General features: G+C 43.2%; 61 protein-coding genes, 10 tRNA genes and 3 pseudogenes (1 of these 74 cut by a window edge). 61 read left to right on the forward strand and 13 right to left on the reverse strand.

The annotated features are described in order from the left end of the window. The 17 genes from rpmC to infA form a co-directional block, all read left to right on the forward strand. Positions 1-142: the 3' portion of a 50S ribosomal protein L29 gene (rpmC, locus tag WKT17_RS02645; RefSeq protein WP_003022797.1), read on the forward strand. The gene continues 62 nt to the left of window position 1, outside the view; only the last 142 of its 204 coding nucleotides appear in the window; the start codon falls outside the window, past its left edge; it ends in the stop codon at positions 140-142. Between the two features lie 38 nt (positions 143-180). Beyond that, on the forward strand, positions 181-435 hold the full coding sequence (rpsQ, locus tag WKT17_RS02650) for a 30S ribosomal protein S17 (RefSeq protein ID WP_291683089.1): 255 nt from the start codon (positions 181-183) through the stop codon (positions 433-435). A gap of 21 nt (positions 436-456) precedes the next feature. Further along, on the forward strand, positions 457-825 hold the full coding sequence (gene rplN / locus WKT17_RS02655; RefSeq protein ID WP_022303899.1) for a 50S ribosomal protein L14: 369 nt from the start codon (positions 457-459) through the stop codon (positions 823-825). A gap of 12 nt (positions 826-837) precedes the next feature. Then, positions 838-1,143 (forward strand): 50S ribosomal protein L24, encoded by a 306-nt coding sequence (rplX, locus tag WKT17_RS02660; protein ID WP_111918173.1) that lies wholly within the window; start codon positions 838-840, stop codon positions 1,141-1,143. Positions 1,144-1,163: 20 nt separating this feature from the next. Next, complete coding sequence (rplE, locus tag WKT17_RS02665) at positions 1,164-1,703, forward strand: 50S ribosomal protein L5 (protein ID WP_111918175.1); 540 nt, start codon at positions 1,164-1,166, stop codon at positions 1,701-1,703. A 22-nt stretch (positions 1,704-1,725) separates the two neighbouring features. Beyond that, the gene (locus WKT17_RS02670) at positions 1,726-1,911 is read left to right on the forward strand and encodes a type Z 30S ribosomal protein S14 (protein ID WP_003022786.1); all 186 of its coding nucleotides are present in this window, start codon (positions 1,726-1,728) and stop codon (positions 1,909-1,911) included. A gap of 294 nt (positions 1,912-2,205) precedes the next feature. Further along, positions 2,206-2,607 carry a 30S ribosomal protein S8 gene (rpsH, locus tag WKT17_RS02675; protein WP_111918177.1) on the forward strand — a complete coding sequence of 134 codons (402 nt, stop codon included), beginning with the start codon at positions 2,206-2,208 and terminating at the stop codon, positions 2,605-2,607. A gap of 252 nt (positions 2,608-2,859) precedes the next feature. After that, positions 2,860-3,399, forward strand: coding sequence for a 50S ribosomal protein L6 (gene rplF / locus WKT17_RS02680; protein WP_173748287.1), 540 nt, complete (start codon positions 2,860-2,862; stop codon positions 3,397-3,399). A gap of 17 nt (positions 3,400-3,416) precedes the next feature. After that, entirely contained in the window at positions 3,417-3,785 is a 369-nt protein-coding gene (gene rplR / locus WKT17_RS02685; RefSeq protein ID WP_173748289.1) for a 50S ribosomal protein L18, read from the forward strand. 19 nt (positions 3,786-3,804) lie between these two features. Next, complete coding sequence (rpsE, locus tag WKT17_RS02690; protein ID WP_173748291.1) at positions 3,805-4,314, forward strand: 30S ribosomal protein S5; 510 nt, start codon at positions 3,805-3,807, stop codon at positions 4,312-4,314. 13 nt (positions 4,315-4,327) lie between these two features. Then, positions 4,328-4,510 (forward strand): 50S ribosomal protein L30, encoded by a 183-nt coding sequence (gene rpmD / locus WKT17_RS02695; RefSeq protein ID WP_087271709.1) that lies wholly within the window; start codon positions 4,328-4,330, stop codon positions 4,508-4,510. Positions 4,511-4,535: 25 nt separating this feature from the next. Continuing rightward, positions 4,536-4,976, forward strand: a complete 441-nt coding sequence (rplO, locus tag WKT17_RS02700) for a 50S ribosomal protein L15 (RefSeq protein WP_173748293.1) — start codon at positions 4,536-4,538, stop codon at positions 4,974-4,976. After that, positions 4,976-6,292 carry a preprotein translocase subunit SecY gene (gene secY / locus WKT17_RS02705; protein ID WP_173748295.1) on the forward strand — a complete coding sequence of 439 codons (1,317 nt, stop codon included), beginning with the start codon at positions 4,976-4,978 and terminating at the stop codon, positions 6,290-6,292. Before rplO ends, secY begins: the two co-directional genes overlap by 1 nt. Positions 6,293-6,440: 148 nt before the next feature. After that, the gene (locus WKT17_RS02710) at positions 6,441-7,085 is read left to right on the forward strand and encodes an adenylate kinase (RefSeq protein WP_173748297.1); all 645 of its coding nucleotides are present in this window, start codon (positions 6,441-6,443) and stop codon (positions 7,083-7,085) included. A gap of 3 nt (positions 7,086-7,088) precedes the next feature. Beyond that, positions 7,089-7,844, forward strand: coding sequence for a type I methionyl aminopeptidase (gene map, locus WKT17_RS02715; RefSeq protein ID WP_173748299.1), 756 nt, complete (start codon positions 7,089-7,091; stop codon positions 7,842-7,844). 10 nt (positions 7,845-7,854) lie between these two features. Continuing rightward, a complete protein-coding gene (locus tag WKT17_RS02720) occupies positions 7,855-8,133 on the forward strand; it encodes a KOW domain-containing RNA-binding protein (protein ID WP_291683025.1) in 279 nt (92 codons plus the stop codon). A gap of 3 nt (positions 8,134-8,136) precedes the next feature. Continuing rightward, the gene (gene infA / locus WKT17_RS02725; protein WP_003022750.1) at positions 8,137-8,355 is read left to right on the forward strand and encodes a translation initiation factor IF-1; all 219 of its coding nucleotides are present in this window, start codon (positions 8,137-8,139) and stop codon (positions 8,353-8,355) included. 88 nt (positions 8,356-8,443) lie between these two features. Here the strand turns inward: infA and WKT17_RS02730 are convergent, their stop codons facing one another. Beyond that, the gene (locus tag WKT17_RS02730; protein ID WP_173748303.1) at positions 8,444-8,848 is read right to left on the reverse strand and encodes a phosphate-starvation-inducible PsiE family protein; all 405 of its coding nucleotides are present in this window, start codon (positions 8,846-8,848) and stop codon (positions 8,444-8,446) included. 380 nt (positions 8,849-9,228) lie between these two features. Between WKT17_RS02730 and WKT17_RS02735 the strand changes: the two genes are divergently transcribed. The 7 genes from WKT17_RS02735 (at position 9,229) to WKT17_RS02765 (ending at position 16,409) form a co-directional block, all read left to right on the forward strand. Further along, positions 9,229-10,608, forward strand: a complete 1,380-nt coding sequence (locus WKT17_RS02735) for a C40 family peptidase (RefSeq protein ID WP_173748305.1) — start codon at positions 9,229-9,231, stop codon at positions 10,606-10,608. Between the two features lie 98 nt (positions 10,609-10,706). Continuing rightward, positions 10,707-11,957 (forward strand): redoxin family protein, encoded by a 1,251-nt coding sequence (locus WKT17_RS02740; RefSeq protein ID WP_173748307.1) that lies wholly within the window; start codon positions 10,707-10,709, stop codon positions 11,955-11,957. A 107-nt stretch (positions 11,958-12,064) separates the two neighbouring features. Then, positions 12,065-12,778 (forward strand): lantibiotic protection ABC transporter ATP-binding protein, encoded by a 714-nt coding sequence (locus tag WKT17_RS02745; protein WP_291683006.1) that lies wholly within the window; start codon positions 12,065-12,067, stop codon positions 12,776-12,778. Continuing rightward, positions 12,765-13,544, forward strand: a complete 780-nt coding sequence (locus tag WKT17_RS02750) for a lantibiotic immunity ABC transporter MutE/EpiE family permease subunit (protein WP_340271832.1) — start codon at positions 12,765-12,767, stop codon at positions 13,542-13,544. Before WKT17_RS02745 ends, WKT17_RS02750 begins: the two co-directional genes overlap by 14 nt. Then, entirely contained in the window at positions 13,541-14,302 is a 762-nt protein-coding gene (locus WKT17_RS02755; protein WP_173748313.1) for a lantibiotic immunity ABC transporter MutG family permease subunit, read from the forward strand. Before WKT17_RS02750 ends, WKT17_RS02755 begins: the two co-directional genes overlap by 4 nt. After that, positions 14,299-14,985 (forward strand): response regulator transcription factor, encoded by a 687-nt coding sequence (locus WKT17_RS02760; RefSeq protein WP_173748315.1) that lies wholly within the window; start codon positions 14,299-14,301, stop codon positions 14,983-14,985. The genes WKT17_RS02755 and WKT17_RS02760 overlap by 4 nt, the downstream gene beginning before the upstream one ends. Then, positions 14,976-16,409, forward strand: coding sequence for a HAMP domain-containing sensor histidine kinase (locus WKT17_RS02765; RefSeq protein WP_294462858.1), 1,434 nt, complete (start codon positions 14,976-14,978; stop codon positions 16,407-16,409). The genes WKT17_RS02760 and WKT17_RS02765 overlap by 10 nt, the downstream gene beginning before the upstream one ends. Positions 16,410-16,481: 72 nt before the next feature. Here the strand turns inward: WKT17_RS02765 and WKT17_RS02770 are convergent. From WKT17_RS02770 to WKT17_RS02785, 4 genes are all read right to left on the reverse strand, one after another. Beyond that, positions 16,482-16,554 (reverse strand) — tRNA-Gly (locus WKT17_RS02770). Positions 16,555-16,557: 3 nt separating this feature from the next. Then, positions 16,558-16,628: transfer RNA gene (locus WKT17_RS02775), tRNA-Gly, on the reverse strand. 207 nt (positions 16,629-16,835) lie between these two features. After that, the gene (locus WKT17_RS02780) at positions 16,836-17,558 is read right to left on the reverse strand and encodes a type 1 glutamine amidotransferase (RefSeq protein ID WP_173748319.1); all 723 of its coding nucleotides are present in this window, start codon (positions 17,556-17,558) and stop codon (positions 16,836-16,838) included. Beyond that, entirely contained in the window at positions 17,555-18,895 is a 1,341-nt protein-coding gene (locus WKT17_RS02785; protein WP_173748321.1) for a MurT ligase domain-containing protein, read from the reverse strand. The genes WKT17_RS02780 and WKT17_RS02785 overlap by 4 nt, the downstream gene beginning before the upstream one ends. A gap of 245 nt (positions 18,896-19,140) precedes the next feature. Here WKT17_RS02785 and WKT17_RS02790 point away from each other — a divergent pair. Together WKT17_RS02790 and glyA are read left to right on the forward strand one after the other, a co-directional pair. Beyond that, a tRNA-Phe gene (locus tag WKT17_RS02790) sits at positions 19,141-19,213 on the forward strand. Positions 19,214-19,298: 85 nt separating this feature from the next. Further along, a complete protein-coding gene (glyA, locus tag WKT17_RS02795) occupies positions 19,299-20,537 on the forward strand; it encodes a serine hydroxymethyltransferase (RefSeq protein ID WP_173748323.1) in 1,239 nt (412 codons plus the stop codon). A 46-nt stretch (positions 20,538-20,583) separates the two neighbouring features. Here the strand turns inward: glyA and trxB are convergent, their stop codons facing one another. Together trxB and trxA are read right to left on the reverse strand one after the other, a co-directional pair. Further along, on the reverse strand, positions 20,584-21,516 hold the full coding sequence (trxB, locus tag WKT17_RS02800) for a thioredoxin-disulfide reductase (protein ID WP_226853496.1): 933 nt from the start codon (positions 21,514-21,516) through the stop codon (positions 20,584-20,586). A 15-nt stretch (positions 21,517-21,531) separates the two neighbouring features. Continuing rightward, positions 21,532-21,846, reverse strand: coding sequence for a thioredoxin (gene trxA, locus WKT17_RS02805; protein WP_173748325.1), 315 nt, complete (start codon positions 21,844-21,846; stop codon positions 21,532-21,534). A gap of 240 nt (positions 21,847-22,086) precedes the next feature. Between trxA and WKT17_RS02810 the strand changes: the two genes are divergently transcribed. The 5 genes and pseudogenes from WKT17_RS02810 (at position 22,087) to WKT17_RS02830 (ending at position 24,935) form a co-directional block, all read left to right on the forward strand. Next, positions 22,087-23,061 (forward strand): GTP pyrophosphokinase, encoded by a 975-nt coding sequence (locus WKT17_RS02810; protein ID WP_173748327.1) that lies wholly within the window; start codon positions 22,087-22,089, stop codon positions 23,059-23,061. Positions 23,062-23,194: 133 nt separating this feature from the next. Next, the gene (rplM, locus tag WKT17_RS02815) at positions 23,195-23,623 is read left to right on the forward strand and encodes a 50S ribosomal protein L13 (RefSeq protein ID WP_173748329.1); all 429 of its coding nucleotides are present in this window, start codon (positions 23,195-23,197) and stop codon (positions 23,621-23,623) included. 16 nt (positions 23,624-23,639) lie between these two features. Further along, entirely contained in the window at positions 23,640-24,032 is a 393-nt protein-coding gene (rpsI, locus tag WKT17_RS02820) for a 30S ribosomal protein S9 (protein WP_173748331.1), read from the forward strand. A gap of 417 nt (positions 24,033-24,449) precedes the next feature. Next, positions 24,450-24,653: pseudogene (locus WKT17_RS02825) on the forward strand (hypothetical protein); the annotation flags it as partial. A gap of 24 nt (positions 24,654-24,677) precedes the next feature. Beyond that, the gene (locus WKT17_RS02830) at positions 24,678-24,935 is read left to right on the forward strand and encodes a hypothetical protein (RefSeq protein WP_330625138.1); all 258 of its coding nucleotides are present in this window, start codon (positions 24,678-24,680) and stop codon (positions 24,933-24,935) included. Positions 24,936-24,938: 3 nt separating this feature from the next. Here WKT17_RS02830 and WKT17_RS02835 read toward each other — a convergent pair whose 3' ends face one another. Beyond that, complete coding sequence (locus tag WKT17_RS02835; RefSeq protein WP_291683532.1) at positions 24,939-25,523, reverse strand: helix-turn-helix domain-containing protein; 585 nt, start codon at positions 25,521-25,523, stop codon at positions 24,939-24,941. A gap of 313 nt (positions 25,524-25,836) precedes the next feature. On the opposite strand from WKT17_RS02835, the gene WKT17_RS02840 reads away from it, so the two are divergent. The 5 genes and pseudogenes from WKT17_RS02840 to WKT17_RS02860 all read left to right on the forward strand — a co-directional run. Beyond that, a complete protein-coding gene (locus WKT17_RS02840; RefSeq protein ID WP_291683531.1) occupies positions 25,837-26,910 on the forward strand; it encodes a mandelate racemase/muconate lactonizing enzyme family protein in 1,074 nt (357 codons plus the stop codon). A gap of 90 nt (positions 26,911-27,000) precedes the next feature. Continuing rightward, entirely contained in the window at positions 27,001-28,176 is a 1,176-nt protein-coding gene (locus tag WKT17_RS02845; protein WP_291683530.1) for a DUF819 family protein, read from the forward strand. Positions 28,177-28,238: 62 nt separating this feature from the next. Next, positions 28,239-30,332 carry a CocE/NonD family hydrolase gene (locus tag WKT17_RS02850; RefSeq protein ID WP_291683529.1) on the forward strand — a complete coding sequence of 698 codons (2,094 nt, stop codon included), beginning with the start codon at positions 28,239-28,241 and terminating at the stop codon, positions 30,330-30,332. A 460-nt stretch (positions 30,333-30,792) separates the two neighbouring features. Next, a complete protein-coding gene (locus tag WKT17_RS02855) occupies positions 30,793-31,227 on the forward strand; it encodes a hypothetical protein (protein WP_215636472.1) in 435 nt (144 codons plus the stop codon). A 181-nt stretch (positions 31,228-31,408) separates the two neighbouring features. Next, positions 31,409-31,588: pseudogene (locus WKT17_RS02860) on the forward strand (CD1845 family protein); the annotation flags it as partial. A gap of 252 nt (positions 31,589-31,840) precedes the next feature. Here WKT17_RS02860 and WKT17_RS02865 read toward each other — a convergent pair. Then, positions 31,841-32,190, reverse strand: a pseudogene (locus WKT17_RS02865) (AAA family ATPase); the annotation flags it as partial. Positions 32,191-32,280: 90 nt separating this feature from the next. Here WKT17_RS02865 and WKT17_RS02870 point away from each other — a divergent pair. The 19 genes from WKT17_RS02870 (at position 32,281) to WKT17_RS02960 (ending at position 44,677) form a co-directional block, all read left to right on the forward strand. Continuing rightward, on the forward strand, positions 32,281-32,700 hold the full coding sequence (locus WKT17_RS02870) for a hypothetical protein (RefSeq protein ID WP_291683528.1): 420 nt from the start codon (positions 32,281-32,283) through the stop codon (positions 32,698-32,700). A 30-nt stretch (positions 32,701-32,730) separates the two neighbouring features. Beyond that, positions 32,731-33,993 (forward strand): cation:proton antiporter, encoded by a 1,263-nt coding sequence (locus WKT17_RS02875; RefSeq protein WP_291683527.1) that lies wholly within the window; start codon positions 32,731-32,733, stop codon positions 33,991-33,993. 119 nt (positions 33,994-34,112) lie between these two features. Continuing rightward, the gene (locus WKT17_RS02880; RefSeq protein WP_291683526.1) at positions 34,113-35,846 is read left to right on the forward strand and encodes an ABC transporter ATP-binding protein; all 1,734 of its coding nucleotides are present in this window, start codon (positions 34,113-34,115) and stop codon (positions 35,844-35,846) included. 99 nt (positions 35,847-35,945) lie between these two features. Then, positions 35,946-37,127, forward strand: a complete 1,182-nt coding sequence (locus WKT17_RS02885; protein WP_173748395.1) for a pyridoxal phosphate-dependent aminotransferase — start codon at positions 35,946-35,948, stop codon at positions 37,125-37,127. A gap of 100 nt (positions 37,128-37,227) precedes the next feature. After that, complete coding sequence (locus WKT17_RS02890) at positions 37,228-37,668, forward strand: DUF1700 domain-containing protein (protein WP_291683525.1); 441 nt, start codon at positions 37,228-37,230, stop codon at positions 37,666-37,668. 294 nt (positions 37,669-37,962) lie between these two features. After that, positions 37,963-38,115, forward strand: a complete 153-nt coding sequence (locus WKT17_RS02895) for a hypothetical protein (RefSeq protein WP_173748399.1) — start codon at positions 37,963-37,965, stop codon at positions 38,113-38,115. A 168-nt stretch (positions 38,116-38,283) separates the two neighbouring features. Further along, positions 38,284-38,616: a rhodanese-like domain-containing protein gene (locus tag WKT17_RS02900; RefSeq protein ID WP_173748401.1), complete on the forward strand. Its 333-nt coding sequence runs from the start codon at positions 38,284-38,286 to the stop codon at positions 38,614-38,616. A 45-nt stretch (positions 38,617-38,661) separates the two neighbouring features. After that, complete coding sequence (yfcE, locus tag WKT17_RS02905; RefSeq protein ID WP_173748403.1) at positions 38,662-39,204, forward strand: phosphodiesterase; 543 nt, start codon at positions 38,662-38,664, stop codon at positions 39,202-39,204. After that, on the forward strand, positions 39,204-40,382 hold the full coding sequence (locus WKT17_RS02910; protein ID WP_173748405.1) for a THUMP domain-containing class I SAM-dependent RNA methyltransferase: 1,179 nt from the start codon (positions 39,204-39,206) through the stop codon (positions 40,380-40,382). Before yfcE ends, WKT17_RS02910 begins: the two co-directional genes overlap by 1 nt. Next, a complete protein-coding gene (locus tag WKT17_RS02915) occupies positions 40,379-40,978 on the forward strand; it encodes an XTP/dITP diphosphatase (protein WP_291683524.1) in 600 nt (199 codons plus the stop codon). The genes WKT17_RS02910 and WKT17_RS02915 overlap by 4 nt, the downstream gene beginning before the upstream one ends. A 40-nt stretch (positions 40,979-41,018) precedes the next feature. Further along, positions 41,019-41,498: a metallophosphoesterase family protein gene (locus WKT17_RS02920; RefSeq protein ID WP_173748409.1), complete on the forward strand. Its 480-nt coding sequence runs from the start codon at positions 41,019-41,021 to the stop codon at positions 41,496-41,498. A gap of 220 nt (positions 41,499-41,718) precedes the next feature. Beyond that, positions 41,719-41,793, forward strand: a tRNA-Pro gene (locus WKT17_RS02925). A 31-nt stretch (positions 41,794-41,824) separates the two neighbouring features. Beyond that, positions 41,825-41,895, forward strand: a tRNA-Gly gene (locus WKT17_RS02930). Positions 41,896-41,921: 26 nt separating this feature from the next. Next, positions 41,922-41,995, forward strand: a tRNA-Arg gene (locus WKT17_RS02935). Positions 41,996-42,017: 22 nt separating this feature from the next. Further along, positions 42,018-42,091, forward strand: a tRNA-His gene (locus tag WKT17_RS02940). A gap of 19 nt (positions 42,092-42,110) precedes the next feature. Beyond that, positions 42,111-42,182 (forward strand) — tRNA-Gln (locus WKT17_RS02945). 15 nt (positions 42,183-42,197) lie between these two features. After that, positions 42,198-42,270: transfer RNA gene (locus WKT17_RS02950), tRNA-Lys, on the forward strand. Between the two features lie 62 nt (positions 42,271-42,332). Then, positions 42,333-42,413 (forward strand) — tRNA-Leu (locus WKT17_RS02955). Positions 42,414-42,499: 86 nt separating this feature from the next. Then, positions 42,500-44,677, forward strand: coding sequence for a putative bifunctional diguanylate cyclase/phosphodiesterase (locus WKT17_RS02960; RefSeq protein WP_291683315.1), 2,178 nt, complete (start codon positions 42,500-42,502; stop codon positions 44,675-44,677). 90 nt (positions 44,678-44,767) lie between these two features. Here the strand turns inward: WKT17_RS02960 and WKT17_RS02965 are convergent, their stop codons facing one another. From WKT17_RS02965 to WKT17_RS02980, 4 genes are all read right to left on the reverse strand, one after another. Further along, positions 44,768-45,790: a DUF4179 domain-containing protein gene (locus WKT17_RS02965; RefSeq protein ID WP_173748413.1), complete on the reverse strand. Its 1,023-nt coding sequence runs from the start codon at positions 45,788-45,790 to the stop codon at positions 44,768-44,770. Continuing rightward, entirely contained in the window at positions 45,787-46,377 is a 591-nt protein-coding gene (locus tag WKT17_RS02970) for a sigma-70 family RNA polymerase sigma factor (protein WP_294581157.1), read from the reverse strand. The genes WKT17_RS02965 and WKT17_RS02970 overlap by 4 nt, the downstream gene beginning before the upstream one ends. 74 nt (positions 46,378-46,451) lie before the next feature. Further along, entirely contained in the window at positions 46,452-47,216 is a 765-nt protein-coding gene (locus tag WKT17_RS02975) for a polysaccharide deacetylase family protein (RefSeq protein WP_173748415.1), read from the reverse strand. A gap of 138 nt (positions 47,217-47,354) precedes the next feature. Next, positions 47,355-47,747, reverse strand: a complete 393-nt coding sequence (locus WKT17_RS02980) for a DUF3783 domain-containing protein (RefSeq protein ID WP_173748418.1) — start codon at positions 47,745-47,747, stop codon at positions 47,355-47,357. 179 nt (positions 47,748-47,926) lie between these two features. Between WKT17_RS02980 and WKT17_RS02985 the strand changes: the two genes are divergently transcribed. The 6 genes from WKT17_RS02985 (at position 47,927) to WKT17_RS03010 (ending at position 55,767) form a co-directional block, all read left to right on the forward strand. Next, positions 47,927-50,797 carry a BTAD domain-containing putative transcriptional regulator gene (locus tag WKT17_RS02985; RefSeq protein WP_291683313.1) on the forward strand — a complete coding sequence of 957 codons (2,871 nt, stop codon included), beginning with the start codon at positions 47,927-47,929 and terminating at the stop codon, positions 50,795-50,797. Between the two features lie 189 nt (positions 50,798-50,986). Further along, complete coding sequence (hutH, locus tag WKT17_RS02990; RefSeq protein WP_173748422.1) at positions 50,987-52,522, forward strand: histidine ammonia-lyase; 1,536 nt, start codon at positions 50,987-50,989, stop codon at positions 52,520-52,522. Between the two features lie 92 nt (positions 52,523-52,614). Then, positions 52,615-53,949 carry a Na+/H+ antiporter family protein gene (locus WKT17_RS02995; protein WP_340271833.1) on the forward strand — a complete coding sequence of 445 codons (1,335 nt, stop codon included), beginning with the start codon at positions 52,615-52,617 and terminating at the stop codon, positions 53,947-53,949. A gap of 532 nt (positions 53,950-54,481) precedes the next feature. Then, positions 54,482-54,913 (forward strand): hypothetical protein, encoded by a 432-nt coding sequence (locus WKT17_RS03000; protein WP_330625101.1) that lies wholly within the window; start codon positions 54,482-54,484, stop codon positions 54,911-54,913. 12 nt (positions 54,914-54,925) lie between these two features. Further along, positions 54,926-55,264: a reverse transcriptase domain-containing protein gene (locus WKT17_RS03005; RefSeq protein WP_334298994.1), complete on the forward strand. Its 339-nt coding sequence runs from the start codon at positions 54,926-54,928 to the stop codon at positions 55,262-55,264. Between the two features lie 119 nt (positions 55,265-55,383). Beyond that, the gene (locus tag WKT17_RS03010; RefSeq protein ID WP_330660239.1) at positions 55,384-55,767 is read left to right on the forward strand and encodes a group II intron maturase-specific domain-containing protein; all 384 of its coding nucleotides are present in this window, start codon (positions 55,384-55,386) and stop codon (positions 55,765-55,767) included. The last annotated feature ends 102 nt before the right edge of the window (positions 55,768-55,869 follow it).

A 55,869-nucleotide genomic window follows, 5' to 3' on the forward strand; every position in this document is an offset into this window, starting at 1 on the left:
ATTAGTAGCTGCTAAAAAGGAACTCTTTAACTTGAGATTTCAGAATGCAACAAATCAGCTGGACAACACAAGCAGAATTAAAGAAGTTCGTAAGAACATCGCTAGAATCCAGACTCTGATTGCTCAGAAAGCAAACGCATAAGGAATTCATTCCTAGAAATAGAAAGGAGCAGCATAATCGTGGAAAGAAATCTTAGAAAAACACGTGTTGGTAAAGTTGTAAGTGACAAAATGGATAAGACCATTGTTGTAGCTATCGAAGACCACGTTAAACATCCTCTTTACGGAAAAATCGTAAAGAGAACATATAAATTAAAAGCGCATGATGAAGAAAACACATGCAATATCGGTGATACTGTAAAAGTTATGGAAACAAGACCATTATCCAAAGATAAAAGATGGAGACTTGTTGAAGTAGTAGAAAGAGCAAAATAATTTGTAAGGAGGAATCTAAGCATGATTCAACAGGAAAGTAGACTTAGAGTCGCTGACAATACAGGTGCAAAAGAAATCCTCTGCATCCGTGTTATGGGTGGTTCTACTAGAAGATATGCTAACATCGGTGATGTAATCGTTGCTACCGTTAAAGATGCAACACCAGGCGGTGTTGTGAAAAAAGGTGACGTTGTGAAGGCCGTTGTTGTTCGTACTGTAAAAGGTGTTCGTCGTAAAGATGGTTCTTACATCAAATTCGATGAAAACGCTGCTGTTATTATCAAAGATGACAAGACACCGAAAGGAACTCGTATTTTTGGACCAGTAGCCAGAGAGCTTCGTGACAAACAGTTTATGAAAATTGTTTCCTTAGCTCCGGAAGTATTATAGGAGGTAAGCCTGATGTTTAAGATTAAAAAAGGTGATACTGTTAAAGTTATCGCTGGTAAAGATAAAGACAAAGAAGGAAAAGTAATCTCTGTTAATCCGAAAAAAGGCGCTGTTCTGGTTGAAGGCGTAAACATGATAACAAAGCACACAAAACCTTCCATGGCTAATCAGCAGGGCGGTATTGTGAACAAAGAAGCTTGGATTGATGCATCTAACGTAATGGTTATGCATGAAGGAAAAGCTACCAGAGTAGGCTTTAAAGTTGAAGATGGTAAAAAAGTGCGTTTCGCTAAAACTACAGGAAAAGTAATCGATTAATAAGAGAGGAGGCCAATATAGTGAGCAGACTGAAAGAAACTTACAAAAATGAAATCGTAGATGCTATGATTAAAAAGTTTGGTTATAAGAATATCATGGAAGTGCCGAAACTCGATAAAATCGTTGTAAACATGGGTGTAGGCGAAGCCAAAGATAATGCTAAACTGTTAGACGCAGCAGTAGCTGATATGGAATTAATCACAGGTCAGAAAGCTGTTACAACAAAAGCGAAAAATTCCGTTGCGAACTTCAAAATTCGTGAAGGTATGCCAATCGGCTGTAAAGTAACATTAAGAGGCGAGAAAATGTATGAATTTGCTGACCGTCTCATCAACTTAGCACTGCCTCGAGTACGTGACTTCCGCGGCGTTAACCCAAATGCTTTTGACGGCAGAGGAAACTACGCTCTGGGAATCAAAGAGCAGTTAATTTTCCCTGAAGTGGAATATGATAAAGTCGATAAAGTAAGAGGTATGGATATTATTTTCGTAACTACTGCTAAAACAGACGAAGAAGCTCGTGAATTATTGACATTATTCAACATGCCATTTGCAAAGTAAGATAAATTAGGAGGGAAAATTCATGGCTAAGACAGCAATGAAAGTTAAACAGCAGCGCAAACAGAAATTCTCTACAAGAGAATACAGCCGTTGCCGTATCTGTGGACGTCCACATGCTTACTTGAGAAAATACGGTATCTGCCGTGTTTGCTTCCGTGAATTAGCATACAAAGGCCAGATTCCGGGAGTTAAAAAAGCAAGCTGGTAGGCCGAAAGCAACTTGGTGAAAGCAAGCCGCAAGGCGCGGCTTGAACCTTAGTGCGAGGCCGTTCCCGAACCTGGCTGTGAACACTTAGTGAGGCAAAGCCGAATTTAGTGTGAACGCTCATCTCGAACCTTAGCGAAAACGTAGTTTGAGCTTAGTTGAGAGATGTTTCCGCCAGAGTTGAGGGAACATACCCCTTCTTTAGGTGTTGGGGAGAGAATCTCCCTTATACCTGTCGGGGATTTTAAATAAAAAAATAATTAACATGAAAAGTCTAAATTATAGGAGGAAACTATCATGACAATGAGCGATCCAATCGCAGATATGCTTACAAGAATCCGTAACGCAAACACTGCAAAACACGATACAGTAGATGTACCAGCATCTAAAATGAAACTTGCTATTGCTGACATTCTGTTAAAAGAAGGTTACATTGCAAAATACGACGTTTTAGAAGACGGAGTATTCAAAACCATCCGCATCACATTAAAATACGGTGCAGACAAAAATGAAAAAATCATTACAGGTCTGAAGAGAATTTCCAAACCAGGTCTTCGTATTTACGCTGGAAGCCAGGAAATTCCAAGAGTATTAGGTGGATTAGGTATTGCAATCCTTTCTACAAACCAGGGAGTTATCACAGATAAAGAAGCTAGAAAACTTCATGTAGGTGGAGAAGTTCTGGCATTTGTTTGGTAGGCCGAAAGCAACTTAGTGCGAGGTCATTCATGAACCTTAACGAAACCGAGCCAAAGGCGAGAGTTGAGTTTAGTTGAGTGAACATACTTCCAAAAATCTGACAAACATCAGAATGTGTCCAAGCGAGTTTTTATTATGTCCAAGCGAGAGGATAACAGGACTTTGTCCTTTATCATAGATAAATAGTAATACTGAAAACAGAAGGGAACCATAATCGGCCCTTCCGAAAATCTAAGTAAGGAGGAAATTGGTATGTCACGAATTGGAAGACTGCCTGTAGCTGTTCCGGCAGGAGTAGAAGTTAAAATTGCTGAGAACAACGTAGTGACTGTAAAAGGTCCTAAAGGAACACTTGAAAAAGCGTTGCCTGTTGAAATGTCAATTAAGTTAGAAGATGGTCATGTTGTTGTTACTAGACCAAACGACTTAAAGAAAATGAAATCTTTACACGGTTTAACAAGAACACTTATCCAGAATATGGTAACAGGTGTTAGCCAGGGATACGAAAAAACTCTGGAAGTAAACGGTGTAGGTTATAAAGCAGCAAAACAGGGTAAGAAACTGGTATTGAGCTTAGGATATTCTCACCCGGTTGAGATGGAAGACCCAGAAGGTCTGGAATCCAAAGTAGACGGAAACAAAATCGTTGTATCCGGTATTGATAAAGAAAAAGTTGGCCAGTACGCTGCTGAAATCAGAGATAAGAGAAGACCTGAACCATACAAAGGTAAAGGTATTAAATATGCTGATGAAGTTATCAGACGTAAAGTTGGTAAAACTGGTAAGAAATAAGTAAGGAGAGTGTAAAAATGGTTAGTAAAGTATCAAGAGCGAAAGTTCGCGCAAAAAAACATAGAAGATTACGTAATCATCTCAGCGGTACAACTGCTACACCTCGTTTAGCAGTATTCCGCAGCAATAATCATATGTATGCTCAAATTATTGACGATACAGTTGGAAAAACTCTTGTTTCTGCTTCTACAACACAGAAAGAAGTAAAAGCTGAGTTAGAAAAAACCAATAACGTTGATGCTGCAGCATACTTAGGTACAGTAATTGGCAAAAGAGCAGTAGAAGCTGGTATTAAAGAAGTTGTATTCGACAGAGGCGGCTTCATTTACCACGGAAAAGTTAAAGCATTAGCAGACGCAGCAAGAGAAGCTGGGTTAGAATTCTAATAAGGGAGGAAATGAACACATGAAACGTTCTATCATTGATGCTAGTCAGTTTGAATTAGAAGAAAAAGTAGTGTCAATCAAGCGTGTAACAAAGGTTGTTAAAGGTGGTCGTAACTTCCGTTTCACAGCTTTAGTTGTTGTTGGTGACGGCAACGGACACGTTGGCGCTGGTTTAGGTAAAGCAACTGAAATTCCGGAAGCTATCCGCAAAGGAAAAGAAGATGCTATGAAAAAATTAGTTAGTGTAGCAAGAGACGAAAACGGAAGTATTACACATGACTATGTTGGAAAATTCGGAAGTGCAGAAATGCTCTTAAAGAAAGCTCCAGAAGGTACAGGTGTTATTGCCGGAGGTCCAGCTCGTGCGGTTATTGAACTTGCAGGTATTAAGAACATTCGTACAAAATGTATGGGTTCCCGTAACAAACAGAACGTAGTTCTGGCTACAATCGCAGGTTTAAGCCAGTTAAAGACTCCGGAAGAAGTTGCAAAACTTCGCGGAAAATCTGTAGATGAGATTTTTGCATAAGGAGGATTAAAAAATGGCAGATAAATTAAAAATCACTCTGGTGAAATCTACAATCGGTGCTGTTCCGAAACATAAAAAAACAGTGGAAGCATTAGGTTTAAGAAAACTGAACAAAACAGTGGAAATGCCGGACAATGCTGCAGTTCGCGGTATGATTCAGCAGGTAAGACACTTAGTTAAAGTTGAAGAAATCTAATTAATATAAAGAAGGAGGTGCCATCATGGAATTATCAAATTTAAGACCAGCTGAAGGTTCTAAACAGAGCGATAACTTCAGAAGAGGCCGTGGACACGGTTCAGGTAATGGTAAGACAGCAGGTAAAGGCCACAAAGGTCAGAAAGCACGTTCCGGTGCAAAGAGACCAGGTTTTGAAGGTGGTCAGATGCCTTTATATAGAAGACTTCCTAAGAGAGGCTTCAAGTGCAGAAACTCTAAGGAAATCATCGCAGTAAACGTTGATATCTTAAACAGATTTGAAGACGGTACTGAAGTGACACCAGCAGCTTTATTAGCTTCCGGTGCTATCTCCAAGTTAGGAGACGGTGTAAAACTTCTTGGTAACGGAGAACTTACTAAGAAATTAAATGTAAAAGTAAACGCTGTAAGCGAAAGCGCAAAAGCCAAAATCGAAGCCGCAGGTGGAACAGTTGAGGTGATCTAATGCTCAAGACTCTTAAGAATGCCTTTAAGATAAAGGATATAAGACGTCGAATTTTCTATGTATTCCTGATGTTGATTGTGATTCGTATTGGTTCACAGTTGCCGATTCCGGGAGTAAATAGTGATTATTTTAAAGAATGGTTTGCGAGCCAGTCCAGTGATGCGTTCAATTTTTTTGACGCCTTCACCGGCGGTTCCTTTACCGAAATGTCAATTTTTGCATTAAATATCACCCCATATATTACTTCTTCTATCATCATTCAGCTTTTGACCATTGCAATTCCAAAGCTGGAAGAAATGCAGCGTGATGGAGAAGAGGGCAGGAAGAAAATGACTGCAATCACCCGTTATCTGACTATCGGTCTTTCTTTATTCCAGTCTGTTGCCATGACAATCGGATTTGGTAATAAAGGTCTGATTCCAGATATGAATTTCGGCAAAGCAGTCGTTGTAGTAACCTGTCTGACAGCAGGCTCGGCATTATTAATGTGGATTGGTGAGCAGATTACTGACAAGGGTGTGGGAAACGGTATCTCTATTGTTTTGATGATTAATATCGTCTCCAGAATCCCAAGCGATATGGTGACTCTTTTTGACCAGTTTGTCAAAGGAAAGACCTATGCAAAGGGTGCTTTGGCAGCCGTAATTATTGCAGCTGTTATCCTGGTTGTTGTCGTTTTAGTATTAATCTTAAACGGCGGTATCAGAAGAATCCCTGTACAGTATTCTAAAAAGATGGTCGGCAGAAAAGTAATGGGCGGTCAGTCCAGTTCCATTCCTTTAAAGGTAAACACAGCAGGTGTTATTCCGATTATCTTTGCCTCTTCTTTGATGTCTTTCCCGGTTCTGATTGCAAGCTTCATGGGAAAAACGGGGGGAACAGGCGTCGGAAGCCAGATTCTGAAAGGACTTACTTCCAGCAACTGGTTTAATCCGAGTGAACCCATATATTCTATTGGTTTGGTCGTATACATTGTATTAGTTATCTTCTTTGCATATTTTTATACATCTATCACTTTCAACCCTATGGAAGTGGCAGATGATATGAAAAAGCGCGGTGGATTTATCCCGGGTATCCGTCCCGGAAAACCAACACAGGAATATCTGGAAAAAATCTTGAGTTATTTAATCTTCATCGGTGCTGCAGGTCTTGTAATCGTTGCAGTCATCCCGTTCTTCTTTAACGGTGTGTTCGGCGCGAATGTTTCCTTCGGAGGAACTTCACTTATCATCGTGGTAGGCGTTGTTCTGGAAACATTGAAACAGATTGAATCCCGCATGTTGGTTCGTAACTATAAAGGTTTTTTAAGTGAATAAAAGATAAGTTTAGGAAGAAACCGTCGCAGAGAAAGCAGTTTGACTGCTTTACAGGGCAAGAGAGGAGTCACAAGACTGTGGTTCTTCGTTGCTGCGGCGGTTTTTGCCATATTCGAAAGCGAAGTATCTTTTTGAAAGGGGTAAGGGTATGAAAATTATTATGTTAGGCGCTCCGGGAGCAGGAAAAGGTACACAGGCAAAGAAAATTGCCAAAAAGTATGAAATTCCTCATATCTCTACAGGAGATATTTTCAGAGCCAACATTAAGAACAATACAGAATTAGGGAAAAAAGCAAAAACTTACATGGATAAGGGGCTTTTGGTTCCGGATGAACTGACTGTGGATTTGGTCATTGACCGTGTACAGCAGGAAGACTGCAAAAATGGATACATTCTGGATGGTTTTCCAAGAACCATTCCGCAGGCAGAGAGTCTGGATGCAGCACTGGCAAAAATGGGAGAAAAAGTGGATTTTGCCATTAACGTAGAAGTTCCTGATGAAAATATTGTAAACCGTATGTCAGGACGCAGAGCCTGCGTAGGCTGCGGCGCAACTTATCATATCAAATACAATGCGCCGAAAACAGAAGATATCTGTGATGTCTGCGGCGAAAAGCTGGTGCTCAGAGAAGATGACCAGCCAGAGACAGTACTGAAACGTCTGGGAGTATACCATGACCAGACACAGCCTTTGATTGAATATTATGCAAAGGCCGGCGTGCTGAAAGAAGTAGACGGCACCGTTGATATGGAAGATGTTTTTCAGGCGATTGTCAGCGTGTTAGGAGAGTAAAAGATGTCAGTAACAATAAAAACTGCCAGAGAGATAGAATTAATGAGAGAAGCCGGAAGACTTCTGGAAAAAGTGCACGATGAACTGGGCGCTTTTATTAAGCCGGGAATCAGTACTCTGGATATTGACCGGCTTGGAGAAAAATTAATCCGAAGTCTGGGCTGTACCCCTAACTTTTTAAATTATAATGGATACCCTGCTTCCATCTGTGTATCTGTCAATGATGAGGTTGTACATGGAATCCCGAAAAAGAACCGGATTCTGCAGGAAGGAGATATTGTAAGTCTGGATGCAGGTCTGATTTACAAAGGATACCATTCTGATGCAGCCCGTACCCATGCAGTGGGACAGATTTCACCGGAAGCGCAGAAGCTGATGGATGTGACGAAGCAGAGCTTTTTCGAGGGCATGAAATATGCGAAAGCCGGAAATCATTTGAATGATATCTCTTCTGCTATCGGCGGTTATGCAGAAAAATTCGGCTATGGTGTAGTTCGCGACCTGGTAGGACACGGAATCGGAACTCATCTTCATGAAGATCCTCAGATTCCTAATTTTCCCCAGAGACGCAGAGGAATCCGTCTGGTTCCGGGAATGACTCTGGCGATTGAGCCTATGATTAATCAGGGCAGAGCCGATGTAGAGTGGCTGGATGATGACTGGACCGTAGTAACCGAGGACGGTTCTTTATCCGCACATTACGAGAACACCATTCTCATTACCGAAGGTGAACCTGAAATTCTCACCCTGAGTAAATAAGGGAGGTTCTATGAGAGCATTTGTAAAAGGCATGCTGGCCCGTTCCAAGGCAGGGCACGATACCGGAAAACTGTTTGTAGTTATGCAGGCAGAGGAAGAGTTTGTGTCTCTGGCAGACGGCCGGTGCCGGACCCTGGATAAGCAGAAAAAAAAGAGAAGAAAGCACATTCAGATTATTTACAGAATACCCGCCCTTCTTCAGGAAAAAATGGAAAAAGGCGAAGAACTGCGGGATGAAGATATCAGAAAAGCCATTAAAGATTATGAAAAGAATCAGCAGGAGGTTTAATTTATGTCAAAGGCAGACGTTATTGAAGTAGAAGGAACTGTGTTAGAAAAATTACCTAACGCTATGTTCAAAGTAGAGCTGGAAAACAAACATGTGATTTTAGCACACATCAGCGGAAAGCTGAGAATGAATTTTATCCGTATTCTTCCGGGAGATAAGGTGACCATTGAGATGTCCCCATACGATTTGAGCAAAGGAAGAATTATCTGGAGAGATAAATAAAAACGAAAAAAGAGGGGGCGGCGCTTTTGGCTGCAGACACAATTTCTGTGCTGCAGGCAGAAGCGCCGCCTTTTGCTGTTTCATGGACTTATAGTTTGTCGTACATCTTTTCTGCACTGTCACTGGTTTTCAGCAATAAGAATTTGCGTATGGAAAAAATAACGGCAATGGCCACAACGCCTATAAGGGTTTCCGTCATATTCAGATGTTCCACAACCATCTGCCTGGCGATAGCAAACATCAGAACTTCCAGCAGGTTTTCTGCCGTGTGTTTGGCCAGCATTTTTACGAACTCCACACCGATAAGAAGTGTAAGCGCATCGCCAAGAAATGCGGTAAACTGCTCAGCAGTGATTTCCAGAAGAGGAATTGTGATAAAATTATGTACCATGGGAATGATAAGTATCACAATTACAAGCAGTATGACTGCAGACAACAGAATTTCCGTATAGCGGGAAACCGTATAGATGATTTCATTCAGTTTTCGTTTCATATCCGAGGCAAAAGCTCTCCTTTCTGATAGTTTTGAGTTGAAATGAATTTGTAATAATTGATAGATTTATCATACCATAAGAAAGAGAGAAAACGAAGAAAAATATGAAAAGTTGGGAAAATTTCCGGCAGAAGTTCCGTAGATTCTTCCGTGAAAACCGTAAAAACACAGGAAAAGCAGAAAAAAATCAGAGTTTAAGAAATGGAAAAAGATGGTAAAATAGCGGATTATCTGTAACAAAAACTTAAAAAAATCCAAGTTTTTACTTGCAAAACACCCGTTTCTATGATATTATATACAGGAAGTTTGAAAAATGTTTCGAAAATGTTACAGAATTTTGACGGAGTGTAAAAATTAATTTTGGAGAGGTACATAAAAGTATGAAAAAAAGATTATTATGTCTGTCACTGATTTTTGCTATGACAGCGGCACAGGTGATGCCTGTATCAGCTGCAAGAAAAGATGATTTACAGGCCGAGAAGTCTGCAACACAGAGTAAATTGTCAGAGGCTGAGTCAAAGGCAAGTAGTTTGGAAAGCAAAAAGAATGCATTAATGGGACAGATTGATTCCACTCAGCAGGAATTGGTAAGTGTTATTTCACAGATTGAAATTCTTGATGAGGATATTAAAGAAAAAGAAGCTGACATTGAAAAAACAAAAGAAGACCTTAAGAAGGCAGAAGCTGACCGTGACGAACAGTACGAAGCTATGAAGCTGAGAATTCAGTACATGTATGAAAACGGCGGCAATGATACATGGGCACAGATTTTATTAGAGTCTGACAGTATTGCGTCTATGCTGGCGAAAGCAGAAAATACAGAGAAGATGTATGCTTACGACAGAGATGAATTACAGAAAATGAAAGATATTGTTCAGGAAGTGACTGACCTGGAAGAAAAGCTGGAAGGCGAGAAAGCAGAGTTGGAAACTGCTAAAAATGAGCAGGAAGGCATGAAAGCTTCTCTTCAGACGAAAGTGGACAACTTAAAAGCAAACGCAGAAGATTATGAAGCACAGATTGCGTCTGCAAGAGCACAGGCTCAGGAATACAAAAACTTGATTGAACAGCAGAACGCAGAACTGAAGAAAATTCAGGAACAGGAAGCGGCAGCAGCAAAAGCAGCACAGGAAGCGGCTAAGAAGAAAACACAGCAGAGCAACACAAATACAGGAAATGCTGTTACAGGCGGTACTACAACAAACAACAATGGTGGTACAAGCAACAATAATAATAACAATAACAATACATCTTCTACAGATGACAGCAGCAACGATAGCAGTGAAAACACAAACAGTGGAAATACCAATACAGATACAACACCGGATACAGATGCAGGAAGCAGTAACAGCGGAAGCACACAGGAAGATAACTCTTCTTCTGCACCGTCCTATGACAGCAGCACAGGCGCAGCGGTTGTAGCTTATGCAAAACAGTTTATCGGTAATCCGTATGTATATGGCGGAAACAGTCTGACAAACGGTATTGACTGTTCCGGATTTACACAGCAGATATTTGCGCACTTCGGATACAGCCTTCCGCGTACAAGTGATGCACAGGCAAATTCTGGTGTAGGAATTGATTATTCTGAATCTCGTGCAGGTGATATTATTGTATATCCTGGACATGTGGCAATCCTTACAGGAGATGGCGGAATCGTACATGCTTCCAACAGCGCTCCGTATCCAAAGGGTGGTATTAAATATACAGCGAACGCGTTATATCGTTCTTATATCGCAGTTAGACGTATTGTGCAGTAATTAGAAGATAGAAGAAAAGAATACATAAAAATAGAGAGCAGTTCTTTTGTTGAATTCAACACGGGAATTGCTCTTTTTTTGAAAGAAAGAGGTAAAATATGGGATTTTCTTTAGATGTCAGTGTGCCGGTTTTCACGGTGTTTCTGCAAGGACTTATCAGCTTTTTCTCTCCCTGTATTCTTCCCCTGATTCCCCTGTATATCGGCTATTTGTCAGGTGGAACAGGCACCATGGGCGAAGACGGGAAAATGCATTATAAAAAGAGCAAGGTGATGCTGCATACCTTTTGTTTTGTAATCGGCGTCAGTTTTGCCTTTTTTCTTCTGGGGCTGGGATTTTCTGCTATGGGAGAATTTTTTAAGAGCAACCAGGCTTTGTTTGCCAGAATCGGCGGGATTCTGGTAGTGTTTCTGGGGCTGTATCAGTTAGGGGTATTTGGGAGCAGCAAGATTCTGGGAAATGAGCGAAGGCTGCCTCTGAAGCTGAACGTATTGGCCATGTCCCCCATAACGGCGCTGCTTATGGGATTTACCTTCAGCTTTGCCTGGACGCCCTGTGTGGGACCGGCGCTTACCAGTGTTTTGCTTATGGCAGCTTCTGCCAGTACCCGTGGCATGGGATTTCTGCTTATTGGTGTGTACACAGTAGGATTTGTACTTCCGTTTCTGGCTGTGGGACTTTTCACCTCCACAGTCCTGGAATTTTTTAAAAGTCACGGGAAGGCCGTGCGCTATACTGTGAAAGCGGGCGGTGTTTTGATGGTTCTCATGGGAGTTTTGATGTTTACCGGAAAGATGAATTCCGTTACCGGATATTTGTCCGGAGTGCCGGCAGATACGGTTCAGGAAAAAGAGGAGAGTAAGACAGAAGAAGAGAATACATCTGCAGGTACAGAAGAAACTGTTACACCGGCTGTAGATTTTACGCTGAAAGACCAGTATGGCAATACCCACACCCTTTCAGAATATAAAGGGAAAACCGTGTTTTTGAATTTCTGGGCAACCTGGTGTCCCCCCTGTAAAGCGGAAATGCCTGATATTCAGAAAATTTATGAGGAATATCAGGAAAAAGGAGATGACAGCCTGGTGATTCTGGGAATCGCGGCGCCAAACTGGGGGCAGGAGCAGTCCCAGGAGGGCATAACAGCCTTTTTGGAGGAAATGGGATATACTTACCCGGTAGTTATGGATACCACGGGAGAAATGTTTATGGCTTATGGAATCAGTTCTTTTCCTACGACGTTTATGATTGACAAGGAGGGAAACGTGTTCGGATATGCCAGCGGACAGTTAAGCGAGGATATGATGCGAAGCATTATCCGGCAGACGGTGGAAGGGAAAAGAGAATAGAGAAGTTTTGCAGAAAAAATTCCATTGTTATGGTTTGGTTATTTTTCTGTGTTAGAATCCTTTCTGTAAATAGGAAATAAAGCTATTTACAGAAAGGATTTTATATTATGAAGGATTGGATTTTGGAGACCAGACATTTAACAAAAAGTTATAAAGGACAGCAGGCTGTCAGCGATATTTCTTTGAAGATTCCAAGAAATGGTGTTTATGGACTTTTGGGGCCGAATGGGGCCGGAAAGTCTACAACACTCAAAATGCTTACTGGGATTCTGAGGCCAGACAGTGGAGCGGTGATTTTTGACGGAAAGATATGGAAAAGAGAAATGCTTTCTGAGATTGGGGCTCTGATAGAAGCACCAGCACTTTATGGAAATCTGACGGCAAGAGAGAATCTTGGGATACATGCGACTTTAATGGGGCTGCCAAAGGAACGGATAGAGGAAGTGCTTGAGATTGTGGATTTAAAAGATACAGGGAAAAAGAGAACTGCCCAGTTTTCTATGGGGATGAAGCAGCGTATGGGGATAGCAATTGCTTTGTTAAATCATCCCAGATTGTTGATTTTGGATGAGCCCACCAATGGACTTGACCCTTTTGGCATACAGGAACTGCGGGAGATGATAGCTTCTTTCGGACGGCAGGGAATCACGGTGATTCTGTCCAGCCATATTTTATCTGAGGTATCTCAAGTCGTGGATGAAATTGGTATTATCAGCCAGGGACGCTTATTGTTTCAAGGTGTGCCGGATACGCAGGAGAATCTGGAACAGTTTTTTAACGAAGTCATTTTAAAAGGGGGAAAGAACCATGAAAGAGCTTAAAGCAGAACTTTTAAAATATCGCAGAACATTTACCGGAAAACTAATTGTGTGGATTCCTTTGTTCTTTGCTGTTTATGCCTTTGTCATTGGCATGATTATGGAAAATAGTTCACAGGCCCAGAAAATGGCATATACAGGAACAAGCTGGGCTGTGTTTTTGGCACTGGTTTTCAACTGGTGGTCTTTTCTGTTTATGCCCCTTGGTATGGGACTTTTTGGAACATTAGTGGCCTGGCAGGAAAAGCGGGCCGGAAACTGGCGCGTGCTGCAGATTCACGCAAACCCACCAAGACGGCAGTGGATCGCGAAAATCGGCGGAATGGCGGTTTATTCTCTGTTTTCTTCCCTGGTGCTCATATTGGTGACGGTGGTGACAGGATTTTTCACAGCGCAGGGAATTATGCCTTTTGCACGTATTGTGGCGGGCGCTCTTCTTTGCTGGCTGACTTCTCTCGCGCTGATTCCCATACAGCTTTGGGCAGCGGCAGCAGGTGGAATGTCCGTAAGCCTTGGTATGGGATTTGCGGGAATGTTTGCGGGGGTGTTTTTGGCACCTGAAAAATACTGGGTATTTTGTCCGTGGAGCTGGCCTGTGAGACTTATGTGCCCGATTATTGGGGTACATCCCAATGGCGTGCTGCTTTCGCCGGATAGTCCCCTGCGAAATGCTTCTGTTATTTGGGCAGGAACCGTCCTTTCTTTGGGAATATTTTTGGTACTTACACTTCTTACGGGAATTTGCTTTGAGAGGAGGGAGGTGGCATGAGAATCTTTGTAGCTGAATGGATGAAAACCAGACACACCATCCTTCACAGGCTGGTACTTCTGATACCTTTGTTTTGCTCTTTGGCAGTTCTGGGATATGCGGCCTACAGGAAAAACAGTTTTTCGCTGGCCTTTTTTTACCAGGGATTTTTTCTTATATGGTCTGCGGTGCTTCTCCCATTAGGTGTGGGAATTTTGACAGGTATTCTGGTTCATGAGGAGGAAGAGGCAGGAAATTTTTATGGATTGCTGCAGTGCAGTAGAAAGAGAAGCAGTTTATATCTGGGAAAATTTTCAGCAGCATTGGTTTTCTTGACAGGCAGTACCTTTTTGACTACACTGATAATCAGTACAGGGCTGTGTTTTCTTTTGCAGAAGGAAAGGGGAGTGGGGCTGTTTTTGACGGCTGCTTGTTTGGCCGTATGTGGAGTGCTCCCCGTTTTAGCAGTTCATTTGTGGATAAGTTTCGCATTTGGCATGGGAGCTTCTGTGGGAGTTGGGATTTGCGGCTTACTGCTGGCAGTTCTTCTGGGGAGCACATCTTTGGGAGACCATATCTGGTATGCGGTTCCGTGGACTTATCCGGTGAAAATGGCGATGTTTCCTATGGCCTTTTCTATGTTTCCGGAGAATATGCGCACAGAAGCAGAAAAACCCTTTGTACTGGCCTTTGCATTGAGTCTCGTGCTTAGTGTGCTTATTCTGGCAGGGAGCATGCTCTGGTTTGAAAAATGGGAAGGACGAGGTGGAAACCGTTGAGTAGAATTTTGATAATTGATGATGAGAAAGATTTAGTTTCTCTTCTGGATAAAAAATTGAAGAAAAACGGTCATGAGGTTTTGACGGCTAAGGATGGTGAAGAAGGTATGAAATTGGCGGCACATTTTCCGGATTTGATTCTTTTGGATATCATGATGCCCAAAATGAATGGATTTGAAGTATGCCGCAGTATCCGGGAACGGGTGTATTGTCCCATTCTGTTTCTGAGTGCAAGGCAGTCGGAGTCAGATAAACTCAAAGGTTTTGCCCTTGGGGGAGATGATTATATTACGAAACCCTTTGGTATACGGGAATTGATGGCAAAAATCGAGGCAAATCTACGCAGGGAACAACGTATGCAGTGTATACAGGTAGAAAGAAAGCGCACCAGACTGTACTTCGGAAATCTCACGCTGGATATGCAGGGGAGGAGTGTTCGGATTGGAGAAAAAGAAATTCCTCTTACCAGAACCGAGTATGACATTGTGGAATTTCTGGCCCTTCATGCAGGGCAGGTATTCACCAAAGAACAGATATACGAATGCGTATGGGGATATGATGGAACCGGAGATAATACAACGGTGGTAGAACGGATTAAAAAAATCCGGGGAAAATTTGCTGAAGCGGAATCCGGAATACAGTATATTTCCACAGTATGGGGGATTGGATATAAATGGAACTGAAAAAAATGTCGATTGTTGCTCAATTTCGTATGAATCTTGTGGAAATTCTTGTCTCTACGATTTTGACTTCGGTTTTGACGTATGTGCTGGCCGTTTTTGTGTTTTTGTTTGCAGAGGGAACAGGCAGTATTTATCCGGAAAATTATTATGAACAGCAGATACCTGAGATTGAGGAGTATCTGCAAAGACAGCAAAAGAGCGGAATGTCGGCGGTGCAGCAAGAGGAACTGAATAAACTGGTGCAGGGAGAAGACTTTTTTTATCAGGCAGTAGACCGTCAGGGCAAGTTTTTGTATGGCACTTATGAAGAAACGATTTTTTCTTCGGAAGAAGAGATGTATGAGAAAATAAATACAACGGCAAAAGTGGGAAATCATTATGTGTATATTGTGCCTGTGATTGACAGCGCCGGAAAAATCGATGGTGCGGTAGCGCTTGTTTATGGCTTGCGTCTGTCTGTGGTAAACAGTGGGAAAGCCTGGATAAGTATAGCGCTGTTTTGCGTTTTGAGCTGTCCTTTTTTCTATATGATTTTGTTTACCGCACTCTTTTCCAGAAGATTTGCAGGGAATCTGACGAAGCCATTGCGTATGCTGGAAGAAGGAGCCCGGCAGATAGAGCGGAAAAATCTGAATTTCGAGATTTCCTATGCAGCAGACAATGAATTGGGGCAATTATGCAGAGCCTTCTCTTCCATGCAGGAGGAATTAAAAAAATCTCTGTCCCGTCAATGGAAGATGGAGCAGGAGCGGACAGAGACGGTAGAAGCGCTGGCCCATGATTTGAAATCGCCCCTCTCTATTATTAAGGCTTATACAGAAGCTATGGAAGATGATACGGAGATAGATCAGGAGCAGAGCGCATACCTTTCAGTCATTGAAGAAAACATAGAAAAGAGTATTTCTTTGGTGAAACAAATGCAGTATACTTCGGAGATTACCTCTCCCGACATTCACATAGACCAAAATCAGGTGGACTTGCGGGAGTTCCTCTGGAAAAAACAAAAAGACTATGAAATACAGGCAAGGGAGAAACAAATTTCCATACAGCTTGTTTTTTCAGAGACTTTGCCAGCGCGGATAGAAACAGATAAAAAGAAACTGGAAAGGATTCTGGACAATGTGGTGTCCAACAGCATCGCGTATACGCCTTTGGGAGGACGGATTGAAATAAGGGCAGAGGCAGATGAGGAATGTATTTTTTATTTTATTGAAGATACGGGAAAAGGATTTACCTTGAAGGATATGGAAAAAGCCATGGAAAAATTTTATCGCGGAGATGAAGCACGTTCCAGCGAAGGGGCACATTCCGGTTTGGGGTTGTATATTGTTTGGCGGCTTTCTCAGGTGCTGGGCGGTTCGGTGGAAATTGGGAACAGAGAGAGCGGAGGTGCCTGGGTGAAAGTCTGGCACAGGTGGAAGTAGCTGCTTTTTCATAAATGAAAAAACCGGTCATAGGAAATTTGTTCCAATGACCGGTTTTTAAGAAATAAAAAAAGCGCGAGACGGGACTCGAACCCGCGGCCTCGACCTTGGCAAGGTCGCGCTCCACCAACTGAGCCACTCGCGCATAAGCGGGTGATGGGAATCGAACCCACATATCCAGCTTGGAAGGCTGGTGTTCTACCACTGAACTACACCCGCAGGTTATTTTGTTTTTGTCTTGCTCGCTTAAGACTTGTTTATCATACACCAGGAAGAAACAAATGTCAACACTTTTTTGAAAAAAATTTTTGAATTTTTCAAAAAGTGTATATAATACATATAATTTAAAAAACAGACGGCCTCTCGGAGGAAGAATGCCGCCTGTTTTCCGTATATGATTTTTTATTTTACAGGACTCAGCATAAATTACGGTTGCTTTACAAACCGTTCATAGATATAGCGGTTAGCCGCTTCCTCCTGGCTGTCATCCAGAGGAGACAGTTCTGCAGTTCCGTATTTCCGTTTCAGTGCATTGGAAAGCAGGTAATCGCACAGATGGGGATTTTTTGGCAGAAGGGGGCCATGGAGATAAGTTCCCACGACGTTTTTGTAGAGAACGCCTTCACAGCCGTCTTCTCCGTTATTTCCGTGTCCGTAGAGCACGTTTCCAAGAGGTTTGTTGTCTCCGATGTATGTCCGTCCTCCATGATTTTCAAAGCCCACAATGGGAAGGGCGAAATCCGGATTTTCCAGAACAATGTTGTCAATGAGTCTTGGGCTGCCCTGTTCTGTGTACAAATCCACAAGGGCAAGTCCTTCAATGGTACCTTCCTCGGTTTTGTAATAATGCCCAAGAAGCTGATAGCCGCCACAGACAGCTAGAACACTGCCGCCGTCTTCGACATAGGATTTAAAATTTTCCTGAATACTTCGCAGTTTACTGCACACAATCATCTGCTCCCGGTCAGAACCACCGCCCAGCAGCACAATGTCCAGGGAAGAGAAATTTACAGAATCCTCCAGGGCGAATTCTATGGTTTCCGCTTCAATGCCTCTCCACTCACAGCGTTTCATCATGCACTGAATGTTTCCACGGTCTCCGTACAGATTCAGAAGGTCAGGATATAGATGCCCGATAGTAAGTTTCATGATTTTCTGCCCTCCATTTTCTTCAAAATATTGTGTGTGGTGTAAAGTCCCGTATAGTTTACCAGAACGTATAAATTTTTCACACCGTTTTCGATTTTGGCGGAAATGGCTTTTTCAATGTCCGATTCTGCCTCGCAGGGAATGTCCACATATTTCAAACGAAGCTGCATGTCCCGGAAACGGATACCGCAGACCGTGATAGAAGCCGCATGGGTATCTTTTAATCGGTCAAAGTCCACATCCCAGAGCCAGGAAACGTCTGTGCCGTCCTGACTGTTGTCGTTAATGAGAATGATAATGTCTTTTGGTGTTTGGTCTGTCATCACTGCGGAAATGTTCTGGTTAAAACCTGCCGGATTTTTTGCCAGATTCAGCATGACCTTGGTTCCTCTAATCTGGAACAATTCGTTTCTGCCGAACTGTGGGGTGTAGTCCCCCAGAATTTTATTAAAATTGTCCAGAGGAATGCCTGCCACAGAAGCAGCAGCATATACTGCCAGAATATTGTATACATTATAAAAGCCCCGGTAATTGGTTTTAATATGAAAATCCTTTACATCAAAGGCAATGCCATTGGAAAGAGAAATGTTTTCTCCATCGTAATCCGGTATGGGGCGTTTAAAGCCGCATTTGGAACAGTAGTAATCGCCCAGCTGGCTGTAGTGATAAAAGTTGTACTGCATTTTCGCTCCGCAGCATTTGCAGAACTGTCCCTCCCGTATTTCCCGGCTGTTTTCTTCTGCAAGCACCGGGCGGCTGATGCCATAGGATACCCGGGCGTTTTCGTTTTCCAGAGCCAGGTAGGAGGAGAGAGAATCGTCTGCATTAAATAAAAGCTTCATTTTTGGGGCCATTTTCATGGCTTTTGACAACAGATTCATGGTAATGTCAATTTCCCCGTACCGGTCCAGCTGATCCCGAAACAGGTTGGTGAGCACCATGTAGTCCGGCTGAAAATGAGGGAATACGCGTACTGTAGAGGCTTCGTCAATTTCAATACAGGCATAATCCGCTTTTAAATGTCCCGTAAATCCTGCATTTAGCACAAAGGCAGAAACTACCCCGTTTAACATATTGGAACCTGTGCGGTTGCAGACCACTTTTTTGCCATTGGCTTCCAAAACAGAGGACAGAAGGTTGTTAGTGGTTGTCTTTCCATTGGTGCCGCAGACTACAAAGATTTCCTGCTTTACTTCTTTGGCCAGTTCTTTGAGAATAGGCGGATAAATGGCAAGAGCCGCTTTTCCGGCCAGCGTCACTCCCTGCTTTCCTGTGAGCCGGCAGGCGGTTTTGATGATGTGGGCGCTCCACACCGCGAAAAGTCTTCGTATATTCATAGTCAATTCATTCCTTTTGCTTTTTCACAACATAAATTGTGAGAATAGTATTGTGGTTTTTCATGATTCATTATACATAAACTGGAGAGAGAGTACAACTAAAATCAATGCCAGCAGATAGGGGAAAAAACGATCCCTTGAAAAAACTCCGCAAAAAAGAACGGAAAAATGAGAAAAAATGGTTGAAATTTCCCGGCGCATATGATAAGATTGCTTTGTTGCTGTAAGACAGCAATATACGAAAAGCCCAGATAGCTCAGTTGGTAGAGCAGAGGACTGAAAATCCTCGTGTCGCTGGTTCGATTCCGGCTCTGGGCATTTTTTTATAACCAAAATGTCTTTGTGTAGAAGACAAATATCTTTGGTATAAAGAATGATAAAGCAGAAAGGAAGGATGGAAACGATGTATTCATTGGAAGAAATCAGAAACACAGACCCTGAAATTGCAGATTGTATCTGCAAAGAGGTAGAGCGTCAGAATTCGCATATTGAGCTGATTGCCTCAGAAAACTGGGTGAGTAAAGCCGTGATGGCTGCTATGGGAAGCCCTCTCACCAACAAATATGCAGAAGGCTATCCGGGAAAGCGGTATTATGGAGGCTGTGAGTGTGTAGATGAGATAGAGCAGCTTGCCATGGAAAGAGCAAAAGAACTGTTTGGGTGCGAGTATGTCAATGTGCAGCCCCATTCCGGTGCACAGGCCAATATGGCAGTTTTCTTTGCTATGCTGAAACCAGGTGACACGGTGATGGGGATGAATCTGGCTCACGGCGGTCATCTTTCCCATGGAAGTCCGGCCAATTTTTCCGGTGCATATTTTAACATTGTTCCTTATGGAGTTAACGAAGAGGGTGTCATTGATTATGAAGAGGTACGAAAAATTGCCATGGAAGCAAAGCCGAAGATGATTGTTGCAGGGGCAAGCGCTTACTGCAGAATCATTGACTTCAAGAAATTCCGGGAAATCGCAGACGAGGTTGGCGCTTATCTTATGGTAGATATTGCTCATATTGCCGGTCTGGTGGCAGCAGGTCTGCATCCGAGTCCCATTCCCTATGCCCATGTGACCACTACGACTACGCACAAAACGCTGCGGGGACCAAGAGGCGGTATGATTATGAGCAGCAATGAGGTGGCAAAGCAGTTTAATTTCAATAAAGCAGTGTTTCCTGGTATTCAGGGAGGCCCCCTGATGCATGTCATTGCCGCGAAAGCCGTTTGTTTTAAAGAAGCTCTGCAGCCAGAGTACAAAGAATATCAGCAGGGAATTGTGAAGAATGCAAAGGCGCTGTGTGAGGGACTTTTAAAGAGAGGTATTCAGATTGTGTCCGGCAAGACAGAAAATCATCTCATGCTGGTGGATTTAAGAGGAACAGGCGTTACAGGAAAAGAGATGGAACATCTTTTAGATGAGGCGAATATTACCTGCAACAAAAATGCCATTCCCAATGACCCGGAGTCTCCTTTCGTAACCAGCGGTGTCCGTCTGGGCACCGCAGCCGTAACCTCAAGAGGTATGAACGAAGAGGATATGGATAAGATTGCAGAAGCTATTGCCATTATGGTAAAAGACAGAAGCCGTAAAGAGGAAGCAAAGAAAATCGTAAAAGAACTGACCGATAAATATCCATTGAATGCATAAAACCAATTGTGTGTGAAGTTTTGAAAACGGTCTTTGCAAAGCATGCTCAGTGGTTGGTCAGTTTGATTTTGTGAAAAGCGTCCTGCGCCGCAACGGCTCCGTCATTGGCAGCGGTTACCACCTGCCGCAGCACTTTTTGGCATACATCGCCGGCCCCGTAAAGCAGGGGAACGGAAGTTTCCATAGATTCATCGACCAGCATATAGCCCTGTTCATCCAGCACTCCCAGAGGTTTTAAGAAATCAGTTACCGGGTCTGCACCAATATAAGGAAAAATACCGGAAACAGGCAATATTTTTTCTTCCTGGGAAGAGATATCTGCAATTTTCAGACCGCTGACTTTTCCGTTTTCTGAAAGAACCTCTTTAGGAACAGCCTTTTGGATAATTTCAATTTTTGCATTTTCTTTTGCGGCATCTACGGCGATTTTGTCTGCTCGAAAGACGTCTCTGCGCATGATAAGATAGACTTTAGAAGCAAACTGTGTCAGATAAACCGCTTCTTCAAGGGCTGAGTTTCCGCCGCCGATGACAGCTACTTCCCGGTCACGGAAGAAAGCGCCGTCACAGACAGCACAGTAGGAAACACCGCGTCCGATATGTTCCTGTTCGCCGGGAATGTTCATGAGGCGTTCTTTCGTTCCCGTAGCCACAAGGACTGCCGGGGCTGCGAAAATAGTTCCGTCTTCGCAGACTACTTGTTTTTTTTCACCGTCCGTGATGGAAACCACTTTTCCGTATTCGTATACAGCTCCGAAGCTGGTGGAATGTGTGAACATATCCATGGCAAGCTGAGAGCCGGGTTCCTGCAGGATGCCGGGCCAGTTGCTGATTTCATTGGTTTTCAGCAGCTTGCCTCCCGGCGCACCGCTCTCTAAAAGAGCGGTTTTCAGTCCTGCCCGGGAAGCGTAGACGGCGGCGGTCATGCCTGCCGGTCCCGCCCCGATGATGATGAAATCGTATTCTTTTGTCATAGTCATTCGCCTTTCTCTTTTTTATAAAGCCTTTAATTTCTGCTCCAGAACGGGTTTCGGGAGAAAACCGATAGCGGAATCCTTCACTTCTCCGTCCTTTAAGAAAAACAGTGACGGTACGGTTGTGACATTCCAGGTTCTGGTAAGTTCCGGATTTTCGTCGATGTCTACTTTCACAATTTTATAGTCTGTCTGCTCTTCCTGAAGCTGTTCCAGTACCTGTCCCAGCATTTTGCAAGGGCCGCACCAGGTTGCAAAAAAATCTAAGAGCACCGGTTTTTCGGATTTTAGTACTTCTTTTTCAAATTCCTGTTCGTTTATGTGTAAAATTGCCATAATCTTAATCTCCTTTATGATTTATTTTTAAATTTGTGTTTGTTTTCTATGTTTGCAGTATAAAATAAATATTGATGTTAGTCTGTGACAAAGTCACACTTTTATGTAAAAGAAAATCATCGATTTTAGTGAAAAAACATTTACGAAGACCGTGGAAATTGATATAATGAAGAGAATCTAATGTTTAAGTCAGAGAAACTCTGTAATTGCCGACAGGTTTTCAGCAAAAGAGGAGAGTTTATGAAAGAAATAGAAGAGTTGTCCGGACTTTTGGACCGGGAAGGAATCCAAAACCTGGGAAAAGAGCTGGGACATGCCATACAGAAAAAATTAGAAAAAAGCGGAATTTATTTTCGGATTTTTGCCAGAGTAAAGGAGGCAGGTTCTGTCTGGCACAAGCTGGAGTGGAAGAAGCAGGAGTATCTGGAACGGGATAAGAAGCTGCAGGATATCGCGGGAATTCGGATTGTGCTGTATTATATGGACGATATTCCCATCTGTAAGGAACTGTTGAAAAGCACCTATTCTGTCATCGAAAAGGACTCCCACGAAGACATTCCAAAGGTAAATGAATTTAATCCCCTGCGTATGAACTATGTGTGCCATATGCCGGAAGAATTTGTAAAGCGATTCCCGGAGGAGCTTTTTACCAATTACCGCATTGACAAGACCTTTGAAGTGCAGATTCGCACCACCTTTTCCGAGGGTTGGCATGAGGTAGACCATGACGTGCGGTATAAGCACAAGGAAGAGTGGGCGCAGCACTATGAATTTTCCAGAGAACTGAATGGAATTTATGCTACGCTGGAGGTATGTGACCGGAGTATGGTGAATCTTCTGGAGCGTTTGGCTTATCAGAATTATAAAAACAGGCAGATAGAAGCCATGATACGGAATAAGTACCGCCTGCGTTTTGAGAATCCAAGGATTTCGGTGCCACTGCTGGAATTTCTTCAGAAGGATACGGAACTGGTGAAGCGAATCTACCGTTCTCCAAGGGAAATTCCCATGCGTTTCTTTGCCAGCAGTCTGTCCGAGGGGATTCCCCTGACGGTGGACAATCTGGTGCTTGTGTGCAATGAATTGTGCCTGGGACAAAAAGACCTCGAAGACCGCACTCCCATGCTCATACGGGAAAGAACAGGACAATGGCAGGAAAAGCAAAAAATTTCTATTAATATGAAGAAATCTGTTGACACAGAGTTCTACTTATAATATAATAAATCAATGTGACGTGGATTGGAAATGCCTAGCCAAAAGCCCCGGTATGGTATGTTCAAAGGCGTCCGGTTTAATTGATTTATGATGATGAAAATATTCTATATTGTTGATAATAGGAGGTAAAACCATGAACACTTATATGGCTAATCCGGATAAGATTGAAAGAAAATGGTATGTTGTTGATGCTGATGGACAGACATTAGGACGTCTTGCATCTGAAATTGCTAAAGTTTTAAGAGGAAAAAACAAACCTGTTTTCACACCTCACGTTGACACAGGTGATTATGTAATCGTAGTAAACGCTGAGAAAGTAAAAGTTACAGGCAAGAAGATGGATCAGAAGATTTACTACAACCACTCTGAATATGTTGGCGGTATGAAAGAAACAACATTAAAAGAGATGATGGATAAAAAACCTGAAAAAGTTATTGAGCTTGCTGTTAAAGGTATGCTTCCAAAAGGACCATTAGGAAGATCCATGATTAAAAAATTACATGTATACGCTGGACCAGAGCACAAAAATGCAGCTCAGAAACCAGAAGTATTAACATTTTAATAGGAGGTAAATCACAGTGGCTAGTACAAAATTCTATGGAACAGGAAGAAGAAAATCATCTGTAGCTCGTGTATACTTAGTACCAGGTACAGGTAAAATCACAATCAACAAAAGAGATATTGATGAATATTTTGGATTAGAAACATTAAAAGTTGTTGTTCGTCAGCCATTAACACTGACAGAAACAGCTGACAAATTCGATGTTTTAGTAAACGTTCATGGTGGTGGATTCACAGGACAGGCTGGTGCAATTCGTCATGGTATCTCCAGAGCATTACTGGAAGCTGACAGCGAATACAGACCTGCTTTAAAAGCAGCTGGATTCTTAACTCGTGACCCACGTATGAAAGAAAGAAAGAAATACGGTCTCAAAGCAGCTCGTCGCGCTCCTCAGTTCAGCAAGCGATAATCTACAGCTTAAAAATGTTAAAGAAGCCCGGAAATACGCTATTTCCGGGCTTTTTCTATGCCTAAAATCACCTGATTCCGATGGTGAGATTTGAGGAAATTTGACTTCACATTAGCCCCATATCCTTGACAGATTTTTGGTAAAAATCCGGCTGAAATGGAATGAAAAACAGTGGCAGGATCGTTTGGCGAGTTCTGGCGAAATCTGCAAAAATTTAATATCAGGTATCCTGTTACATAGAGCCTTGGCTCATTCTTTGAAAACGAGAATGGGTCGAGGGTCTATTTTTTTTGCCCGAAATCCGCCGAGACAAATTTGAGCAGGAGGTAACAGGTATGACAGATTTCAATCAGAAGACCCATGATACCGATGTGGGCAGCGATTCTTGGACCTTCCGGCTGCGGAAAAACCACATTTTTGAAGACGTTAAATGATCTTTTGGAGCAGGAGCGCGGTGTGAATGTGTCTGGCAGAATTATGTTGGAGGAGGCGGATATCCACAGTCTATCCATGGAAGAGTTGAGAAAAAATGTGGGACTGGTGTTTCAGACACCGGCACCGTTTCCGTTTTCTATTTATAAAAACCTGACCTAAAAGCTTTCAGGCGGTCAGAAGCAGCGTCTGTGCATTGCCAGGGCGCTGACGGTGGAGCCGAAGGTACTGCTCTTAGATGAACCTTGTTCGGCTCTGGACGTGAAGGCTTCTGCCAAAATAGAAGAGCTGCTTAAGAACCTGAAGGAGCGTTATACCATTGTGATTGTTACCCACAACTTGGCGCAGGCAAAGCGCATTGCGGACGATATGGCCTTTTTCCAGAATGGACGGCTGGTAGAAACAAAGGATGCAGAAACATTCTGGGAAAAGCCGGAGTGCGAAGAGACGAAAAAGTTTTTAAAGGGATGAGTTTTATCTGTTCTGTTCAGTTCTTCGTATGGATGGAAACCAGATGGCCGGTGTGAATACGGAAATACCGGTCATTTGCTTGTCTGTCGTGTTTTCCACAATATGGGGAAGGTTGGATCGAATCAGCGTCGAATCCCCTTCCATCAGATGAATTCTCTCGGTTCCGATGATAACATCCAGTTCTCCGGACTGGACCATGATGATCTCCTCACTGGGGTGAATCACAGGGCGTTCGCCATCCTTAGCATGTGCTTCCAGCTCAAAACCGATAATCAGAGACTGGGGAACAAATTCTGCCGATGGCATCGGCGTCAGCAGATGGTAACGGATATTGGAATGGGGCTGTGATAAAGTGATGACCTGATTTTTTCTGGTAGTCAGTGTGTTGTCAGTTTCGGCTTCTCCCATAAAAAGATAGGTGGGAACATCCAGAGCAGCGCTGATTTTGCGAAGCGTTGACAGGGATGGGTCCGTCAGATTGCGCTCTATCTGGGATATATAGCCAATGGAAAGTCCTGTCTGTTCAGCCAGGGCTTTTAGTGTAAAACCTCTTGATTTTCTTATGTTGCGTACCTGCTCACCGAGCATATTGTAATCCTCCTGTTCGATGTACTTTATTCTATGATCTTCAGCGGAATCCGCTGTCTGTATTAGTATACCATTGTTTTTGTAAATAAACCAGATTTTGATTTGTTTTATATATATAAAAATATTAAAGTTCACTATTCTTCTATTTGCCTCGTTATCTGTTTCTGCTTTGGCTTATTTTCACAGATTTATGGAATGTTTTTTATGCAAAATCCCTAATTTTGTATTTTGAACGAAAAAAGGTTGACTATATATTTTAGTAATAGTAAAATTATACTAATTTTAAAATAATTTTACAGCATGGAGGTCTACTATGAAAATTACTGATGTAAAAGTAGAAGTGATTCACATTCCGATGAAAAAGCCGTTCCGTATTGCATTTGCCGTACAGGATCATTCTGTGAATGTTCTGGTAAAAGTTATGACAGATGAGGGACTCTATGGAATCGGAGAGGCAGCTCCGTTTGAACCGGTTACCGGAGAGAACAGTGCAACCGTTCTGGAAGTTCTTAAATTGTTTAAACAGGGTCTGATCGGTATGGATCCGATGAATATTGAGGGAATTCATCTGATGATGGATCGTCTGATTTCCGGCAATACCTCAGCAAAGGCTGCAATCGATATCGCGCTGTATGATCTGAAAGGCAAGGTTATGAACCAGCCGCTGTACAAGGTACTGGGCGGATACCGTGACCAGATCGTAACCGATATGACAATTGGTATTGATAAGCCGGAACTGATGGCACAGGAAGCAAAAGAGCGTGTTGAGCGTGATGGATTCCGTATCCTGAAGGTGAAAGCTGGAATTAATCCGGCGGATGATATTCGTGCACTTACTCTGATTCGTGAAGCAGTTGGACCGGATATCCGTCTGCGTGTGGATGCAAACCAGGGATATACCGTAAATGATGCGGTAAGAGTTCTGAAAGAATTTGAAAAAATCGGTGTTGACGCAGTAGAGCAGTGTCTGCCATGGTGGGATATGGACGGTTCCAAGATCCTTCGCCAGAAGGTTGATATGAAGATTATGCTGGATGAGTCTATCCATTCTCCGGTTGATGCAGCAAAAGCCTGCAAGATGGATGCAGCTGATATTCTGAACATCAAACTGATGAAGTGCGGCGGTCTGTATCCGGCAGAGAAGATCAATGCAATCGCAGAAGCAAATCATGTAAATTGTATGGTTGGCTGTATGCTGGAGACGAAGGTTGCGATTGCAGCAGGTGTCAGCCTGGTTGCAGCTAAGAGCAATATCACAGAGGCAGATTGCGACAGCTTCATGTATGCAGTAGATCCGGAGATGGGAATGCCAGGTGGCTTCACCATCGAGGGTGGCGTATATACACTGTCTCAGAAACCGGGTCTTGGTCTGGATCTGGATTTCTAATTCGGATAATAAATGCTTCGCGGGGATGCGCTGACCGAAGTCATGCGCCAGGCCTCGCGGAGGTTCTCACTAGAAAGGATTACTTAATATATGGAAAGCACAACATTATTTTCATCAGAAAGCGCATTGCTTCTGATTATGTTTCTTATGGTAGCTGTCGGCTTTTGGCTTCAACGCTTTAAAGTGTTCAAGGTACTTGGACCGGCTTTAACGGTTATTGTTACCGGTATTATTCTTTCAAACTTGAAAATTGTACCGGTGTCCAGCCCGACCTATGATGCCCTCAGCAGTTATTGTGTACCGCTGTCTGTTTCTATCTGTCTGCTGAGCCTAGATCTGCGTCAGATGAAAAAATTGTTAAACAGAAACTCGATTATTGCGCTGGTATCAGCAGCGGTAAGTGTCTGCCTGATGGCATTCGTGTTTGGTGTTTTATTCGCATCCAAGATTGATGAGGGATGGAAGATTGCCGGAATGTTTGTCGGAACCTATACAGGCGGAAGTTCCAACCTGACAGCAATCGCAGTCGGACTGGATGCATCAAAGGGAACCATCGCAGCTGCCAATGCAGCAGACTATGTAATTGGTATTCCGACTCTGATTCTTATGTTTGCGGCACCGGCTATCTACAAGAATTCTAAGCTGCTGAGAAAGCTGTGGCCTTATGAGATGACAGAGGCAGAGCTGCAGGGCGATGGAGATCATGAAGAACTGATGGCATCTAAAGAGTGGTCCATTCAGGAGATCGCATGGCTGCTGGCAATCGGCTTTGGTACTGTATGGGCAGCTACGACCATTGCAGGCATGGTATTTGAACCGGGATTCCGCAGTGCGGGACGTATTATTCTGATTACGACTTTCTCAATTATCATTGCACAGATTCCGGCAGTACGTAAACTGCGCGGCAACTTTGACCTGGGACTTTTTGTGGCGCTGTTATTCCTGACCACCATTGGATTCGCAGTTGATCTGAAACAGTTCTTTGGCTCTACATTCTATATTACCTTATTCTGCTTCTGCGTTATCGTCAGCTGCATCGTACTGCATCTGCTTGTAACGAGACTGCTGAAGATAAAATTCGAGTATGTTCTTCTTTCTGCTGTGGCATGTATTTCTGACGGCCCGACAGCTGCTCTGATTGCATCAAGTGCGCAGTGGAAAACTATGATTACAACCGGTCTTCTGATGGGCGTTCTGGCCGGAGCGATGGGCAACTACCTTGGTATTGCAGTTGCTTATGCTATCCGCGGCATCATCGGGGTATAACAGGAAAATCACGCTGCTGTTCACACATGTGTGCACGGCAGCGAGTAGGGAGATGAATTGTTATGAAACTATATCATTTGTATGTATCGGGAATTCTTTATGCGGAACTTGATTTTGATAAGCAGCCGCTCTCTATTCAAAAATTGGATATTGTATCGGCTAAGCTGCTTCCGTGGGAGACTTTGTCGGAAGAGGACAATGCCTTTTATAAATCATTTACCAAAATTGACTTATTGAAGCTGTCACATCAGCTTCATAGCTATGAACAGAAACTTGCGGGAGACGGGGAAGTCATCGTAGAGCTGCCGGAAGGCGCAGAGCGCTATACAAGCAGTAAGGATTCCTGGTATCTGCAGCGTGATATCAAATTCCCGAATAACAAGCTGGTAGAGAATGGCGAGCTGCTTGCAGTGTGCTGTCCGGCAAGGGAAATGGTTACGGTGCTGGTACGGGACGGCGAGGAGGAAAGAACGGTTCTTAAAATGTGGAAAAACACCTGGCCAGATGAGAAAATTTATGGAGTTAATCATCTTGGAAGTTTCCCGGTTCCTATGCGGGACGGCATTCATCTGTCAACGGATGTTTATGTACCGGCTGGGCTGAACGAGAAGGTACCGGCGGTACTGATTCGTACACCATATGGAAAAGAAGATGGCTGTGAAGTTTACTATCGGTACGTACAGCGCGGCTATGCAGTCGTAGTTCAGGATGTCCGGGGCCGTAACCTCAGCGAAGGCGAATGGATTCCGAACCACTCAGAGGTAGAGGATGGCGATGACACTCTGAACTGGATTGCAGAGCAGTCCTGGTCTTCAGGAAGTGTCGGCATGGTAGGCGGTTCCTATCTGGGATATGTACAGTGGGCAGCAGCAGCTAGCGGAAATCCTCACCTGAAGGCCTTGATCAGCGTCGTATGTGCAGGAAGTGCATTTGTGGATCTGCCGAGAAGAGGCGGCTGCTTTACCTCCGGAATGCTTGCCTGGGGATTCGCTGTTTCTCAGAAAAAATTCCATCCGGAACTGATGGAGCGGGATGACTGGGAAGAAGTATTGAACATCCGCCCGTTAGAGCAGCTTGCAGAAAAAGCACTGGGATATCATGTTCCGTTCCTGGATAAATGGCTGGAAAATTCAGAGTATGATGAATTCTGGCATCGTTCCAACTGGAAGGAGCGCTCTGTGCATGCGCAGATCCCGGCTCTCATCCAGTCCGGCTGGTTTGATGATAATGGAATGGGAACGACAGAGGCTCTGGAGCTTGTGCATGATTTCCCGGAAGGCATGAGAAAAGTAATTCTAGGTCCGTGGCAGCATAGCGGAAACAGCAAATACGATATGCATGGAGTGTCATTTGGTGACGAGGCTCTGCGCTTTGACTTAGATTTTATCTATTTCCAGTGGTTTGAGCATCATCTGAAGGGCGTAGACAACGGAATTGATAAAACAGCTCCAGTTGAGTATTATACCGTCGGACAGGAAACATGGAAGACAGCTTCCAACTGGCCAATTCCGGAGACCCAGGAAACAGAGATTTACCTGGACAGCTGCGGTCATGCCAACACATCCTCCGGTGATGGAGTTCTTTCCTTTAAACTGCCGGAGAAGGAGCGTCAGGACAGCTATGATTATGATCCTCAGAATCCGTCAACTCATATCATCGATATGTCTGAAAATGAAATTGAGGTTCCGGAGGACTATACAGAGGAGGAGAAACGTCAGGATATGCTGTGTTACTCCACGGATCCGCTGGAGAAGGACGTGGTAATCACAGGCGATATAACCGTGTCTCTTTACATCGCTTCCGATGCACCGGATACGGATTTCATGGTTCGATTAACGGATGTAGATGAAAATGGTCGTTCTATCAAACTGGCAGATGGTATCTTATCTGCGAAGTATCGCAATGGATTTGACCATGCAGACTTCTTAAATCCGGGCGAGGTAGTTCCGCTGACAATCCTCACGACGAAGATTTCCAACTGCTTTAAGAAGGGACATCGAATTCGCGTGACGATTACCTCCAGTGCGAAGAACTTTGTATTCCCGAACAGCAATACAAAAGACGGTTTCAACAGCCAGACAACGGTTATTGCACATAATACAATCTTCCATGGCGGACAGTATCCGTCCAAGATTACGGTTCGTATGGAGCAGTAAGGCATTTTCGAATTTTGAAAACAGGTTAGAGCGCAGCAACAATCATGTGCCTCGTTGGGAAACCAACGGGGTATTTTTTTTGCCCTAATCCAGCTGCATAGGACACTGAAAAGTCAAAACGAACAGTAGGTAGTCCTGCAAGGACAACCAAAGTGCGCCTACGAGACCAACGCGAAAGCGGAGGAATCTTGTGGAAATATAGCTGATAGTGTGATATGATTTGAATGGCAAAAGATATTTTAAGGAACAGACATGTTAGCGTTAAGTTCGCTAAGGAGAATAATATGGAATGGTTTGGAATTGTATGGGAGAAATTATCTGTGGTGTTCAACTTATTCCTTTAATTGGGTCTATTCTCCAAACAGAAATAGCATAAAAAAAGAATTTTGATAAAAATGGAACAAGATGATAAAGTTTGCAGAATCAAGAAAATCGATATTTGGCGAAGGAGTGTGAATGGATGAAAAAGAAAATAATTCTATCAATAGCGTTTCTGATCAGTTTATTACCAATGTTATTTAACCAATATGGCGGATTAAAAGGTGTACAGGAAATTACCGGCTTGATAAATCTGCTCAATCCTATTGGAATAGTGTCTGTCATTTTGTTTGTTTTAGGAGTATGGTTTCCCTTCAAGAAACGAGTTGTTAGTAAAAGTTTAGGCGCATTAGGCGTGATTGGGATTGTGGTCTCTGAAATATATAAATTCCTCACCTGGCATACATTGACTGTCACCGGTGAAGTCAGTTTACAGAATAGCATTCGATTAGCATTCCCCGAGTTTTATATAGGATTGACCATTTCTTTGGTAATGGTGATTGCTTATTTTGTGATTGACAAGTACACTTGGCATAAGGACAACTTCAAGTTTGTAGAATTCAAAAATTTAATATGAAATGTGAGATAGAGCGTATGGAAATAATCTATACGTTCTATTTTTTTGCCTTTTTGAAAAAAGTGATAAAAAAACTATTGACATTTTGTTACTGGTAAAACGGCGAAAAATATTCTGATCTCCTGCGGTGCGCGTCTTGCCGTATTTGATATAAACCTAACCAATCATTCAAATGATTCCGGCTAATATTATTGCTTTGTTAGGTATTGCAGTGCTGATTACATATTCTCCGCAGAATGGGCTTATTCTGTTGCTGATGGCTTTTTTGATTGGCCCGATGGGATTGCCGCTTGCGGCGATCTGGCTGTTGGGTAAGGTGCAGGATTTGAAATATACAATTCAGGACAGGGTTTATGGGTGATTTTTTGAGAGAGAAAGCTTCTTTTCATAAAAAGCGACAAAAACGATAAATATCCATATAAAACAGGCTGGAAATAAATTTAATTAAAGATTTTGCAGAAAAACTGCAAAAATAAGCAATAAAATCTTTCAAAGGCAATTTTAATTCCTATAAAAGGGTGTGATTCAATGCCTTTGGAAGATGATGAAATATAGTTTAAGAATAGATAAGAAGCAGGACGATAGGGATGAATCCTAATGTCCTGCTTCTTAGTTATTTGGAATGAACAGTAATGTATTTCTGGTTTTTGCTTTTGGGTTTGTCTGGAAACATCAATATATGTTTGCATTTCATCTCGACTTTTAGGCTCTGTACAAAATTCCAATAGCAAGTTTTGCTTGCTGATCACAGATGTATCATGTTGCGGCATCATGTGCTGTATCATGTGTGGCATCATGTACGGAAGCACCGCGCATGATATAATTTACATTTTTCAGGATGACTCTAAAATCTGTCGCTGTTGAGGAAAATTCAGGCTTATATGCCTCTGTATATCCAGGCAGCTTTTCTGTTTCACTGACGATTTTGCGTAGGCCGCTTCCACGGCGTTCCATGTATTTCATGAAAAACAAATTTCAAAGGGACTGGTATATCATAATTTTAAAAATAAGGACGAACTGTATTTAAAGTGTGTGGAAGAGTGTTTTAAGGAAATGACCGCATACTTTCAGAGTAAGGAATACAAGGCAGAGCATGTACAGAAAAGTCTGCATAACCTTTTTCAAATGCGGCAGCAGTTTTTTAAGGAAAATCCGTATCATTGCAATCTCTTTTTTTATACGGTTTTGCAGCCTCCAAAGCATTTGCGGGAGGAAATACACACACTTCGGCAGCCATATGATGAATTTTATGTAAACTGCTTTCGGGAATTGTTGCAGCAGCTGCAGCTGCGTGACGGGATAACCATAGAAGCAGCTATGGAATATTTCATGATTTTTCTGGAAATGTATAATGGATATTTTCAAAGCAAGTCCGGAGAAAAAGAGGATATTCCTGCTTTGATAGAAGACCATGAAGTAAATCTTTCTAAAATTTTAGATATTATGTTATATGGTGTCGCAAAAAGCGAATAATATTATGAAAAAACATGGAGGAGGAGACAGATGATATCTCTGATAATAAGACTATTAGCAGCTGTTGTACTTGCATTTTGGGCAGGAAAGCTGATATCAAAAATCAAATTGCCGTCCATATTGGGCTGGCTGATAGCGGGAATGATGTTAGGATTCCATGCGGTTTCCCTGATGAATCAGCAGATTTTAGACGCCCGGTGGTATCAGACAATGGTGCATATTTTAGAATGTGCCGTTGGTCTGATGATTGGTACAGAACTCGTGTGGAATAAAATCAAACGTTTCGGTAAAGCGATTGTGATTACAACATTTACACAGTCGGTTGGAACCTTTTTATTTGTATCCCTTGTTTTCGGAATTGTATTTTATTTTCAGGAGATTCCTCTGTACCTGGCCTTTTTATTTGGCGGAATTGCCCTGGCTACAGCCCCTGCCCCTGCCTTATCCATTGTGCGGGAATTTAAGATAAGCGGTCCGGTCACCAACACGCTGATTCCTATGGCAGCACTGGATGATATTGTGGGCTGTGTGATCTTCTTTACCACGATTGCTATTGTAGCAGGAAATCTTTCTGCAGGACAACTTCCGGCCTATATGATTGCGCTGGTTGTAATTCTTCCCTTGGTGATAGGGGCAGTCACGGGAATTCTAGCCGGCCTTATGTTCAAAAAAGAGAGAAGTTCTTCGGCTACCCTGGTTATCTTAATAGGTAATATTTTGCCTACATCAGGCGTTGGATTTTTCTTTAACAACGTGGTAATGCCGAAACCGGTTTTAAATTTTATGTTGATTGGTATGGCGTTTTCTGCCGCCTTTTCCAATATGATTACCGAGAAACGACTGGAACAGATTATGCAGGCTTTCAATCCATTCCTGGGAATTGCAATGATTCTTGTAATTCTGAATCTGGGCGCGCCGCTGGATTATCATTTGATTATGGGGGCGGGAATGTTTACGGCTATTTATATTGCTGCGAGAGCCCTTGGTAAATATTTCGGCGCTTATTTCGGTGCAAGCATTACAAAATCGCCGCAAACGGTTAAGAAATATCTGGGATTTACGCTTTTGCCTCACTCCGGAGTGTCGCTAGTGTTTACGGGAATTGCAGTTTCTGTGCTGAGCGGCCCTGCGCCGGAATGCGCTCAGATTATTCAGGGAACTATTGCGGCTGCGGCTGTTATCAATGAAATCATTGCCGTGATTGCCGCGAAAAAAGGGTTTGAATGGGCAGGCGAATTTGGGAATGGTGCTGCAGCGGTAAGAGCACCAGAAGAGGGGATTTGTCACGAATAATTTAGCACATATGGAATGGAAAGTTAAGGAATGACCAGAGTGAAACATCATTGCCAAACCCGTATACCTGCCGTATACTAAAGAATGTACAGCAAAATTTTTACAAAGGAGACATAACCATGACAAAAACATTAAAACGTCTGGCAGGATATTACAAGCCCTATAAAGGACTTTTCTTTTCCGACCTGTTCTTTGCCATTCTGGGGGCCGGAATTACTCTGGTGATTCCGTTGATTGTGCGTTACATCACCAGCACCATTGTTCATCTTCCGGCAGAGACAGCCACAGGTATGATTGTAAAACTGGGAATTTTTATGATTGTGCTGGTGCTGATAGAAGCATTCTGTAACTTTTATATTGCCTATTACGGTCACATTATGGGAGCGAGTATTGAGCGCGATATGAGAAATGAGATTTTCAGCCACTATCAGAAACTCTCTTTCGCCTTTTATGACAACCAGAAAGTAGGCCACCTGTTATCAAGAATCACTGCAGATTTATTCGATATCAGCGAACTGCTCCACCACGGCCCCGAAGATTTGGTGATTTCCATTATTAAATTTGTGGGGGCCTTTGCCATTCTGGTGTTTATCAATGTGCGTCTGGCCCTGGCCGCTTTTTTCTTTGTTCCATTTTTGATTCTTTACGCTATTTATTTCAATAAAAAGATGAAAAAAGCCTTTCGGGAAAACAGAGCCAGAATCGCAGATATTAACACCCAGATTGAAGATAGTCTTTCCGGTATCCGTGTGGTAAAATCGTTTGCCAATGAGAAGGTGGAGATGAAGAAATTCCGGCAGGGAAATGAAAGGTTCGTTAATTCCAAGAAACTCAGCTACAAATACATGGGAACTTACAACAGCGGTATGGGGGCTTTTACCACACTGATTACGATTTCTGTGCTTCTGACCGGGGCTTTCTATCTTACCAAAGGAGCCATGCCGGTGGAAGATTTGGTAACGGTACTTTTGTATATCAATAACTTTACGGACCCGGTGAAAAAGCTGATTACTTTTACCGAGCAGTTCCAGAACGGATACAGCGGTTACTCCCGTTTCCTGGAAATTATGGCAGTGGCTCCGGATATTCAGGACGCGCCGGAGGCAAAAGAGGTCAATGACGTAAAAGGCGCTATTGATTTTGAAAATGTCTCTTTTGCCTATGAAGGAACGCAGGAAAAGGTATTAAGTCATGTAAACCTCAAGGTAAAAGCAGGGGAGTATGTGGCCCTGGTAGGAAGTTCCGGCGCAGGAAAAACTACACTTTGCAGTTTGATTCCCAGATTTTATGATGTGACAGAGGGAAGCGTGCTGCTGGACGGTGAGGATATACGGAATCTGAAACTGCAGAGTCTGAGAAACCAGATAGGAATTGTACAGCAGGATGTGTATTTGTTTGCAGGAACCGTTATGGAAAATATCCGGTACGGAAAACCGGACGCTACAGATGAAGAAGTCATTCGCGCCGCAAAGGCAGCCAATGCCCATGAATTTATTACAGAACTGGAACAGGGTTATGACACGGATATCGGACAGCGGGGTGTGAAACTCTCCGGAGGACAGAAACAGAGACTTTCCATTGCCAGAGTTTTTCTGAAAAACCCGCCTATTCTGATTTTTGATGAAGCCACCTCTGCGCTGGATAACGAAAGTGAAAAAATTGTGCAGCAGTCTTTGGAAAATCTGGCAAAGGACAGGACCACGTTTGTCATTGCCCACCGGCTTTCCACTATTCGCAAGGCTCAGAGAATTCTGGTGCTTACGGAGGACGGTATTGCCGAGGAAGGAACTCATGAAGAACTGATGAAAAAAGAGGGAATTTACAGCAGCCTGTATCAGCTGTCTTTTGCCTGAAGAATCAAAAAATTGTGCATTGCATCACATTAAAACGTTGATGATGGAAAGGAAAAGGCGTATAATGGAGGATAAAACACAGGGAAAGGAAGCAATGCCATGATAGCAGATAAAATGAGAGAACTTGTAAAGAACAGTTCCGCCATTCGTGCCATGTTTGAAGAAGGAAAGAAAATGGCAAAGGAATACGGTGCAGAGAATGTCTATGATTTCAGCCTGGGGAATCCCAATGTTCCGGCGCCGCCACAGGTAAAGGAAGCCATTTTAAAAGAACTGGAGGAGGCAGACTCTCTGATGCTCCACGGATATATGAGCAACAGTGGGTACGAAGATGTAAGAGAGGCGGTTGCCCGTTCTTTAAACCAACGGTTTGAAACTGCCTTTGCCCAGAATAACATCGTGATGACCGTAGGAGCAGCAGGCGGATTAAACGTCATACTGAAAACTCTTTTGAATCCCGGGGACGAGGTGCTGGTCATTGCCCCTTATTTCGGAGAATACAATTCTTATGTGGCAAATTATGACGGAAAGGTAGTGGTTGTAAGCCCCAATACAGAGACTTTTCAGCCTAATCTGAAGGAGTTGGAAGAAAAGATTACAGAGAAAACAAAGGCTGTGATTGTAAACTCCCCCAACAATCCCACCGGAGTAGTGTATTCCGAGGAAACCATCAAGCAGATGACAGCAATTCTGGACAGAAAGCAGAAGGAATTGAAAACAGACATCTATCTGATTTCAGACGAACCTTATCGGGAATTGGCCTATGATGGTGTGAATGTGCCATATTTGACGAAATATTACGCCAATACCATTGTGGCCTATTCTTTCAGTAAGTCCCTCTCCCTTCCCGGAGAACGCATTGGATATCTGGTGATTCCGGATCAGGCGGCCGACGGGAAAGAGATTCAGGCTGCCGCCAATGCAGCTACCAGAATCCTGGGCTATGTCAATGCTCCGTCTTTAATGCAGCGGGCCGTGGCCAGATGTCTGGATGCAAGAGCAGACGTGCCTTATTACAACAGAAACCGGGAAGTCCTTTACAATGGATTAAAAGAACTGGGATTCGACTGTATTAAGCCTCAGGGGGCATTTTACCTGTTTGTAAAATCTCCGGTGGAAGATGAAAAGATGTTCTGCGAAGCTGCGAAAAAGCACCGTATTCTGCTGGTGCCGGGCGCGTCCTTTGCCTGCCCGGGCTATGTGCGGATTGCTTACTGCGTGTCCTATGAGACCATTGTGAACGCCATGCCTGCTTTTCGGAAGCTGGCCGAAGAATTTTAGAAAAGTTTTTAGAAAAGTTCATTGTTTTTAAGGGAAACTATGATAAGATGATTCTGTAGAGGGATATTGTGAAGGTATAACGAATAAGAGGATTGATGTTATGAATAAACAGGAATTTTTAAAAATACTCAGAGACACTCTGCAGAGTCAGCTGTCTTCCCGGGAGACAGAAAATCATGTGGAATATTATCGGACTTATATAGAGGAACAAATGCGGGAGGGAAAGACAGAAATAGAGATTCTGGATGTGCTGGGAGACCCCAGGCTGATTGCCAGGACCATTCTGGAAACCTCTTCTGCAGGAAATGCTTATCAGAAGCAGGAATACACTTATCAGGAAGAACCAAAAGAAACGGCAGGAGGAAATCGTGGTGCCGGCAAACTCACTGAGCGGTACAGACATACCCTGCGTATCCTTGCCGGAGTGTTTATTGCTCTCCTGGTGCTTATTCTGGTAGTGCGGGTAGTAACGTTTCTTTTACCTGCAGTTCTGGCTGTGGCGGCAGTCCTTTTTGTCCTCTCATACTTTAAAAAGAGATAGGGAAGAGCGTTTTCAGACCAAGAGAAACGCCCGACAGGGGAGCTGCCGGACGTTTCGAGGGGAGTATAAATAATTAAATAAGGGGTTATAATGTAAAAAAAATTTTTGAAGGGTAAATTCTTTTTACAACCCATATTATAATATAAAAGGAAAAAAAATGCAATAATATTATTTTTTTCTTATAAAATTGTTAAAAAATAGGAAATATAATTGTGAAGGATTCGCCGCATATTTTTTGTGATTACAGGGATACTAAGACTGTAATCAAAAAAATAAACCAGGAGGTAAGAACGAATGGCTAAGAATTCTAACAACACAAATAAAAACAAAGCAGGTGCTTCCAACACGAAAAATACCTATGCACAGAACAACGGAAGTCAGAATTGCCATACTTCTGATAAGGCATCTGACAAAAACGCTGCAGACAATATGAACAGAAGCAAATAAAGAAGCGTAATACCCCTTTTGAGACGAGAATGTTGCATAAAGCAGTTAGGGGGAATATGGATACTTTTTCATATTCTCCCCAGCCCTTGGTGCGGCATTCTTCTCTTTTTATAAGCGAAATGCTTTTTTACTACATATGATATAGTAAAAATAAAAGGAAGTAAACATATGCTTAGTATTGATACCATTGCGGCGCAGGAATTGGATATATATGTAAATAGAAGCGATACCATAATTATAGATTTAAGGGAGCGCGACGTCTATGACAAAAGCCATTTTCGCACAGCGGTAAATGTGCCCTATGAGGAACTGGAAATCTGCAGGAAATTTCCCAGACAAAAGCTGCTGATTGTATACTGTGAACGAGGAAGCACCAGTCTGTTTGCAGCCAGAGCACTGATGAAAATGGGATTTCGGGTAAAGTCCGTGGTAGGTGGAATTCGATGTTACCAAGGTTCTAACTTGTATTTTTCCACAGAGCATAGTAGAATAAAAAAATAAACAGGGACCGGTTTTAGCCGGTCCGGGACAAAGGAGAAAAAAGATATGAAATATATGTTTGCGTCAGATATTCACGGGTCACAGTATTATTGCAAAAAAATGCTGGACGCTTATAAACAGGAAAAGGCAGACCGTCTGGTGCTGTTGGGAGATTTGCTTTACCATGGACCGAGAAATGACTTGCCAAAGGACTATGCTCCCAAGCAGGTGATTGCCATGCTGAATGAAGTGAAGGAAGAGCTTTATGTTGTCCGGGGCAACTGTGATGCAGAAGTAGACCAGATGGTGCTGCAGTTCCCCATTATGGCAGATTACTGCATTATTATGGATAATGAAAGAACCATTTATGCCAGCCATGGACATGTATATAATGAAGACAACCTTCCGCCAATGAAAAAAGGCGACATTTTTGTGCATGGACATACCCATGTGCTGAGAGCCGAAAAAAAGGAAAATTACACAATTTTAAATCCGGGCTCTGTTTCCATACCTAAGGAAGGAAATATTCCTACCTACGCTGTGTTGGAGGACGGCCTGTTCAGTATCCGTGGATTTGACGGAGAAGTAGTGAAGGAGTTAAAGCTTTGATGAAAACGTTTGAATTGATTGCACCCTGCCATTTCGGGCTGGAGGCGGTTTTAAAGAGAGAAATTCAGGATTTGGGCTATGAAATCAGCGAGGTGGAGGACGGAAAGGTGACTTTCTGGGGAGATGCCGACGCCATTGTAAGGGCCAATGTATTTCTGCGCACAACAGAGAGAATCCTTTTGAAAGTGGCAAAGGTAAAAGCTGTAACCTTTGAGGAACTGTTTGATAAAACCAAAGCCCTGCCCTGGGAAGACTATATTCCCGTAAACGGGAAATTCTGGGTGGCTAAGGCCAATTCGGTAAAGAGCAAGCTGTTTAGTCCTTCGGATATTCAGTCTATTATGAAAAAAGCCATGGTGGAACGTTTGAAATCTGTCTATCATGTGGAATGGTTTGAAGAGGACGGGCCTTCCTATCCTGTGCGTGTGGCCTTTATGAAAGACGTGGCAACCATTGGCATTGATACCACAGGGCTTTCTCTGCATAAGCGGGGATACCGCCAGCTTACCAGTAAAGCGCCGATTACGGAAACTCTGGCGGCGGCTCTTTTGAAGCTGACCCCGTGGAATAAAGAACGAATTTTAGTAGACCCTTTCTGCGGCAGCGGTACGTTTCCTATTGAGGCAGCTATGATGGCGGCTAATATTGCGCCGGGAATGAATCGAAGCTTTTTATCTGAAGACTGGAAGAATCTGATTTCCAGAAAATACTGGTACAATGTCCATGACGAAGCCAGAGATTTGATGAATGTCAATATCGAGACTGATATTCAGGGATATGATCTGGACGGAGAGATTGTAAAAGCGGCCAGAGAAAATGCCAAAAGAGCCGGAGTGGAACATTTGATTCATTTTCAGCAAAGAGATGTAAAAGATTTAAGTCATCCGAAGAAATACGGTTTTCTGGTGACAAATCCCCCTTACGGCGAACGAATTGAGGAACGGGAAAATCTGCCCGCCCTTTATGAGACGATTGGAAAGAGTTTTGCCGGACTGGATGCCTGGTCCATGTATCTGATTACGGCCTATGCAGATGCAGAACGTTATATTGGAAGAAAAGCAGATAAGAATCGGAAAATTTACAATGGTATGATGAAAACGTATTACTATCAGTTTCTGGGGCCGAAACCGCCCAGAAAGAGAGAGAATTTGGCGGCAAAGGAGATGGGTGAGAGATGAAGAGAATGATTTTTGCAACCGGAAATGAAAACAAAATGGTTGAGATAAGAGAGATTCTGGGAGATTTGCCCTTGGAAATCCTTTCTATGAAGCAGGCGGGAATCCGTGCAGATATTGAGGAAAACGGCACAAGTTTTGAGGAAAATGCGCTGATAAAGGCAAGAGAAGTCTGCCGTCTGGCAGGTGAAATGGTGCTGGCCGATGATTCCGGTCTGGAAATTGATTATCTGAACGGGGAACCGGGGATTTACTCTGCCCGGTATATGGGAGAGAATACTTCCTACCGTGTAAAAAATAAAAACCTTATGGAGCGTCTGGAAGGGGTGCCGAACGAAAAGAGAACAGCGCGGTTCGTATGCGCCATTGCGGCTGTTTTCCCGGACGGAAAAGAACTGGTGGTAAGAGGAACTGTGGAAGGTATCATCGGATACGAAGAGCGGGGAGAAAACGGCTTTGGCTACGACCCTATTTTCTATCTTCCCGAGCGTGGACTGACTACTGCAGAACTTCCGCCTGAGGAGAAAAACAGTATCAGTCACAGAGGAAATGCTCTGCGCAAGATGAAAGAACTTCTGGAAAAAGAAAATCTGCTGTGATTTTGAAAAAAGAATAAGTAAAATAGAAGGATAAGCAAGTATGAAAATATTAATTGTCAGTGATACCCACGGACATTCGGAAAATCTGGAAAAAGTTCTTGAGCAGACAGGCCCTCTGGACCATTTTATTCATCTGGGAGATGTGGAAGGGCAGGAAGATTATATAGAGGTTATTGCAGGCTGCCCCGTACATATGGTGTCCGGAAATAATGATTTTTTCTCGGATTTACCCAGAGAAGAAGAGTTTTGGATTGGAGAATACCATATTCTGATTACACATGGACACTATTACGGTGTTTCTGTGGGGACAGAACGCCTAAAAGAAGAGGCTATGCTGCGAGGTATTGACATTGTCATGTACGGGCATACCCATCGTCCGGAGATAGATATGGAAGATCAGGTAACGGTTTTGAATCCGGGAAGTCTGTCTTATCCGAGGCAGATAGGAAGAAGACCCAGCTTTCTTATGATGGAAATTGACGGAGCGGGAGAGGCACATTATACGATTCATTATCTTTAGAATTGTTTTTTACAGGCGGTCAATCCAGGAGTCGGGGAGGCGCAAACAGTCGTTTTCCCGGCGTCCAGATTCCTGAAAAAAGCGCGTCAAAAGCATCACCAAAATTTCATGAAAAATTTTTAAAAAAATTTTAAAAATAGTGTTGACTTTTCTGGGACGACATGGTATATTATATTTCGTCGCCGGGCAAGAGAGTTCGGAAGACAAGAAAACATCACTTCGGGGTGTGGCTCAGCTTGGCTAGAGCGCCTGGTTTGGGACCAGGAGGTCGCAGGTTCGAATCCTGTCACCCCGATTGTTTCAAGACAAGAAACGCATGATTTTGTGCGGGTGTAGTTCAGTGGTAGAACACCAGCCTTCCAAGCTGGATATGTGGGTTCGATTCCCATCACCCGCTTTCATGAAACTTAGATTTCATGGGATGTGTTTGTAGCTCAGCTGGATAGAGCAACGGCCTTCTAAGCCGTGGGTCGGGGGTTCGAATCCCTCCAAGCACGTTTTGCATAAGAATGCAATATGGTGGGTATAGCGCAGTTGGTTAGCGCGCCAGATTGTGGCTCTGGAGGCCAAGGGTTCGAATCCCTTTATCCACCTTTAGCCGTAAGGCGGTCTTGGGCTATCGCCAAGCGGTAAGGCACAGGACTTTGACTCCTGCACTCGCTGGTTCGAATCCAGCTAGCCCAGTTAAGTAGTATATATGGAGCATTAGCTCAGTCGGTAGAGCACTTGACTTTTAATCAAGTTGTCCGGGGTTCGAATCCCCGATGCTTCACTGGAAGTTCAAATCCAAGCTGGGTTTGGACTTTTTTTCTTCAAAAGATAAATATGGAATATGCGGATATGGCGGAATTGGCAGACGCGCCAGATTTAGGTTCTGGTGTCTACGACGTGCAGGTTCAAGTCCTGTTATCCGCAGTAAACAGCAAGGGTGTCGCAGCAAGCATCAGAGTGATGACTGAGTGGCACCCTTTTTACAGTGGAGAAAGAGCGGGGGCAAAGAAGTGGAAAAAGAAAAAAAACGGGGAAAGACTTTGGCATGGTGGATTCTGGCAGTGGTGTTTGTAGTTTTTGGCGGTGGATTGTGCAATACAGTGCTGTTTGGAAAAATGCTGGACAAAATAGCGGAAGAGTATGTGTCAGACAATAATCAACAGCTGGCCGCCCATATATCTTATCGCTTGAAATCAGGAGAAGAATTTATCAGTGATTTTGCAGATAGCTTAAGTCGAATGCCGGAATTTCTGCTGACAGAAGGGCTGCTGGAGAGAAAGAAAGAGTCGCTGGAACTGGATAAGCTGATTCTGGTGTCTGAGGATGGAACACTTTTTCCAACAGTAGAGGATTATGCGTATGTGAAAGACTGGATAGAAGAACACCAGGAAGCCTGGAAGGAGTCGGTAGTTTCTTATGTAAAAGATAAAAGCATTCTTTTTTCTGCACCTGTCAGAAAAGAAGGAGAACCGGTCAGGCTGCTGCTGGGAATACAAAGTTATAAGGATATACAGTCTTTGGTAAACCAGACGGATTATCTGGGGTATGGCATCAGTATTCTGTTGGATATGGACAATCGGGAACGTATGATTATGGAAGGTGATTCTTCTATTTCCATAACCGATAAGGATGTAAAAAAGCTGCTGAAAAAGGCGGAAGTACAGGGGAACTGTGTATATCAGAAAGAACTGCCGGATACTGGGACGGTGTTTGTGAGTGTATGTGAGGTGGAAGGCACAGACTGGGAACAGGCGGCGATTATTCCTTCTAATGTTTTATTATCCCAAATTGGCGTTTATATGGATGGTTATATTGCGCTGTTCTTTCTAGTGCTGATTTTATTTCTGATATTGATATTTTGTCTGCTGAAAGAAAATAAAAAGAAAGAAAAGCTGTTTTTGATAGATAATCTGACGGGAGGATATAACAGAGGAGGATTTTTGGAGCAGGCGGAGAAAGTGGCAGACAGCAAAGGGGGAATTTTCTGTATTGTGTATCTGAATGTTGTGGATTTCCGCTATATCAATGAAAGTTGGAGTGAAGAGGACGGAAACAAAACGCTGCAGTTTGTGTATCAGAACTTTGCGGGAATTTTGAGAGAGCAGGAATTGATTTGCAGAAGCGGTATGGATCACTTTTTCTTGTTTTTACAGGAATCGGAAGAAGAAATTATTTCCAGGAGAATCCAGACAGAGATTGAAAAGATAAACAGCATGGTAAATCAGAAATTTAGCGGATATCGGATTGATTTCACCGTAGGGGTATGCATGTTGGAAAATTCTCAAGAAGTCAGTTCTGTGATGAATAAAGCTGTCTATGCCAGCAAAATGGGAACAGAGCAAAACGTCTGCAGCTTTTTCAGCGGCAGCATATCCGGAAAATTTGACAGGGAGAAATGGCTGAACAATATGTTTGAAGAATCGCTGAAAAACCACGATTTTCAGGTTTATCTTCAGCCGAAAGTATCACCGTCCCACAGCCAGCCCTGTAAGGCAGAGGCTCTGGTTCGATGGATTCATCCGGAGGCGGGGATTATCAGTCCGGCAGATTTTATTCCGCTGTTTGAAAGAAATGGAAAAATATGTAAGCTTGATTTATATATGTTTGAAGAAGTATGCGGTCTGATGAGCCGCTGGATTCGGGAAGGCAGGACTGTGACGGGGATTTCTGTCAATCTTTCTCGATATCATTTGAAGCGTGCGGGAAGCGATGTGTGGAAAAGCTATCAGGAGGTAAAAGAACGCTACGGTATCCCCGACGGGGTCATAGAGTTGGAACTTACGGAAACGGTATTTCTGGAAGATAATCAGCTTTCTTTTGTGAAGAATATATTAGACCATTTTCGTGCCTGTGGATTTACGGTATCGCTGGATGATTTTGGATTTGCCTATTCGTCGCTTTCTCTGCTGAAGGATTTTCAGGTGGATATTTTGAAGCTGGACAGGGAATTTTTTGTTAATGAAAATGAGAAATCACGGAAAATTGTGGAAAACATTATTCGTCTTGCCCACAGTTTGGGGATGGATGTGGTAGCAGAGGGAATCGAGCAGATGGAACAGGTAGAGGTACTTCGAGACATGGACTGCGATTTCATTCAGGGATATGTGTATTCAGCACCTCTTCCAGTAGAAGAATTTGAAGTATGGAGGGAAAAATACCAAAGGCAAACAGCAGATATGAACTGTTAAAAAGATGGCAGTGACATGAAGAGCAAATCGGAAGCATTTCGAAGTGCTGTTTCATGCCGCTGCCTTTCTATATCTGAGAAATCAAAACCGCTATTTTACAGTAACAGTAAAGCTGTCCCCTGCAGGCTGGTAGTCATTGCTCATTTGTCCGCTCTCCTGGGGCATTTTTGCAATATACGGAGTGAGTGTCAGAGTCTGTGCATCGTCACTGACATAGCCGTTCTCCAGAGTGTCCACCTCCATGCAGCCTATACCTGTATGGATGGTGCGTATGGAAAATTCTACCGGATTGCCAAGGTTATCCTCTCCTTTTAGGAGAATATGATAGGCGGGAACCGTATCCGGTGTAGAGGTTTTAAAGTAAATCCGCTGTCCCATGGCATTGGAAGAATATTTGTAGAAGCGGATGGCGGTTTTATCCGGCAGAGTTATGGTGGTATCCAGGGAAACTGTATAAGTGGAAGCCATCAGGTCTTTTCCTGTAGCGGTGAAGGAAAAGCTGCCAATACTTTTGCCGCCCATGGAATAGTGCAGTTCAATATCCAGATTTTGAGAGGCATCAATAGAATCAAGAGACATTCTCCTGGAAGAAACCAGGTTATAGTCATCTGCCTGCTCCGTTCCGCCGCTGGCGCCCCAGGAGACCATTTTGCCATTAATAAAGACATTAACATCTGCAAGTGTACCGCCCTGTTCCAGAAAGTTTTCATTCTTTTGGGGCAGAGTAAAGGTATCCGAGATGTAAAGGATGTTTTCATCTAATACCACATCATTGAGAGTAACCGTATATCCGTCTTTGCTTATGGATTTTCCTACCATGGTACGGTAAGGGGACAAATCCTTCTGAATTCCCAGAAGCTGGGAAAGGTTGTAGGTGACAGTCTTCATACCGGCGTATGCTATAAACTGTGCAGGAGGAAAAAGCAGAGAACCTCCAAGAATACACACAATCGCAGCAGCAGCCACATATTTTTTACGGCTGCGGCGGGAAACACGGCGGGAAGAAAATTGTTTTTTCCATTTTTTCATTTCCAAATCAGATACCTGAGGAATTTCATAGGAATCCGGTTGATTATCGATTTCGTTTAAGAGGGTATAAATCTGTTCATTCATAAGCGAGGGCTCCTTTCTCTGTTTGCAGAAAACAGGCTGCGAATCCGCTTCTTTCCTCTGGAAAGGCGGTTGTAAATCACAGGTTTAGCAAGACCGGTGGACTGGCTGACTTCCTCCATATTTTCCTCTTCTATGTAGAGTCGGAGGAAAAGTTCCCGGTCTTTGGGTTTTAAGCAGGCAAGTATCTGTTGGGTTTCCTCTGAAAATTCTTCCTCTACGGCCTGAAGTTCTGCAGAAAACTCTGCCTGTATCACGGGCTGTCCTGTTTCTTCCATAGCCTCCCAGCTTGTTTCCAGCATACGAGAGGCATATTTTCTTTTGCAGTCCAGCGCTTTTAATCTTGCAACCCCTGCAATCCAGTTGGCAAATGGATTTCTTTCCGGGTCATAAGCGTCAATATGGTTCCATACAGCAAAGAAGACATCGTTTTGACATTCTTCTTCGTACTGAGGCAGACTCCCCAGATAACGGTGCACCACAGCTTTTACCAGACCGCCGTAATGCAGCATGCAATATTCCAGTGCTTTTTCATGTTTCCGGCAAAGCAGCGGAATAAAATTTTCTTCCGTGACTTTCATGGCTGTCATCATTCCCTTCTGTATTTTGTCTTATACTATATATTCGTTTCTTTTTTTGCATTTTCTATCATTTTTTGAAAAATTTAATTCTTATCCGGGATTTGCCGGCCTTCGTGGTTCATGTGGTAGTTTTCCCTGTAAATCAACTGGGAAATGGGGACAAATTCATAGCCTTTATCCTGAAGAGTGGTAAGAACGGCATCCAGGGCGTCTTTGGTGTATTTGGCGCCGTTGTGGCAGAGAATGATACTGCCGTTGCCGAGATTCTTGCTTTCTGTAACCCGTTTGACAATGTCGTCAGCACCGTAATCTTTCCAGTCCAGGGAGTCAATATTCCACTGGATGGGGTAATAGTTATTTTTACGGGCATTGCTGACCACTTCGTTGTTGTAATCTCCGTAGGGAGGACGGAAGAGGAACATATCGTAGCCAGTCAGTTCTTTTACCTTATTATGTACGGTCATCAGTTCCCGGGTCTTTTCTTCATCACTTAATTTCGTCATGTATTTGTGATTTTCGCTGTGATTGCCCAAATCATGCCCGGCTTCGTATATTTTTTTTACATCATCAGGATAGCTTTCTACCCAGCCCCCAGTCATGAAAAACGTGGCTTTTACGTTATGTTTGGCCAGAATATCCAGAAGTGTTTGGGTGTCTTCGTTGCCCCAAGCCGCGTCAAAGCTGATAGAAATCTGTGGTTTTTCGGTTTCCACACAGTAAATCGGAAGTTCCCTGCCCCCGACAGTGCTGCTTACGGAGACAATGTCCGGAAGGAGGGCAGAAGCGCACAGAAAAAGCAGGCCCGCAAAGGAAAGTATCACAGCGGTATTGAGTAGTTTTTTAGACAAAAGGAAATCCACCTTCAGAAGATTGGTTATCTACAGTTTATGACACAGAGGGGAGAAAAAGAACCGGGGTCCATAAGACCCCGGCAGTCCATATTTACTTTCGTTCTCCAATTCCCTATTATTATAGAAGAAACCCGTTTATTCTTCCTGATGAAGTCTCTGGTGTTCCTCAATTAATTCCTGAAAAAGCTGGATAAACGTCCAGAAACTGTTTTGGGCAGTCAGGATGGCTTTCAGTGCTACCTGGGGAATTTTGCCGTTTTTCATGGCAGCCAACAGGGTATCCAGATTTTCCTCGGAAAAATAACATAAGACCATGACTTCCTGAGAGATGCCGGGAAGTACTTCCAGGGGAGAAATCTTCTTCATAGGAAATCCCTTGACTTTTGCCAGATATCCTACGGTCTGCTGAAAATGGGCCGGCGTGACAGGCATCAGGGAAAAGCCCATACGGTTTATGGATTTTTCCAGCAGTCTGCGCTTGTCCTCCTGCCCGTTGTCATAGTAAAGTATGGTTGGTTTGCGGTTCATGTTATGTCCCCCTAATGCGTATGTGATACTGTAATCATATACTTTAAGAGAAAATTTTTCAACGGATTTTCTGAGAAATTTCAAGAAAGTTTTAGACGAATTTTTTGCGCTTTGCGTATGTTGACATTGGACATGGAGATTAGTATACTTAGGGGTATATAGAATGTGAGGGATAGAATTTGGATAGAATCAAAGTACATCTTTTGGGCAGACCATATGTAGAAGCAAATGGGGAAAGAGTGAATTTTCCTTACAAGAAAGCAGAAGGATTTTTCTATTATCTGTGCGTGAAAAAGACTGCCACAAGAGAAGAAATTATTTATGTGCTCTGGGGAGCGGACAATGAAAATGTAGGACGGAAAAATCTGCGGGAAGCTGTCTATCAGATAAAAAAACTGTTGGGAAAGGAAATACTGGTGACTGCGGGACACACCAGCATTTCCCTGAATCCGGAATGTATGCCCGAGATTGACTGGGACAGCATTACAGAGGAGAATATTCTGGAACATGAGGAAGAAGGTTTCCTGTCTCATTTTCATATTAAAAACAGTTATGAATTTGAGGAATGGGTGGATGCCATGCAGGAGCAGTACAACCAGTCTTTTATTAAGTCTGTCCGTCAGAGACTTTATGAGGCCGATGCGGTGAAGGATATGTCTCAGATACAGAAATACAGCAACATCCTGTTAAAGCATGACCCTTATAATGAAAAGCTTTATCAGGAGGTTATGGATATTTATGCGTCCGGGGGCAATTATAATATGGCCATTAAGCTGTATTATGATTTGGAAAAAGTGCTGGAGGAAGAACTGGGAGTAGAGCCTTCACCGGAGGTTACAGAACTGTTTCACCGTATTTTCAATGTGAAGGGAAATATTGCTGTGGACAATGGCAGCTGGAATTTGCCGTTTACGGGAAGGACAGAGGAAATTTATCGTATCAGCGAGTGCCTTACCGGTTCAGGGAAATGGCCGCATCCCCAGTGTGTTGCCATAGGAGGAGAAGAAGGCGTGGGAAAATCCGCCCTTTTGGAAAAGACCAGGCAGATGGTAAAAGGGTATCAGATGGTGTCTTTGTATGCGGCCTGCTATAAAGACGAAAGCGAATTTTTCCTCCGTCCCTGGAATGATATTTTCTGGGAAATCGAGCAGTGCATGGAAAGCGGGCTTCTGGAACGGGACATTACGGATGATGAAAGAGGAAAACTGAAAAAAGTGCTGAAGGGAATTCTCTCTGAAGGAAATGAAAAAATGGGACGACTCACCTATCAGATTATGGAACAGTCGGTGTTGGAAATGTTTCGGCGAATTGTGCAGCGTCATAAAGTAGTGCTGTTTTTTGACGATATTCAGTATATGGATCAGATGAGTTTTCAGCTTTTGAATCGTGTACTTCTCACCATGGGCACGGACAGGATTCTGCTGATGTGCACCTATAGTCAGGACAGCGATACAAAGGTTATGGAATCCCTGGAAAAACTCATGAAAAAGGATTGCCTGCAGGTTATTGCCTTAAATTCGTTTACAAAAAAGGAAACCGATGAATTGCTGCACAGGTATTTGCCCCAGCTGGACAAAGAAGAGGAAAAAAGGGAAAATATTTACCGGATGACAGACGGAAATGCCTTTTTCCTTATGGAACTCATGAATCTCATTAAAGAAAAGGGCTATACCCTGGAAATTTCCCCTAAGGCCACCAATGTCATTAAGGCCCGGCTGGCGGAACTTCCCCCGATGGAGACAGAGGTTTTGGAGTGTCTGTCCCTTTTTCCGGAGAAAATCAGTATCGAGGAATTGGAACTTCTGCTTCCGGGCTTAGACCGGCTGACTTTGATTCAGGTCCTGGAACGGCTTCAGGAGAGGCGGCTCATTAAGGAAATACTGGTGGGCTGGAATATTTATTATAAGTTTGTCCACCGGATTTTCAGAGAATATCTGTATGAGCGGCAAAGTGTAGGCAAGCGGCGGATGTACCACCAGATACTGGCGGAATATTATGAAAGCCAGGCGGAGACGAAAAAAAATTTCGAGTGTCTTCCAATGATTATTCACCACTATGAGAGATGCCATAACCAGGTGAAAACATATGAGTATAAGATAAAATACCTGAAAGAATACTATACCATTGTGAATGAGAATTTTCCTGTACTTCATTGGGAGATTGAATATGGCGATGATGAATTTGGCGTTACGGCAGGGGCAGGGGAAATGCTGGCTCTGGCAGAAGAGGTCATTCGTCTGGAGGACAATTCTCATCAGGCACAGGAAATGAAAATGGAAATGTATTACGTCAAAGGGCGTTACAAAATCGCAGTGGGAGAGTACAATACAGGAATTTCCTGTATTGTAAAGAGTATGGAACTGGCAGAGAACCTGGGAGAAAAGAAAATGCTGCTGAATAATTTCAAGCAGATGATTTTCTATGGTATTCAGGTGGAGGATTTGGCTCGAGTGGAGGAATTTGTAAACAGAGGACTGGAGCTTTTGGAAAAAGAAGAACAGCCTGCAGAGGAAAAAGGCGTTTTTACCAGGCTGAAAGGGTGGTATCTGCTGCATAAAGGCGCATACGAAGAGGCGGAGAAAACGCTGAATGAGGCTATGGAACTTTTCCGCACCTGCGCAGAGGAAAAAGAGCATTTCCGCATGAGCATTGCTGCCTGCCACGGATATCTGGGAGATATTAAGAGAAAGCAGGAGGATTTGGAGGCAGCCGTTGTCTGCTATACAAAGGCAGTGGAAATGGGAACCGGAAAAGTAATCACCAACGGTTTGGGGCAGTTTTATTCCGGTTTGGGACAGATTTTTTATTTGCAGCAGCAGGATAAGCTGGCAGAAGAATATCTGGAAAAAGCCGTTTCCTGTCTGAAACGCCATGGATATTACTGGGGACTGGAGAGAGCAGAGGCTTACATGGCTATGCTTCTGTGGAGAGAGAACAGAAAAGAAGAAGCCAGAGACTATTACCGGGACAGCAAAGAGTTGTCAGATAAAATCAAAAATCCCACAACCATGCGGCTTTTGGAAGAGATTCAGTCTTACATTACCGGGTGATTTTATTGTGTTAATATAGTAAAGTTGTACACTTGTATCGAAGCAACATGCTTTGGGGATGTGGATAAATACAAGCGTTCTACAAAACGTCTAAAAATACATTATGCAAAATGACATTTATTGACGCTTTTTTGACACCTAAATCTGTATAATTCCACATATAATATATATAGGAAAAGAGGGTGCGATATGAGTAATATTGTAATCACGGGAAAAGACCTGACACTGGAGCAGATTGCTGCTATTTGTCGTGGTCATGCGAAAATCGAATTAGCAGAAGAAGCAAAACAGAACATCATCGAATCCAGAAAGGTAGTTGATGACCTGGTTGCGGAAGAAAAGGTTGTATACGGAATCACTACCGGATTTGGTAAGTTCAGTGATGTGGTGATTTCACAGGATCAGTGTAAAGCACTTCAGAAAAACCTGATTATTACACATGCGGTAGGTGCCGGAAATCCGTTCTCAGAAGATATTGCAAGGGGCATTATGCTTCTTCGTATCAACAATCTGGTAAAAGGATTCTCAGGTATCCGTCTGGAAACTGTACAGACCATGGTTGATATGCTGAACAAAGGCGTGACAGCATTTATTCCGGAAAAAGGTTCTTTAGGCGCTTCCGGTGACCTTGCACCATTGTCTCATATGGTTCTGCCAATGCTGGGACTTGGTATGGCTTATTACGAAGGCGAACTCCTTCCGGGCGCAGAAGCAATGAAACGTGCAGGTATTCCTACAATTGAATTATCTGCAAAAGAAGGTCTGGCTTTAAACAATGGTACACAGGCTATGACTTCTGCAGGTTCTCTTGCACTTTATGATGCATTGAACTTACTGAAAGTAGCGGATATTGCTGACGCTCTTTGCTTTGAAGCACAGAACGGTGTGGTAGACGCCTTAGACCACAGAGTACATGATGTACGTCCGCACTCCGGACAGCTTGCTACTGCAAGAAACCTTCTGAAATTGCTGGAAGGCAGCAAAAATACTACACGCCAGGGCGAAATCCGCGTACAGGACGCTTATTCCTTAAGATGTTCACCGCAGATTCACGGCGCAAGCAAAGACGCCATCAACTATGTATTAGATAGAGTAAATATTGAAATCAATTCTGTAACAGATAACCCGATTATCTTCAAGGAAGACCGTGCAGGTATTTCAGGCGGTAACTTCCACGGTCAGCCAATGGCGCTTAGCTTTGACTTCCTTGGTATCGGTGTAGCTGAACTGGCAAACGTTTCTGAAAGACGTATTGAGCGTCTGGTAAACCCGGCATACAGTGATTTGCCTGCATTCCTTACACCGCACGGTGGAGTTTGCTCCGGTTTCATGATTGTTCAGTACTCAGCAGCAGCATTAGTATCTGAAAACAAGGTTCTTGCACATCCTGCATCTGTTGACAGTATTCCGTCTTCTGCAGGTCAGGAAGACCATGTATCCATGGGTACCATTGCAGCAAGAAAAGCTGGAGAGATTGCTAAGAACGTAAGACGTGTTCTTGCTATGGAATTGATGGTTGCCTGCCAGGGTATCGATATGAGAGGAAATAAAGGCCTTGGTAAAGGTACACAGGCTGCTTACGATTTAGTTCGTAAACAGGTGGCAACCTTAGATGATGACCGCGAATTATACGGTGATATCAACTACTGCGAAGAAATCATTGAAAATGGTTCTCTGATTAAAGCAGTTGAGGAAGCTATCGGTCAGGCAATCGAAACAAGATAAAGCAAAATTTATATTGCGGGTGCGGTGCCGCGGCGTTTGGAGAGGGACCCCTTTAGCGGCGGCATCAAGGTAAAAAAGAGGGAGGTTTATTTATGGAAAATTTACTTAATCCTGTTATTGTGGCAGTGTTACTTCTTTGTGTACTCTGCCTGTTGAAAGTAAATGTACTTTTATCCATGTTAATTTCATTATTTGTTGCCGGACTTATCGGCGGACTGCCCATTGTCAGCAGCGGTGATGAAGCAAGTATTATGAGTTCTGTAGTGGCCGGTTTCAGCGGCAATGCAGAAACAGCATTGGCTTACGTACTGCTTGGTACTTTTGCTTCTGCTATGGCTTATACCGGTATCACGGAAATCCTTTCCAAAAAAATTGCAAAAGCAGTAGGCGGAAATAAATGGATTCTGTTGACTATCTTACTGGTTATTGCATGTGCATCCCAGAATATCATTCCGATTCACATTGCATACATCCCGATTCTGGTTCCGCCATTACTGGCTATGATGAACAAGATGAAACTGGACAGACGTGGAGTTGCATGTACTATCGCTTTTGGTCATAAAGCACCGTACATCGCAGTTCCTATGGGATTTGGTTTGATTTTCATGGGTATTATCCGAGATAATATCAACGATAATGCGAAAGATTTTGGCTGGAAAGTTACTGTTGGGGATATCACAAAAGTAAACTGGATTCTTGCAGTAGCTATGGTTATCGGTCTTGCTATCGCCGTATTCATTACATACAGAAAGCCTCGTGAATACAAAGATATTCAGCTTGAGGGTGTACATGAAACAGAAGATTTGACACTGAAATATGAACACTGGGTAACACTGGCCGCTATCGTCGTTGTAGTTGCACTTCAGATTATCTACGGTTCTCTTCCGGTGGCAGCTCTTGGGGGTCTTCTGGTTATGTTTATCTTCCGTGCAGTAAAACCGAAAGATATTGACGAGCAGTTCCAGGGCGGTATTAAATTAATGGGATTCATTGCATTTGTTATGTTGGTAGCAGGTGGTTTTGCAACTGTTCTGCAGAATACAGGTGCTGTAAATGAACTTGTTAAGAGTGCGATTTCCTTAATGGGCGGAAATAAGTGGATTGCAGCAACGATTATTACTTTAATTGGTCTGTTGGTAACCATGGGTATTGGTACTTCTTTCGGTACAGTTCCTGTACTGGCAGTATTATACGTTCCGTTATGTCATGAGATTGGTTTCTCACCGGCAGCAACAATCATTCTGATGTCGGCAGCAGCAGCGCTTGGAGATGCTGGTTCACCTGCATCAGATACCACGCTTGGACCAACCTCCGGTCTGAACGCAGATGGTCAGCATGACCATATTTGGGATACTTGTGTACCGACATTCTTACACTTCAATATCCCGCTGATGATTGCAGCAATCGTTGCAGCTCAGTTCTTATAAGAGTAAGACGTGGATGTTCGATAATCTGATTCGGCACCCGTTACACTTATATATACAATAGATAGCAATCGTCTATTGTTACATCATGCAGGAAGAATCTGTTCCGTCGCCTGCGGAGCAGATTCTTTTGTCGTGCGCCTTGCGGCGCACGTCACTAAAGGGTGCAAGTCCCTAATCCGCCCTAGTAGTGGGAAGGATACAGCCAATGACAAGGGTGTCCATCGTGAGGTGGAATCTGAAGGAAGTCGGATGGCAAATCTCTGGTCTGACGAACAGAAATCACATCAGGCTATAGTTAAGGATAAGGTTGCGACACAAACTGAAGTCCTATAACTACCCGGAATTAACTATAGTAAATGTGGCAGATACATGGAGAGAAAGTGACGTGTGGTACCAAGGGAGGTCTCGTCAGCGGATGGAAACAGAGTATGAAATCCGTGAGTAACAACGAATGGCGAGAAGTCAGCAGAAGCCATAGTAAACCGACGGTTGCAAACGTCGGCGAAGGGCTGAACTTTAGGAGACACAAGCAATGAATGTAACTGAAAGTGGATTTAAGAACAGACAACTTCATATAGAGGACTATCTGCAAATGGTATCTGCGGAACAGAAAGAGTATGCAGAAGTGTTCGACTACTCTAAGATTACTGAAAAGAGCGGTGTCATCACAGACTATTGGACGAACAATCTTTTGGATTTGATTTTGCGGAAAGACAATCTTAACAATGCCTATAAGCAAGTCAAAAGAAACAAAGGGAAAGGCGGAATTGATGGAATGCAGGTGGATGAACTTCTGCCCTTCCTAAGAAGAAACCAAGAAGCCTTAATCCAAGAGGTAAGGGAAGGAAGATATAAGCCTAACCCAGTTCGCAGGGTAGAAATACCCAAGGAAACAAAAGGCGAGTTTCGAAAGCTGGGAGTTCCTACTGTCGTTGACAGAGTGATTCAACAGGCGATAGCATAGGAACTCTCACCAATCTTTGAGGAGCAATTCTCAGAGAATAGTTTTGGATTCAGACCGAAAAGAGGAGCACATGATGCCCTTAGACAATGCCAAAAGAACGTAAATGACGGCTATGTATATGTAGTGGATATGGGCTTGGAGAAGTTTTTTGATACCGTATGTCAAAGTAAGTTAATAGAGGTATTGTCACGAACCATCAAGGATGGAAGAGTGATTTCGTTAATACAAAAATACCTGAATGCGGGAGTGATGGCAAACGGGAAATTCGAGCGAACAGAAGTCGGAATGCCACAAGGTGGACCATTGAGTCCGTTGCTCAGCAACATATTATTGAAGGAAAGTTATTTCTGAAAGTAAACAGGAAGAAAACAGAGGTGGCTCACATCAGCAAGGTCAAGTATCTAGGGTATACCTTTTATAGATGCAAAGGCAAATGCAGATTCAGAGTACATCAAAAGTCAGTAGCCAAGATGAAAAATAGAATTCGAGAACTTACTGATAGAAACAAAGGTATTAGTAATGCAGAGCGAGAAAAGAAGTACCAAGAGTATGTGCGAGGATGGGTGGAATACTTTAGACTAGCAGATATGAAAGGACTTCTCAAAACAACGGATGAATGGGCAAGACGTAGAATCCGAGCAGTTTATTGGAAACAATGGAAGAAAATCAAAACAAAGTATCGAATGTTGAAAGCATTGGGAATGGAACATTGGAGAGCGAAGGAACTTGTATGTAGTAGAAAAGGATATTGGAGAATGGCGAAAGTCTTGAATCAAATCTTTTCAAAGAAAATAATAGCCAAGCTAGGATATACATCCATGCTTGACTATTATCTGGTAGTTTGTGAAAACTAAAGAACCGCCTAGTACCGAACGGTATGCTAGGTGGTGTGGGAGGACGGTAAATAAAATAATTATTTACCTCCTACCCGATTTTGAAAAAATTTTTAAAAACTT

The sequence above is a fragment of the Blautia sp. HCN-20427 genome, assembly GCF_037890365.1.
Taxonomy (GTDB): Bacteria; Bacillota; Clostridia; order Lachnospirales; family Lachnospiraceae; genus Blautia.

What these genes read in the sequence shown, in the direction of transcription:
- yfcE (WP_173748403.1), top strand. Translation starts at nt 38,662, where the DNA reads ATGAAATATATGTTTGCGTCAGATATTCACGGGTCACAGTATTATTGC.
- WKT17_RS02735 (WP_173748305.1), top strand. Translation starts at nt 9,229, where the DNA reads ATGAAAAAAAGATTATTATGTCTGTCACTGATTTTTGCTATGACAGCG.
- rplR (WP_173748289.1), top strand. Translation starts at nt 3,417, where the DNA reads ATGGTTAGTAAAGTATCAAGAGCGAAAGTTCGCGCAAAAAAACATAGA.
- WKT17_RS02745 (WP_291683006.1), top strand. Translation starts at nt 12,065, where the DNA reads ATGAAGGATTGGATTTTGGAGACCAGACATTTAACAAAAAGTTATAAA.
- rpsE (WP_173748291.1), top strand. Translation starts at nt 3,805, where the DNA reads ATGAAACGTTCTATCATTGATGCTAGTCAGTTTGAATTAGAAGAAAAA.
- rplN (WP_022303899.1), top strand. Translation starts at nt 457, where the DNA reads ATGATTCAACAGGAAAGTAGACTTAGAGTCGCTGACAATACAGGTGCA.
- WKT17_RS02720 (WP_291683025.1), top strand. Translation starts at nt 7,855, where the DNA reads ATGAGAGCATTTGTAAAAGGCATGCTGGCCCGTTCCAAGGCAGGGCAC.
- WKT17_RS02765 (WP_294462858.1), top strand. Translation starts at nt 14,976, where the DNA reads ATGGAACTGAAAAAAATGTCGATTGTTGCTCAATTTCGTATGAATCTT.
- WKT17_RS02785 (WP_173748321.1), bottom strand. Translation starts at nt 18,895, where the DNA reads ATGAATATACGAAGACTTTTCGCGGTGTGGAGCGCCCACATCATCAAA.
- WKT17_RS02845 (WP_291683530.1), top strand. Translation starts at nt 27,001, where the DNA reads ATGGAAAGCACAACATTATTTTCATCAGAAAGCGCATTGCTTCTGATT.
- WKT17_RS02840 (WP_291683531.1), top strand. Translation starts at nt 25,837, where the DNA reads ATGAAAATTACTGATGTAAAAGTAGAAGTGATTCACATTCCGATGAAA.
- WKT17_RS02750 (WP_340271832.1), top strand. Translation starts at nt 12,765, where the DNA reads ATGAAAGAGCTTAAAGCAGAACTTTTAAAATATCGCAGAACATTTACC.
- map (WP_173748299.1), top strand. Translation starts at nt 7,089, where the DNA reads ATGTCAGTAACAATAAAAACTGCCAGAGAGATAGAATTAATGAGAGAA.
- WKT17_RS03000 (WP_330625101.1), top strand. Translation starts at nt 54,482, where the DNA reads ATGAATGTAACTGAAAGTGGATTTAAGAACAGACAACTTCATATAGAG.
- rpmD (WP_087271709.1), top strand. Translation starts at nt 4,328, where the DNA reads ATGGCAGATAAATTAAAAATCACTCTGGTGAAATCTACAATCGGTGCT.
- WKT17_RS02915 (WP_291683524.1), top strand. Translation starts at nt 40,379, where the DNA reads ATGAAGAGAATGATTTTTGCAACCGGAAATGAAAACAAAATGGTTGAG.
- WKT17_RS02900 (WP_173748401.1), top strand. Translation starts at nt 38,284, where the DNA reads ATGCTTAGTATTGATACCATTGCGGCGCAGGAATTGGATATATATGTA.
- rplM (WP_173748329.1), top strand. Translation starts at nt 23,195, where the DNA reads ATGAACACTTATATGGCTAATCCGGATAAGATTGAAAGAAAATGGTAT.
- WKT17_RS02710 (WP_173748297.1), top strand. Translation starts at nt 6,441, where the DNA reads ATGAAAATTATTATGTTAGGCGCTCCGGGAGCAGGAAAAGGTACACAG.
- WKT17_RS02740 (WP_173748307.1), top strand. Translation starts at nt 10,707, where the DNA reads ATGGGATTTTCTTTAGATGTCAGTGTGCCGGTTTTCACGGTGTTTCTG.
- WKT17_RS02875 (WP_291683527.1), top strand. Translation starts at nt 32,731, where the DNA reads ATGATATCTCTGATAATAAGACTATTAGCAGCTGTTGTACTTGCATTT.
- WKT17_RS02880 (WP_291683526.1), top strand. Translation starts at nt 34,113, where the DNA reads ATGACAAAAACATTAAAACGTCTGGCAGGATATTACAAGCCCTATAAA.
- WKT17_RS02780 (WP_173748319.1), bottom strand. Translation starts at nt 17,558, where the DNA reads ATGAAACTTACTATCGGGCATCTATATCCTGACCTTCTGAATCTGTAC.
- trxA (WP_173748325.1), bottom strand. Translation starts at nt 21,846, where the DNA reads ATGGCAATTTTACACATAAACGAACAGGAATTTGAAAAAGAAGTACTA.
- glyA (WP_173748323.1), top strand. Translation starts at nt 19,299, where the DNA reads ATGTATTCATTGGAAGAAATCAGAAACACAGACCCTGAAATTGCAGAT.
- WKT17_RS02920 (WP_173748409.1), top strand. Translation starts at nt 41,019, where the DNA reads ATGAAAATATTAATTGTCAGTGATACCCACGGACATTCGGAAAATCTG.
- WKT17_RS02980 (WP_173748418.1), bottom strand. Translation starts at nt 47,747, where the DNA reads ATGAACCGCAAACCAACCATACTTTACTATGACAACGGGCAGGAGGAC.
- rpsH (WP_111918177.1), top strand. Translation starts at nt 2,206, where the DNA reads ATGACAATGAGCGATCCAATCGCAGATATGCTTACAAGAATCCGTAAC.
- WKT17_RS02970 (WP_294581157.1), bottom strand. Translation starts at nt 46,377, where the DNA reads ATGACAGCCATGAAAGTCACGGAAGAAAATTTTATTCCGCTGCTTTGC.
- rplO (WP_173748293.1), top strand. Translation starts at nt 4,536, where the DNA reads ATGGAATTATCAAATTTAAGACCAGCTGAAGGTTCTAAACAGAGCGAT.
- WKT17_RS02730 (WP_173748303.1), bottom strand. Translation starts at nt 8,848, where the DNA reads ATGAAACGAAAACTGAATGAAATCATCTATACGGTTTCCCGCTATACG.
- WKT17_RS02910 (WP_173748405.1), top strand. Translation starts at nt 39,204, where the DNA reads ATGAAAACGTTTGAATTGATTGCACCCTGCCATTTCGGGCTGGAGGCG.
- WKT17_RS02870 (WP_291683528.1), top strand. Translation starts at nt 32,281, where the DNA reads ATGACCGCATACTTTCAGAGTAAGGAATACAAGGCAGAGCATGTACAG.
- trxB (WP_226853496.1), bottom strand. Translation starts at nt 21,516, where the DNA reads ATGACTATGACAAAAGAATACGATTTCATCATCATCGGGGCGGGACCG.
- WKT17_RS02755 (WP_173748313.1), top strand. Translation starts at nt 13,541, where the DNA reads ATGAGAATCTTTGTAGCTGAATGGATGAAAACCAGACACACCATCCTT.
- hutH (WP_173748422.1), top strand. Translation starts at nt 50,987, where the DNA reads ATGAGTAATATTGTAATCACGGGAAAAGACCTGACACTGGAGCAGATT.
- WKT17_RS02835 (WP_291683532.1), bottom strand. Translation starts at nt 25,523, where the DNA reads ATGCTCGGTGAGCAGGTACGCAACATAAGAAAATCAAGAGGTTTTACA.
- WKT17_RS02810 (WP_173748327.1), top strand. Translation starts at nt 22,087, where the DNA reads ATGAAAGAAATAGAAGAGTTGTCCGGACTTTTGGACCGGGAAGGAATC.
- rplF (WP_173748287.1), top strand. Translation starts at nt 2,860, where the DNA reads ATGTCACGAATTGGAAGACTGCCTGTAGCTGTTCCGGCAGGAGTAGAA.
- WKT17_RS02895 (WP_173748399.1), top strand. Translation starts at nt 37,963, where the DNA reads ATGGCTAAGAATTCTAACAACACAAATAAAAACAAAGCAGGTGCTTCC.
- WKT17_RS02885 (WP_173748395.1), top strand. Translation starts at nt 35,946, where the DNA reads ATGATAGCAGATAAAATGAGAGAACTTGTAAAGAACAGTTCCGCCATT.
- WKT17_RS03010 (WP_330660239.1), top strand. Translation starts at nt 55,384, where the DNA reads ATGAAAAATAGAATTCGAGAACTTACTGATAGAAACAAAGGTATTAGT.
- infA (WP_003022750.1), top strand. Translation starts at nt 8,137, where the DNA reads ATGTCAAAGGCAGACGTTATTGAAGTAGAAGGAACTGTGTTAGAAAAA.
- WKT17_RS02855 (WP_215636472.1), top strand. Translation starts at nt 30,793, where the DNA reads ATGAAAAAGAAAATAATTCTATCAATAGCGTTTCTGATCAGTTTATTA.
- WKT17_RS02995 (WP_340271833.1), top strand. Translation starts at nt 52,615, where the DNA reads ATGGAAAATTTACTTAATCCTGTTATTGTGGCAGTGTTACTTCTTTGT.
- WKT17_RS02670 (WP_003022786.1), top strand. Translation starts at nt 1,726, where the DNA reads ATGGCTAAGACAGCAATGAAAGTTAAACAGCAGCGCAAACAGAAATTC.
- secY (WP_173748295.1), top strand. Translation starts at nt 4,976, where the DNA reads ATGCTCAAGACTCTTAAGAATGCCTTTAAGATAAAGGATATAAGACGT.
- WKT17_RS02890 (WP_291683525.1), top strand. Translation starts at nt 37,228, where the DNA reads ATGAATAAACAGGAATTTTTAAAAATACTCAGAGACACTCTGCAGAGT.
- WKT17_RS02965 (WP_173748413.1), bottom strand. Translation starts at nt 45,790, where the DNA reads ATGAATGAACAGATTTATACCCTCTTAAACGAAATCGATAATCAACCG.
- rplX (WP_111918173.1), top strand. Translation starts at nt 838, where the DNA reads ATGTTTAAGATTAAAAAAGGTGATACTGTTAAAGTTATCGCTGGTAAA.
- WKT17_RS02850 (WP_291683529.1), top strand. Translation starts at nt 28,239, where the DNA reads ATGAAACTATATCATTTGTATGTATCGGGAATTCTTTATGCGGAACTT.